We start from the raw sequence: 57,671 nt of genomic DNA, 5'->3' as shown, positions 1-57,671 counted from the left end.
CCCCGGTTGCGCGTGGTGGGCATCGACCGGGACCCTCAGGCCCTCGACCTCGCGGGCCGGCGGCTGGAACGCTTCGGCCCGCGCTTCACGAGCATCCACACGACCTACGACCACGTCGCGGACGCCGCAGCCCTCGCCGGTGTGGAGCGCGTGGACGGCATTCTCTTCGACCTCGGCGTCTCCTCCCTGCAGCTGGACGAGCGCGAACGGGGCTTCGCCTACTCCTTCGACGCCCCTCTGGACATGCGCATGGACTCCCGGGCGGAGCTCTCCGCGGCCGAGGTGGTCAACGAGTACTCCGAGACCGAGCTGCGGGACATCATCTACCGGTGGGGCGAGGACCGCTTCGCCCCGCGCATCGCCCGCGCCATCGTGGCCGCGAGGGCGCAGGCCCCCCTGCGCACCACCGCGGAACTCGTGGAGGTCGTCCGCTCCGCCGTGCCCGCCGCCGCGCAGCACAAGAAGGGGCACCCCGCGAAGCAGACGTTCCAGGCCCTGCGGATCGAGGTCAACGAGGAGCTGGACGTCCTGGAGCGCGCGATTCCCGCGGCCCTGGAAACTGTCAGGGTGGGAGGGCGTGTCGTCGCCATGAGCTACCACTCCCTCGAGGACAGAATCGTGAAGCAGGAGTTCGCGAGAGGTGCGCGGTCCACGGCCCCCCGCGGCTTCCCCGTGGAGCTTCCCGAGCACCAGCCCGTGCTGAAGGTGCTCACCCGCGGCGCGGAGCGGGCACCCGAGGCCGAGACGCTGGGCAACCCACGAGCCGCATCCGCGAGGCTGCGGGCCGCCGAGCGGCTCCGGGAGACGACGACCCCAGGGAGAACGCGATGAGCAGTGCGGCGAACACCACCTCGCCCGCCGCGGACGACCACGGGACCCGGAAACCGCTCTCGGTGGTGCCGCGCCGCGCTCCGAGGCGCAGCAGGCTCTCGACCGTGGTGATGTGCGCGCTGGCGCTGGCCGCCGCGCTCGTGGGAATCCTGCTCCTGAACATCCAGATCACGCAGGGCCAGTACCAGCTCACGGAGCTCACGGGCCAGGAACGGGCGCTGTCCCAGGAGAACGAGGCGCTCACGCAGGACATCGAGGCGGACTCCGCCCCGCAGAACCTCGCTGCACGCGCGAACGACCTGGGCATGGTCCCCGCCAAGGAGGTGGGCAGCATCGACCTGGGCTCGGGTGCCGTGACCCCGCCGTCCGCCCCCGCTGAGAAGACGGACTCGCAGAACATCCTGGTGCCGCCCGCCGAGATGAAGGGCTCCGACGCAGCCGAGGCCAATCGTCGGGCCGCCGAGGAGCGCGCGGAGAAGCGCGCCAAGGAGGAGGCGGACAAGAAGACCGCCCAGCGGGAGGCCGAGCAGAAGGCGGACGAGGCGCGGGACCTCAACGGGGGGTCTCTCCCCGCGCCCTCGCAGCGCGCCCCCGGCAACTGACGCCGCCGGCCTCCGGGCCGGAACCACCCACCCACCGGAGGTAGCCGCCCCGCACCGCAGCCCAGGAATCGAGGAAGACCGTGTCATCGTCACCCACGCGCAGGAGCAGAGTGTTCCGGCCGTACACGCGCACGCAGGTGGGGATCGCGCTCCTGCTGGCGCTCCTGCTCCTGGTGGTCGGGCGGCTGTTCTGGGTCCAGGGACTGGACCCCGGGGGCCGCGCCGAGGCCGCCGCGGGCGAGCGCACCATGGTGGAGCCGATCCCCGCGGTGCGGGGGGAGATCACCGACACGCAGGGCACGGTGCTCGCGCGCACCCTGCAGCGCTACGACATCACCGTGGACCAGACTGCGGTGACCGAGGTGACGGTGCCCGGCAAGGACGGTTCCAGCCAGACCGTGACGCCCACGCAGGCCGTCTACAAGATCGCGGACGCACTGGGCATGAAGGACGCGGACGTCAAGAAGGCCCTGGACGGCGGCAAGACGTTCACGTACGTGGCCCGGGGTGTGACCCCGGAGCAGTACAACGCCCTGCGCGAGCTGAACCTGCCGTACATCTACGGCCAGCCCACGTTCCAGCGCAGCTACCCCGACGGCTCCCTCGCGGGCTCCGTGGTGGGGTTTTTGGGTGGCGACGCCGAGGCACTCGGCGGCATCGAGCAGACGCAGGACGAGCTGCTGCGCGGCACGGACGGCGAGCGCCGGTTCGAGATCTCGGGCGACGGGGTGCGGATCCCCGTGGCCCCGCAGGAGCAGAAGGCCGCCCGTGACGGCTCGGACGTGAAGCTGTCGCTGGACAGCGACGTCCAGTTCTTCGCGGAGCAGGCCGTGCGGGAGCGCGCCAAGCAGCTGAAGGCCGAGTGGGGAACCGCGGTGGTCATGGACGTCAAGACCGGCAAGGTCCTGGCGCTCGCGGACACCTCATCGGTGGATCCCAACGTGCCGGGCAAGGCGAAGGCCGAGGACACGTCCGTGCGCTCGGTGACCCAGGCGGTGGAGCCCGGTTCCACGGAGAAGATCGCCACGGCCGCCGGTGTGCTGGACCGGGGGATCGTGGCCCCGGACACCCAGATCACCGTGCCGCCGTACCTGCAGATCGGTTCGGAGAAGATCACGGACGCCTTCGACCACGGTGCCCAGAACCGCACGGTGGCGGGAATCGTCGGGGACTCCATGAACACGGGCACCGTGATCATGGGGTCCAAGATGGGCAAGGAGGCGCGCCACGAGAACCTGGAGCGGTTCGGGGTGGGCAAGCCCACGGGCATCGAGCTGCCCGGGGAGTCCACCGGCATCCTCACGCCGGCGGCCCAGTGGGACGCCCGCCAGGAGTACACCGTGCTGTTCGGCCAGGGGGTCTCGCAGACCCCCCTGCGCACGGCCACGATCTTCCAGGCGGTGGCGAACAAGGGGCAGCGCATCGAGCCGCGCGTCGTCGAGTCCGTCACGGACCCGGACGGCACCGTGACCACCCCGCAGCCACCCCAGCCCGAGCGCGTCATCTCCGAGGCGGCCGCCCAGCAGACGCTCGACGTGATGGAGAACGTGGTCACGCAGGGCGGAGCCAAGGAGGCCGCGGTGCCGGGCTACCGCGTGGGCGGCAAGACGGGCACCGCGGAGGCCCCGAGCGAGAACGGCGGCTACGACGGCTTCACCACGTCCTTCGTGGGCGTGGCACCCATGGAGGACCCGCAGTACCTCGTGGGCGTGACCATGCAGCGCCCCAAGGGCGACGTGCACACCGTGGGCGTGACCTCCACGTTCTCCACGATCATGTCCCAGGTGCTGCACCACTACAACGTGGCGCCCTCCACCACGCAGGGGCCCAAGTACGAGATGCAGGTCCCGCAGAACCTCAAGAAGGACGTCACCCCCACCAACGCGCTCGAGCAGACCTGGCCCGAGCCGGGCAGGGACGAGTCCCAGGGATAAACTTCCCAGGCAGGAGCACGCAGCACCAGCACACACCGGCGAGATGCCGGCCCGGGTGGACGGGGTACGTCCGCGGACAAGGTTCGAAGAGGATTTCTATGGTGGCAACTGCCCAGGACGGGGCCGACGCGCAGAGCATGCGCCCCTCCCGTCCCGTCCCCCACACGGTCGAGGACCTCGTGGGTCTCACCGGGGCGCGGCTGGTCCCGGCCGCGTCGGGAACCGCGGCCCCGGTCACCGGAGTGGCCCTGAACTCGCGCGAGGTGCAGGCCGGGGACCTCTACGCGGCACTTCCCGGGGCCCACCTCCACGGGGCGCGCTTCGCGGCCGACGCCGCGGCGTCCGGCGCCGCCGCCGTGCTCACCGATCCCGAGGGTGCCCGTGAGGTTGCCGGGGCCGGCGTGGACCTGCCCGTCCTGGTGAGTCCGGAGCCCCGCTCGTGGGTGGGGCCGGTGGCCGCGGCTCTCTACGACTCGCACCCCGGGGACGGCACGGGCCAGGACCTCTTCGCCGTGACCGGCACGAACGGCAAGACCACCACCACGTACTTCACCACCTCCATCCTGCGGGCCCTCGGGCACACCACGGGCCTGATCGGCACCATCGAGATCCTCGCGGGGGACACGCCCATCCCCTCCCGCCTGACCACCCCCGAGGCCCCGCACGTCCACTCGCTCCTGGCCCTGATGCGGGAGCGTGGGATCACCGCCACGGCCATGGAGGTCTCCTCCCACGCGCTGGAGTTCCACCGCGTGGACGGCGTGCACTACGACGTCGCCGGGTTCACCAACCTCACCCAGGACCACCTGGACCTGCACGGGTCCATGGCCGAGTACTTCGAGGCGAAGGCCCAGCTGTTCACCCGGGAGCGGACGCGGCGCGCCGTCGTCGTGCTCTCCCCGGACGAGCCGTGGAGCGGTGCCATGGCGCAGCGCGCGAGGGAGAACCTCGGTGCGTCCGCCGTGACCACGGTGGCCCTGCGCGGCAGCGACACCTCCGCCGCGGAGGCCGCCGACTGGACCCTGCGCTCGCTGACCCGTCAGGGCATCGGGAACTCGTTCGTGCTGCAGCACGCGGACGGCCGGGTGCTGCGCGTGCACACGGGACTGCCCGGGGACTTCAACGTGGCCAACGCGGCACTCGCGGTGCTCATGGTGCTGGACTCCGGCGTGGCCCTCGACCGGCTCCAGGCGGCCCTGGACGAGCACGACCCGCTCACCGCATCGGTGCCGGGACGCATGGAGCTCGTGGGAACCGAACCCACCTCGCTCGTGGACTTCGCGCACAACCCGGACGCCCTCGTGCGGGCACTGCGCTCCGTGGACCCGCGCGAGGACGACGGCCGCGTGATCGTGGTCTTCGGGGCCACCGGCGAGCGCGACACCACCAAGCGTCCCGTCATGGGCCGGGTGGCCGCGGAGGAGGCCGACGTGGTGATCGTCACCGACGACGACCCCCACCGGGAGGACCCGGGCCCCATCCGCGAGCAGGTGGCCCAGGGTGCCCGGGAGGCCGTGGCGAACGGCGCCCGGGCGGCGGAGGTGCTGGTCATCGCGCCGCGCGCCACGGCCATCCGCACCGCCGTGCGCATGGCCCGGCCCGCGGACTCGATCGTCGTGGCCGGGCGCGGGCACGAGACGGCACAGGATGTCAACGGCGTGGACATCCCCCTGGACGACCGCGTGGAGCTGCGCGACGCCCTGGCGGAGATGCACATGCAGACGAAGGAGCAGAAATGATCGCCATCACCGCCGCGGAGCTCGCGGAGGCCGTGGCCGGGCGGCTCGCCGGGGTCCCGGACCCCGGGGCCGTGACGGTCTCGTCGGTCACCACCGACTCGCGCGAGGTCACGGACGGCACGCTGTTCGTGGCCAAGCCCGGGGAGACGACGGACGGCCACCGCTTCGTGCCGCAGGCCGCCGCGTCCGGTGCCGCGCTGCACCTCACGCAGCGCGAGGTCGTGGACGAGTCGGGGACCCCGTACCCCTGCGTGGTGGTCGAGGACGTCGTCCTGGCCATGGGCGCACTCGCGAGCCACGTGCTGGAGCGGCTGCGCGCAGAGCATCCCGTGACGGTCGTCGCCGTCACGGGCTCGGTGGGCAAGACCACCACCAAGGACCTGCTGCACGGGATCTTCGGCGCCGAGGGCCCCACCGTGGCCCCGCGCAACTCCTACAACGGTGAGGTGGGCGTCCCGCTCACGGTGTTCACCGCCACCGAGGACACCGCGTACTTCGTGGTGGAGATGGGTGCCACGCACATCGGCAACATCCGCTACCTGTGCGAGATGGTCCGCCCGGACGTGGGTGCCGTGCTGTGCGTGGGCACCGCGCACGCCGGCGAGTTCGGCGGCGTGGAGAACATCGCCCGCGCCAAGGGCGAGATGGTCGAGTGCCTCTCGGCGCGGGGCACGGCCGTGCTCAACGACGACGACGCCCGCGTGCGTCCCATGCGCGAGCGCACCGGGGCGCGCATCATCTCGTTCGGCCAGGGACCCGACGCGCACGAGACCGGCCACGACGACGCGCGCGTGTGGGCCGAGGACGTCACGGTGGGCGCGGACGGCTGCCCGTCCTTCACCCTGCACTTCCCGGACGGCTCGGCGTACCCGGTGCACTCCCGGCTGATCGGAGCCCACCACGTCACCAACCTGCTCGCCGCGGCGTCCGTGGCCCTGGGCGCCGGTGTGGACCCGGAGCGCATCGCCGCGGGGCTGGAGGGCACGGCCGCGCGCTCGCGCTGGCGCATGGAGCGCACCGAGCGGGCGGATGGCGTGACCGTGATCAACGACGCCTACAACGCCAACCCGCAGTCCATGAAGGCCGCGCTGCAGACGCTCGCGCAGCTCGGACGCGGGGACGCCGAGCACCCGCCGCGGCGCACGATCGCCGTGCTGGGCGGGATGTACGAGCTCGGTGAGGACTCGATCGCCGCGCACGCGGACCTCGGCCAGCTGCTCGTGCGGCTCAACATCTCGCACGTGGTGGCCGTGGGGGACACGGCCCGCCCGGTCCACACCGCCGCCACGCTGGAGGGCTCGTGGGGCGAGGAGGCCGCGTGGGTGCCCGACGCGGAGCACGCCGAGGAGCACCTGCGCTCGGTGCTGCGCCCCGGGGACATCGTGCTGCTGAAGTCCTCGAACGCCGCCGGACTCAACCACCTGGGTGACCGCATCGCGGCGTCCGGGTCCGACTCGAACGACCAGGAGGGCTGAGCCCCATGATCCAGTTGCTCATGGCAGCGGGGCTCGGTCTCGTGCTCTCGATGTTCGGGACCCCCGCCCTGATCAAGGTCCTCGCGCGCAACGGCTACGGCCAGTACATCCGTGACGACGGCCCCACCTCCCACCAGACCAAACGCGGGACTCCCACCATGGGGGGCGTGGCCATCCTGCTGTCGGTGGTGGCCGCGTACCTGATCACCCACCTCGTCAGCGTGATCGCGTGGCCGGAGAACGGGGGAGTGACCCTCTCCGGGCTGCTCGCGCTCGGGCTCATGCTGGGCATGGGCCTGGTGGGCTTCCTGGACGACTACAAGAAGATCTCCAAGAAGCAGAACCTCGGTCTGACGGCCGCGGGCAAGATGGTCCTGCAGGGCGCGATCGGCAGCGCCTTCGCGGTCCTCGTGCTCTTCTTCCCGGACGCGGCGGGCAACACGCCCGCCTCCACGGCCATCTCCTGGACCCGGGACACCGGGATCGACCTCGCCTTCGCAGGACCCGTGGTGGGGCTGATCCTCTTCGTGGTCTGGGTCAACCTCATCGCCACCGGCACCACCAACGCCGTGAACCTCACGGACGGTCTGGACGGGCTCGCCACCGGCGCGTCCCTCCTGGTGTTCAGCGGGTACATGCTCATCACACTGTGGCAGGCCGGGCACCTGTGCGAGAACGTGGCGCAGACCGCGTGCTACGCGGTGCGGGATCCCATGGACCTCTCGATCGTGGCCGCGGCGCTGGTGGGCTCCCTCATCGGCTTCCTGTGGTGGAACACCTCCCCGGCCAAGATCTTCATGGGGGACACCGGTTCCCTGGGCCTGGGCGGTGCCCTGGCCGCGTTCGCGGTGCTCTCCCGCACCGAGCTGCTGCTGGTGCTGATCGCGGGACTGTTCGTGGTCATCACGATGTCCGTGATCCTGCAGGTGGGCTACTTCAAGCTCTCCCACGGCAGGCGCATCTTCAAGATGGCGCCCCTCCAGCACCACTTCGAGCTCAAGGGCTGGCAGGAGGTCACCATCGTGGTGCGCTTCTGGGTCATCGCCGGGCTCTTCGTGGCGGCCGCGCTGGGCGTGTTCTACGGGGACTGGCTGCTCCACAACGGCGGCGCGTTCCCGGGCACGGAGGCCCTGCACTGACGCCCCGCCCGGTGAGCACCGGGCACCCCGCTCCACGACCCCCGCACGGACCCCTGAGGATGAGGCAGACACCGGACATGATGCACGCGAGCAACGAGAACCCCGTCCTGGACAATCCCCGGCTGGCGGAGCTGACCAGCTGGGACGCGCCGTGGTCCGGGCTGCGCGTGGTCGTGGCCGGGATCGGCGTCTCCGGCTTCGCGGCGGCGGACACCCTGATCGAGCTCGGGGCCGTGGTGACGGTCGTGGACTCGGGGGACACCGAGCGCAACCGGCAGAGCGCGGACACCTTGAGGATCGTGGGGGCGAGCGACGTCGTGCTGGGCCCGGACGCCATGACGAGCCTGCCGGACGTCGCGGGGGAGCGCCCGGACCTGGTGGTGACCTCACCCGGGATCCGGCCCACCCACCCGCTGCTCGAGGCCGCGCGCGCGGAGGGCATCCAGATCTGGGGGGACGTGGAGCTCGCGTGGCGCGTGAGCCGGCGCCGGGGGCGCAGGACCCCGCAGTGGCTGTGCATCACCGGGACCAACGGCAAGACCACCACGGTGGGGATGACCGCGTCCATCCTGCAGGCCGCCGGGCTCAAGGCCGTGGCCGTGGGCAACGTGGGAACGCCCATCCTGGACGCCCTGCGCGATCCCGTGGAGTACGACGTCCTGGCCGTGGAGCTCTCGAGCTTCCAGCTGCACTGGGCGCACTCGGTCTCCCCGGTGGCCTCCGCGGTGCTCAACGTGGCCGAGGACCACGTGGACTGGCACGGCAGCTTCGAGAACTACCGGGCGGACAAGTCCCGCGTGTACGAGAACACCCAGGTGGCGTGCGTCTACAACGCCGAGCAGGAGGGCGCCGAGGAGCTCGTCGCGGCGGCGGACGTGGTCGAGGGCTGCCGTGCCGTGGGCTTCACCACCCAGCACCCGGGGCTGTCCATGCTGGGGGTCGTGGAGGACCTGCTCGTGGACCGCGCGTTCGTGGCGGACCGCGTGAAGACCGCCGCGGAGATCGGCTCGGTCGCGGACACGGGGGAGATCCCCACGCGCCACGGCGTCGCCAACGCCCTGGCCGCCGCGGCCCTCGCGCGCGCCGTCGGAGTCGAGCCCGAAGCCGTGCGGGACGGGCTGCGTGCCCACCGTCCCGGCGACCACCGCATCCAGCTCGTCGCCGAGACGGACGGCGTGCGCTGGATCAACGACTCCAAGGCCACCAACCCCCACGCCGCACAGGCCTCGCTCTCCGCCTTCGACCCCGTGGTGTGGATCGCGGGCGGGCTGTCCAAGGGCGTCACCTACGACGATCTCGTGCGTCGTCACGCGCCCCGGCTCAAGGCGGTGGTCGTGATCGGCACGGACGACGCCGCCCTGCTGGACTCCCTCGCGCGGCTCGCCCCGGACGTGCCCGTCCTGGTGGCCACCCCGCGGGCCGAGGGGGACGGTGCCCCCGAGGACGGCTCCGACCCCGCGGACGGCCACGCGGTCATGCGCCGCGCGGTGCGCCTGGCGCGCGAGCAGGCGGCTCCCGGGGACACCGTGCTGATGGCGCCGGCGGCCGCGTCCATGGACCAGTTCACCGACTACGCGGACCGCGGCACCGCGTTCACCCACGGCGTCCACGAGGAACTGGGGTTCTGATGGCCACCCGAACCACCGGCACCGGACCGGTCACGGGCACCACCCGGAGCGCGCGGCCGGACGCCGCACCCGCTGCCGGGCGCGGCGGTGCGGCGCTGAGCACCCGTGCGCGCCACGTCTGGCACCACGTCACGGACGGGCCGCTCGTCCACTCCTACTACGCGCTCGCCGGGTGCGTTGTCCTGCTCACCGGCATCGGCGTGATGATGGTGCTCTCCGCCTCCGCGGTGGAGTCCATCTCGGACTCGCGCTCCGCGTACTCCCTCTTCGCCAAGCAGGCGGCGTTCGGACTCATCGGCCTGGTCCTGATGGTCGTGCTCTCGCTCGTGCCCACCCACGTGTACCGGAAGGCCGCCTGGCCCGCGTGGCTCGTCAGTGTGCTCGTGTCCGCGCTCGTGTTCACCCCGCTGGGACGGGAGGTCAACGGAAACCGCAACTGGCTCGTGGTGGGCGGGCAGTCCATCCAGCCCTCCGAGCTCGCGAAACTCGCCCTGAGCATCTGGCTCGCCGCGCTCTTCGCCCGCCAGGGCCGGGAGGTGGCGGACGACTGGAAGAAGGCCCTGTGGCCCTCGCTCCTCGGGTTCATCGTCCCCACCGGTCTCGTGCTCGCCGGAGGGGACGCGGGCACGGCCATCGTCTTCGCCATGATCTACGCGGGCGCCCTGTGGTTCGTGCGCGCACCCCTGAAGATCTTCGTCGGCGGCGCGGCGCTGCTCGTGGTCGTGGGCCTGTTCCTGGTGGTGACCTCGCCCCACCGCCTCGACCGCATCACGGGCTGGCTGTTCGCGGACTGCGGCGCCACGGACGCGTGCTGGCAGGCCCAGCAGGGCCTCAACGCGCTGGCCACCGGGGGCTGGTGGGGTGTGGGGCTCGGCCAGTCCCGGCTCAAGTACAACTACGTGCCGGAGGCGCACAACGACTACATCTTCTCGATCATCGGGGAGGAGCTGGGACTGGTGGGCGCCACCATCATCCTGCTGCTCTTCATCGTCGTGGTCGTCGCCATGGCGCGCATCCTCACCCGCACCCGCAGCACGTTCGTGCGGATCACCACGGCGTGCATCACCACCTGGATCGTGGGTCAGGCCTTCGTGAACCTGGGGATGGTCACCGGGCTGCTGCCGGTCATCGGCATCCCCCTGCCGTTCATCAGCTACGGTGGATCAGCCCTGCTGACCACCATGGCCGCCGTGGGCGTGGTGATGTCCTTCGCCCGGGTGCCCCGCACGGTGCGCGTCCGCACGGACCGCGGGCCGGGCGGTGACGGGCAGGAGCGCATCCTGGACGAGCAGGAGGCGCGCGAGCGCGGCTACGACTCTGAGCACGAGGGCTCCCGCCCAGCCTGGACCCGCAGCCTGGGCGGCCTGATCGGAAAGGCACGACGATGACATCCACCGAGGACTCGCACCAGCACCCGCAGCGGGCGGGGTCAGCACGAGTGGTGCTCGCCGGCGGCGGCACTGCGGGGCACATCAGCCCGCTGCTGGCGATCGCCCACGCGGTTCAGGAGGCACGGGCGGACGCGAGCGTGTGCGCCGTGGGCACGGCGTCGGGAATGGAGACCCGTCTGGTGCCGGAGGCCGGAGTGCCCCTCGAGCTGATCGAGCGCGTGCCGCTGCCCCGCCGTCCCTCCGCGGACCTGCTCCGCCTGCCGCGGCGCATGGCCACGGCCGTGCAGCAGGCCGGGTGCATCCTCGACTCCCAGCAGGCCACGGTGGTGGTGGGCGTGGGCGGGTACGTGTGCACGCCCGTGTACCTTGCCGCGGCCCGTCGTCGCATCCCCGTGGTGATCCACGAGGCCAACGCCAGGCCGGGACTTGCCAACCGGGTGGGCGCGCGCTTCGCCACGGTGGTGGCCACGGCGTTTCCCGACACGCCCCTGCGCGGTGCCCACACCGTGGGCATGCCTATGCGGAGGGAGATCGCCACGCTCGACCGTGCGGCGCAGCGCGCCTCCGCACGCACCGCCCTGGGACTCGAGCCGGACCTGCCCACCGTGGTGGTCACGGGCGGCTCGTCCGGGGCGCAGTCCATGAACCGCACGGTGGCCGCGGTCGCACGGGAGATCGGGGGCTCCGGCTACCAGCTGCTCCACGTGACGGGGCGCACCAAGGAGGTGCGCACCCCGGACGGTGAGCTGCTGCGCGCCGAGAACTACGTGCAGACCGAGTTCGTGGACGGCATGGAAACGGTCTACGCCGCCGCGGACCTGCTCGTGGCCCGAGCGGGTGCGGCCACGGTGTGCGAGGTGGCCGCCGTGGGCCTGCCCGCCGTGTTCGTGCCCCTGCCCATCGGCAACGGGGAGCAGGCGCTCAACGCCCGCTCGCTCGTGGCCGCAGGGGGCGCCGGGCTCGTGCCGGACGCTGAGTTCACCCCCGAGTTCTACCGGCAGACCGTGGCACCGCTCGTCACGGACGCCGCTCGTCTGGAGCGCATGGCGCGGGCCTGCGCGGCGCACGGCGTGCGCGATGCCGCGCAGGTGATGGCGCGGCTGACCCTCGACGCCGCGCGCGCCTGATCCCCTTCCCCTCGCCCTCAGGAGAGTTCCCCGTGACCAGCCAGCAACCCCTCGACCCCCACGCCCTCGGGCGCGTGCACTTCATCGGCATGGGCGGGGCGGGCATGTCCGCCGTGGCCCGCCTGCTGCTCGCCCGCGGTGTGCCGGTGAGCGGATCCGACGCCAAGGACTCGGCGGGTCTGCGCGAGCTCGAGGGGCTCGGCGCCACCGTCTTCGTGGGACAGGACGCCTCCAACGTGTCCGGCGCGGCCACGGTGGTGGTCTCCACGGCCATCCGGGAGAGCAACCCCGAGCTCGCCGCCGCCCGCGCCGCCGGTCTGCGTGTGCTGCACCGCTCCGAGGCGCTCGCGGCGGCCATGCACGGCCGTCACGTCATCGCCGTGGCGGGGACCCACGGCAAGACGACCACGAGCTCGATGACCGCCGTGGCCCTGCGCACGGCCGGGCTGGACCCCTCGTGGGCCATCGGCGCGTTCGTCGCGGACCTCGGTGCGAACGCCGGTTTCGGGGACGGCGACTGGTTCGTCGCGGAGGCGGACGAGTCCGACGGCTCGTTCATGGCCTACCACCCGCGGATCGCCGTGGTGACCAACGTGGAGCCCGACCACCTGGACCACTACGGCAGCGCCGAGGCGTTCCACCGCGCGTTCGACGAGTTCTCGGACACCGTCCGTGAGGGCGGCACCCTGGTGGCCTGCGTGGACGATCCCGGGGCGGCGCGCCTGGCGCGGCGGCGTCGTGAGCTGGGTGCCGCGGTGCTGACCTATGGGACGGACGGCTCCGCGGACGTCCACGTGTCGCAGGTGCGTCCCGCGGGCACCGGCGCCACGTGCCGCCTGAGCTTCCCCGCGGGGGAGGGGCGCCGCGAGGTGGAGCTCGCGCTCGCCGTGCCGGGTGCCCACAACGTGGCCGACGCCGCGGCGGCCTTCGCTGCGGGCCTCGCCGCCGGCGGGGATCCGGAGCTGCTGCTTGCCGGGCTCGGTCAGTTCCACGGCTCCGCCCGGCGCTTCGACCTCAAGGGAGAGGAGGGTTCCGTGCGCGTCTTCGACGACTACGCCCACCACCCCACCGAGGTGGCCGCCGCTCTCGGTGCCGCCCGGGACGTGGCCCAGGGCCACCGTGTGCTCGCGGTGTTCCAGCCCCACCTGTACTCCCGCACCCGCGAGTTCGCGGAGCCGTTCTGCCGTGCCCTGGAGCTCGCGGACCTCGCGTGCGTCACCGACGTCTTCGGTGCCCGGGAGCAGCCCGAGCCGGGCATCACCGGTGCCACGATCACGGGGCACGCCCGGGATGCCCGCGTGGTCTCCACCCCCACCATGCAGGAGGCGGTCGCGGCCGTCGTCGAACGGGCCGAGCCCGGCGACGTCGTGATGACCGTGGGTGCCGGGGACGTCACCGCGCTCGGCCCGCAGCTGCTCGCGGCCCTGGCCCGGCGCTGATGGCACGCTCCACGCCCCCGTCCCAGCCCGCCGTCGCCGGTGACCCGGGGGACCCGCAGGACCTGGACGACGCCGCGTTCGTGGTGGACCGCGGGCCGCTCCCGCCGGACGACGCCGCCGTGCCCCCGCGCGGCTCCGGCTCGTCGGCCGTCTCGGCGGACGACCTCGACGCCCTCACGCGGGCGGCCGCAGCGCGTCGCCCGGGCCACGGTTCCGGTACCGGGGAGGATGCCCGTCCCGCGGTGCAGGTCAACGACCCCTCGAAGGTCTCGCGCGTGGACACCGGTCAGCTCGAGGCGGTGCCCGAGGCCGGAGGGCGGTTCTCGTCGTGGCGGGCACGACGCCGTGCGGCGCGGGTCGAGGACCTCGACGGCGGAGCGGGCGACCTCGGCCCCGAGGAGGGGGAGCAGCGGGACGGGGCGCGCAGCACCGTTGTACCGTTCCCGCCCAGCCCTGCCCGCAGGCGGCGGCGCACCCGGCTGCTCACGGCTGCCCTGTCCCTGCTTGTGCTCCTCGTCCTGCTCGTGGCGGTGTTCTTCTCACCGCTGTTCGCCACCCGCACCATCGACGTGCAGGGGGCCACGCTCACGAACCCGCAGGCGGTGCAGGACGCGCTGGCAGGGTACCAGGGGGTCCCCATGACCCGGATCTCCCCGCAGGACGTCACGGCCTCCCTGGGGGACGTGGCCCAGGTGAAGTCCGTGGACGTCTCGTTCCACCCACCCCACACGATCTCCGTGCAGCTCCACGAACGGGTGGGAGTGGCCGTGGTGGAGGACGGCGCCGGTGTGGTCCTCGTGGACTCGGAGGGCAAGCCCCTCAGCACGGTGCCCAAGGCCCAGCGGCCGGACGTGCCGCTGATCGCGGGTGGTCGGGGCGTGCTGAGCACGCAGAAGTTCCAGGACATCTCGGACGTCCTCGCCGCTCTGCCCGCGGACGTGCTCTCCCGGCTGGAGGGGGCGGTTGCGCCGTCGGGCTCTGCCGTGGAGCTGACCTTCAAGGACGGCAAGAAGGTCCGCTGGGGGGATGCGGGGGACAGCGAGCTGAAGGCGCAGGTCGTGGCCGCACTCGTGAACTCGCGCAAGGTGGACGGCGCCACGCTCATCGACGTCTCCGCCCCGCTGCACCCGGTCGTCACTTAACCCACGGGACTTCAAGTAATACGTGAAACTTCAAGGCTGGCCACGAGGTGGGAGAATGTGGCACATCCCGGTAACACGTGGGAACATGATGGGGAGAACGGCGCGCCGGTTGGTATCCTTATCGGAAATGACGACGGCGTGCTCGGCGAATACGTTGTTTTGCGATACATTCACGTAAGACTTGAGACTTCTCCCCAGCGCGTCATCCCCATCCCCGCAAGCCCACGCGAGTTAGGTGCACATGGACTCCTCAACCCCCCAGAACTACTTGGCCGTCATCAAGGTGGTCGGCATCGGCGGCGGCGGCGTCAACGCCGTGAACCGCATGATCGAGGAAGGTCTGCGCGGCGTCGAGTTCATTGCCATCAACACGGACGCCCAGGCGCTGCTGATGTCCGACGCGGACGTCAAGCTGGACGTCGGGCGCGAGCTGACCCGGGGCCTCGGTGCCGGCGCCAACCCGGACGTCGGGCGTCAGGCCGCCGAGGACCACGAGGAGGAGATCCAGGAGGTGCTCAAGGGTGCCGACATGGTCTTCGTCACCGCAGGCGAGGGCGGTGGCACCGGAACCGGTGGCGCTCCCGTCGTGGCCCGCATCGCCCGCTCCCTGGGCGCCCTGACCATCGGTGTGGTCACCCGTCCCTTCACCTTCGAGGGTCGCCGCCGGTCCAACCAGGCCGAGAACGGCATCGAGACCCTGCGCGACGAGGTGGACACGCTCATCGTGATCCCCAACGACCGTCTGCTCTCCATCTCGGACCGCAACGTCTCCATGCTGGACGCGTTCAAGTCCGCGGACCAGGTGCTGCTCTCGGGTGTCTCCGGCATCACGGACCTGATCACCACGCCGGGCCTCATCAACCTGGACTTCGCGGATGTCAAGTCCGTGATGCAGGGGGCGGGTTCGGCGCTGATGGGCATCGGCTCCGCGCAGGGCGAGGACCGTGCCGTGAAGGCCGCCGAGCTCGCGATCGCCTCCCCGCTGCTCGAGGCCTCCATCGACGGTGCCCACGGCGTGCTGCTCTCCATCCAGGGCGGCTCCGACCTCGGTCTGTTCGAGATCAACGAGGCCGCGCGCCTCGTCCAGGAGGTTGCGCACCCCGAGGCCAACATCATCTTCGGCGCCGTGATCGACGACGCCCTGGGGGACCAGGCGCGCGTGACCGTGATCGCCGCAGGCTTCGACTCCGTCTCCCAGGAGACCAACGCGAACAACTCCTCCCCGGCCCAGCGTCAGGCGGAGAACACCCGCGCCGCCTTCGGCGGGGACGCCTCCCGTCCCGCAGGCCTGGGACGCTCCCCGCAGCGCGGCGGCAGCTCCTACTCGGCGCCGACCTCGGGCTTCGGCTCGCGGCAGAACCAGGACGACGACATCCCCGACGACGCCGGGTTCGACGTTGACCTGCCCGCCGAGGCGGACGCCCCGTCCACCTCGAACGGGGCCGCGCGCAAGGACTCCCTGGACTTCCCCGACTTCCTGAAGTGAGCGGGCGGGTGCCCGGCACCCGCACAGCTCCCCGGGGGTCCCGTCGGCTCCCGCCCCGCGGGGCGGGTGGGTCGGTGAGGCAGTCGACGAGCGCACGCGGACCAATTGACCACGGGGACAGCAGGAAGACCAGCAGGAGATCAGAACCAGCGTGAACGGGGTGGCCGTCCGAACGGACGGCCACCCCGTTCGTGCTTCCGCCCCGCGCCAGGGTGGCGGGTCGAGCGAGGAGAGCGCAGATGTGGTTCCAAACCGAGTGGGACGGCGTGGGCATCGCCTTCACCGATGCCACCGAGGGCAACCTGGCCGCCCACACGGGTGACGAGCCCGAGGCGGTGACCCGGCGGCGTCGTGCGCTGGAGACGGAACTCGGGCTGGCCCCGGTGCGCTGGGTGCGCCAGGTGCACGGCACGGTGGTCCACGACGTCACGGGCACCCACGTGCCCCGGACCGCTCCGGAGGCCGACGCCGCGGTCAGCGCGGACGGGACGCCCCTGGGCATCCTCACCGCCGACTGCCTGCCCGTGGTGCTCGTGGGCGAGCGCCCCCGCGCCGAGCCGGTCCTGGCCGTGGCCCACGCGGGGAGGAAGGGCCTGCTGGAGGGGGTGCTGCAGCGCACCGTGGCGGCGGTGCGCGGGCACGGGGCCACGGGGATCCGCGCCTGGATCGGGCCGGCCGTGTGCGGGCGGTGCTACGAGGTGCCGCCGGAGATGGCCGCGCAGGCGCAGCGTGTTCTGCCGGGCATCGTGAGCACCACCGACCGGGGCACCCCCGGGCTGGACCTGCCGGGTGCCGCACGGACCCTCCTCGGTTCGCTCGACGTCGCGGTGGCACCGGAGGGCGCCGACCGCACCGCGTGGTGCACCCTGGAGCACACGGAGCTGTACTCCTACCGCCGTGACCGGACGACCGGCAGGCTTGCGGGGCTCGTGTGGAGCACCGCGGGAAAGGACGATGCATGAGCGAGCAGCCACGCGATCCCCAGGACGGCGCCGACTCCTCGGGGAGCGGGGCACCGGTGCCTCGCCCCGGTGCGCCGGCACCCGCGTCGACGGACCCCGGGGCCCGGGCGGCCGACGCACCTGAGCACTCCCAGGACGCCGTCCCGGGTGGTGCCCGGCGCACCGCGGAGCTCGCGCAGCGCCTGTCCACGGTGCGCCGCCGGATCCTCGACGCCGCGGCCGAGCGCCCCGAGGACCGAGCCCACGACGGCGCGCTGCCCGCGCTCGTGGTGGTCACCAAGTTCTTCCCCGCCCAGGACGTGCTCCGGCTGCGGGAGCTGGGCGTCCGAGCGGTGGGGGAGAACAAGGACCAGGAGGCGGGCCCCAAGGCCCGTGAGGTGGCCCAGGCGCTCGCCGCGCAGCAGCCGCCCGTCTCGGCCCCGGTGTGGCACTTCGTCGGGCAGCTGCAGTCCAACAAGGCCAAGCACGTGGTGCGCTACGCGTCGTGGGTCCACTCGGTGGACCGGGCCTCGCTCGTCACGGCACTGGGGCGGGCCGTCCGCACCCACCGCGACGCCGCGGCGTCGGGAGACGTCGCCGCCGGGCCGTGCGCGGCCGAGGACCTCACGTGCCTCGTGCAGGTGAACCTGGACCCGGAGGCCTCCCGTGAGGACGCGCGCGGCGGCGCGCACCCGGACACCGTGCCCGGGCTCGCCCGGGAGATCGCGGAGACCGAGGGGCTGCGGCTGGGCGGCGTGATGGCGGTGGCGCCCCGCGAGGGTGATCCCCGCGAGGCGTTCGAGCGGCTGTGGGCGATCTCCCAGCAGGTGCGCGGCGAGCACCCGGAGGCCACCGCGGTCTCCGCCGGCATGAGCGGGGACCTGGAGGCCGCGGTGGCCGCCGGGGCCACGCACGTGCGGATCGGATCGGATGTTCTCGGGCCCCGGCCCGCGGTGCGGTAGCGTAATGACGGACGACGTGCGGGCCCATGCACGGCGCCCCCCAGTGAAGGATTGAGGAGAGAACATGGCCGGAGCGCTGCGTCGCACCATGGTGTATCTCGGGCTTGCCGAGAACGACGACGAGTACTTCTCCGAAGACACCCCCCGCCCTCGGGACACCCCCCAGAGCACCGGCGGCTCCACCCCCGCCGGGAGCGAGAGCGGCAGCACCTCCGTGGCGCGCCGTTCCCCCGAGTACAGAGCCCCCGTGACCCCCATCAAGCGGGCTCCCAGTTCCCGAGAGGACGAGAACGAATTGCGCACCATCACCACCGTGCATCCCCGGTCCTACAACGACGCCAAGTCCATCGGGGAGGCCTTCCGGGACGGCACTCCCGTGATCATGAACGTCTCCGACATGGGCGAGTCCGAGGCCAAGCGCCTCGTGGACTTCGCCGCGGGCCTGGTCTTCGCGCTGCACGGCTCCATCGAGCGCGTCACCGCCAAGGTGTTCCTGCTGACCCCCTCCTTCGTGGAAGTCAGGGACCAGGGCCACACCGATGAGATCGACGAGGCCCCGAGCTCCCTCGAGCAGGTCGAGGGCTGATCGTGAACCTCGCGCTGTCGATCGTCTACCTGGTGGTCCACGTCCTCTACATCGCCCTGATTGCTCGGCTGGTGCTGGACTGGATCCAGATGTTCGCGCGCGGGTGGCGGCCCAGGGGTCTGGCCCTCGTGGTCGCCTCCACCATCTACTCGCTGACCGACCCGCCCATGAACGCGCTGCGACGGCTCGTGCCGCCGCTGCGGTTCGGCGGGGTGGCGCTGGACCTGGGGTTCCTGATCCTGGTCTTCGTCATCAGCATCCTGCGGACCATCGTGGGGGGTCTGCTGTTCCGGGTCTGACGGCCTGAGCGCGGTCCGGGGCACGCGGTTGTATCCTGGGCCGGAACCCACCGCGGCCGTTGGAGCGCGCAGGCGGATCCCGAGGACCCGAGCGGTCCCGTTCTACACGAGGAGTGAGAAGATCTCATGGCTTTGACACCCGAAGACGTCATCAACAAGCGGTTCCAGCCCACCAAGTTCCGTGAGGGCTACGACCAGGACGAGGTGGACGACTTCCTGGACGAGGTCGTCGTGGAGCTGCGCCGCCTGCACCAGGAGAACGACGCCCTGCGCAAGCAGGTGGAGACCCTGGGCGGCCGTCCCGAGGAGACCGTCACGGCCTCCGACGACGCCGCGGGCACCACCGACTCCACGGTCACCCCCGCCGCCGCGTCCTCGCGCTCCGACGAGAACAGGACCACCGTCTCCGAGTCCGTCACGGTGGCACCGGCCACCACCACGGAGGCGGCGTCCACCACCGGCTCGGCCACCGCCGACACGACCACGAGCCACGAAAGCGCCACGACCACCGCCGCTGCCGCGACCACCGGGACGAACGGCACGCAGGCCGGCACCGCGGCGTCGTCGGTCCCGGCCGGTGCGAAGACCGCACCCGAGGCCTCCGACGCCTCGCAGTCCGCCGCCGCCGTGCTGGCCATGGCGCAGAAGTTGCACGACGACTACGTCTCCCAGGGCCAGGCCGAGCGCGAGCGCCTGATCACCGAGGGGCGCACCCAGGCGGACCACCTGGTGGCCGAGGGCAAGCGGACCAAGGAGGAGACGCTGTCCTCCCTGGAGACCGAGAAGGTGGACCTGGAAGCCGCCGTGGCCCAGCTGCGCGCCTTTGAGACCGACTACCGCGGCAGCCTCAAGAGCTTCATCAACGGGCAGCTGCGCGATCTCGACAACACCGGTTCCCTCGCCCCCACGGACGCCTCCAAGGCCGTGACGGGCAAGCGCACGGGCACCAAGTAAGCGCCTGTGACCGAGCACCCCTCGCACGCAGCGGCGGCTCCCGTTCCCACCCGGACGGGCCGCCGCTGCGGCATTGTGGCCCTGGGCGTGGCCGCCGCCGTGCTCTGCGCTGACCAGCTCGTGAAGCTGTGGGTCGTGGACAACCTGGCGCTGGGCCAGGAGTACCCCGTGGTCCCCGGGCTGCTGTGGTGGGAGCACATCCGCAACAGCGGGGGAGCGTTCTCCCTGGGCTCCGGCTCCACCTGGTTCTTCACGGTCGTGATGGCCGCCGTGGCCGTGGGCATCCTGTGGCTGCTGCGCCGGGTGCGGGACATGTGGTGGGCCCTGGCCCTGGGTCTCGTGCTCGGAGGCACCGCGGGCAACCTCACGGACCGGCTGCTCCGGGAGCCCGGCGTCGGGCGTGGACACGTGGTGGACTTCATCGCGGTGCCGCACTTCGCCATCTTCAACCTCGCGGACTGCGGGGTGGTCGTGGGCATCGGCCTCGTGCTGCTGCTCATCCTCACGGAACGGGACCTCGAGGCCCGGCGCGCAGGCAGCCCCGAGGAGGACACGGTGGTCGACCGTGAGCACTGAGCGCACCCGCCCCACGGGCTCCGATCCGGAGTACGCGGATGAGCGGTTCACCGCCTCCGCCGAGCAGGAGGGCCTGCGGCTCGACGCCGCCGTGGCGGCCTGGACAGGCCTGTCCCGGTCCGCGGCCGCGCAGCTGTGCGCCGGGGACCGTGTGACCCACAGGGGCCGGCCCGTGGGGAAGTCGCACCGGGTGGCGATGTCAGAGACCTACACCGTGCAGGTGCCCGTCCCGGAGGACCCCCACCGGATTGCCCCGCAGCACGTGCCGGACCTGCGTCTGGTGCACGTGGAGCCGTCCTACGTGGTGGTGGACAAGCCCGCCGGGGTGGCCGCCCACCCCTCACCCGGGTGGAAGGGGCCCACCGTGGTGGGCGCCCTGGCCGGGGCGGGAATCTCCGTGGCCACCTCCGGTGCACCGGAGCGCCAGGGCATCGTGCACCGGCTGGACGTGGGCACCTCCGGGCTCATGGTGGTCGCGCGCCAGGAGGGTGCGTACTCCCAGCTCAAGCGGGCGTTCAAGGAGCGCACGGTCACCAAGGTGTACCACGCCGTCGTCCAGGGCATCCCGGACCCGCTGACCGGGACCATCGACGCACCCATCGGGCGCCACCCCGGGCACGAGTGGCGCTTCGCGGTGCTGGAGGGCGGGCGGAACTCGGTGACGCACTACGAGGTGCTCGAGGCCTTCGGCCGGGCGTCGCTGGTGGAGGTGCGCCTGGAGACGGGACGCACCCACCAGATCCGCGTGCACTTCAGTGCGCTGCACCACCCGTGCTGCGGTGACCTCACCTACGGCGCGGACCCCGCGCTCTCGGCCGGACTGGGGCTCACGCGGCAGTGGCTGCACGCCAAGCGCCTGGGCTTCACCAGCCCCGCCACGGGGGAGCACGTGGAGTACGAGAGCCCGTACCCCACGGACCTCGCCTACGCGGTGGAGACCCTGCGGGAGGGCGGTCCGCAGCTGTGACGGATCTCCGGGCGGATCCCCACGCCCGGGTGGGCCGGATGTCCGGACCCCGTCCTAGAATGGGCCGGTGACTTCGGCGACCGGCAAAAAAGGCTTCACCCATCTCCACGTGCACACCGAGTACTCCATGCTGGACGGTGCCGCGCGCCTGAACGACCTCTTCGAGGAGTGCCACCGGCTGGGCATGGACTCCCTGGCCACCACGGACCACGGCTTCGTGTTCGGGGCGTTCGACTTCTGGAGCAAGGCGAAGGCCGCCGGCATCAAGCCCATCATCGGCGTGGAGGCGTACCTCACCCCGGGCACGGCCCGTCAGGACCGCACGCGCGTGAAGTTCGCGGACGGCGGCCGGGACGACGTCTCCGGTGCCGGCGCGTACACCCACATGACCCTGCTCGCGCAGTCCAGCGAGGGCATGCAGAACCTCTTCCGGGCCTCCACCAAGGCGTCCCTGGAGGGCCAGCTCTACAAGCCCCGCATGGACCGGGAGCTGCTCAACCAGTACGGCAAGGGCCTGATCGCCACCACTGGGTGCCCCTCCGGCGAGGTGCAGACCCGGTTGCGGCTGGGCCAGTACGACGAGGCCGTCAAGGCCGCCGCCGAGTTCCGGGACATCTTCGGTGCCGAGAACTTCTACTGCGAGCTCATGGACCACGGGCTGGGGATCGAGAAGCGGGTCACCCAGGACCTGCTGCGCCTGGCCAAGGATCTCAGCCTTCCGCTCGTGGCCACCAACGACCTGCACTACACGCACGCCGAGGACGCCAAGTCCCACGCCGCGCTGCTGTGCGTGCAGTCCGGTTCCACGCTGCAGGACCCCAAGCGGTTCAAGTTCGACGCGGACGAGTTCTACCTCAAGTCCCCCGAGCAGATGCGCGAGCTCTTCCGGGACTTCCCGGAGGCGTGCGACAACACGCTGGAGATCGCGGAGCGCTGCGAGGTGGACTTCGACACCTCCGCCAACTACATGCCGCGCTTCCCCACCCCCGAGGGCGAGGACGAGACCTCCTGGTTCATCAAGGAGGTGGAGAAGGGGCTGCACTACCGCTTCCCGGACGGCATCCCGGACGACGTCCGGGAGCAGGCGGAGTACGAGAAGAAGATCATCATCCAGATGGGCTTCCCCGGCTACTTCCTGGTGGTCGCGGACTTCATCAACTGGTCCAAGGACAACGGCATCCGTGTGGGCCCGGGCCGTGGCTCGGGCGCCGGTTCCATGGTGGCCTACGCCATGCGCATCACCGAGCTGAATCCCCTGGCGCACGGTCTGATCTTCGAGCGCTTCCTCAACCCGGACCGCGTGTCCATGCCCGACTTCGACGTGGACTTCGACGACCGCCGCCGCTCCGAGGTGATCCACTACGTCACGGAGAAGTACGGCGACGAGCGCGTGGCCATGATCGTCACGTACGGCACCATCAAGGCCAAGCAGGCGCTGAAGGACTCCTCCCGCGTGCTCGGCTACCCGTTCTCCATGGGGGAGCGGCTCACCAAGGCCATGCCGCCGGACGTGATGGGCAAGGGCATCTCCCTGCAGGACGTCTACGACAAGGACGCCAAGCGCTACGACGAGGCCGGCGAGCTGCGCGAGGTGCTCGAGGACGACCCGGAGTCCATGAAGGTCTTCGAGACCGCCCAGGGCCTGGAGGGACTCAAGCGCCAGTGGGGCGTGCACGCCGCGGGCGTGATCATGTCCTCGGACCCGTTGATCGACATCATCCCGCTCATGCGCCGCGAGCAGGACGGTCAGGTGATCACGCAGTTCGACTACCCCACGTGCGAGGGCCTGGGGCTCATCAAGATGGACTTCCTGGGGCTGCGCAACCTCACGATCATCTCGGACGCCCTGGAGAACATCAGCCTCAACCGGGACGGCTTCGTGCTGGACCTGGAGCACCTGCCCATCGACGACCCCGGCTCCTACGAGCTGCTGGCCCGCGGGGACACGCTCGGCGTGTTCCAGCTAGACGGCGGGCCCATGCGCCAGCTGCTCAAGCTCATGCGCCCCGACAACTTCGAGGACATCTCCGCGACCATCGCCCTCTACCGACCGGGGCCCATGGGTGCGAACTCCCACACGAACTACGCCCTGCGCAAGAACGGGGCGCAGGAGATCACCCCCATCCACCCGGAGCTCGCGGAGCCGCTCGAGGAGATCCTGGGCACCACCTACGGCCTGATCGTCTACCAGGAGCAGGTGATGGCCATCGCCCAGAAGGTGGCCGGCTACTCGCTGGGCCAGGCGGACATCCTGCGCCGCGCCATGGGCAAGAAGAAGAAGGCGGAGCTGGACAAGCAGTACCAGGGCTTCCACCAGGGCATGGTGGACCGCGGGTACTCCGAGGCGGCCATCAAGGCCCTGTGGGACATCCTGCTGCCGTTCTCGGACTACGCGTTCAACAAGGCCCACTCCGCCGCCTACGGTCTGGTCTCCTACTGGACCGCGTACCTCAAGGCGCACTACCCGGCCGAGTACATGGCCGCGCTGCTCACCTCGGTGGGCGACGACAAGGACAAGCTGGCCATGTACCTCACCGAGTGCCGTCACATGGGCATCACGGTGCTGCCGCCCGACGTCAACGAGTCCGAGCTGAACTTCACCCCTGTGGGCTCGGACATCCGCTTCGGCATGGGCGCGGTGCGCAACGTGGGCGCCAACGTGGTCCAGGCCATGGTGGACGCCCGCAACGAGCAGGGGAAGTTCACGTCCTTCAACGACTTCCTGGCCAAGGTCCCCGCCGTGGTCTGCAACAAGCGCACCATCGAGTCCATGATCAAGGCCGGTGCCTTCGACCAGCTGGGCCACACCCGCCGCAGCCTCGTGATGTGCCACGAGCAGGCGGTCGAGGACGTCGTGGCGCAGAAAAAGAAGGAGGACAACGGGGAGTTCACGTTCGACATCTTCTCGATGGGCGGTTCCGAGGACGAGGACCAGGAGACCTTCTCCGTGGAGGTCCCGGACGTTCCCGAGTGGGAGCGCAAGGACCTGCTTGCCTTCGAGCGGGAAATGCTCGGGCTGTACGTCTCGGACCACCCCCTGCGCGGGCTCGACGACGCCCTGGGCCAGTACACGGACACGGCCATCGCCCCGCTGCTCACCGAGGAGAACACCCGGCCCGACGGCGCCGTGGTCACCATCGGCGGCATGATCACGTCCCTGTCCCGCAGGATCGCGAAATCCTCCGGCAACGCCTACGCCCGTGTGGAGCTGGAGGACCGCTCCGGGTCCATCGAGGTGATGTTCTTCGGCAAGGCGTACGCGCCGATCGCCGGGGTGCTCACCGAGGACCTGATCTGCGTGATCAAGGGCCGGATGCAGCGCCGCGACGACGGTTCCATCACCATTTCCGCCCAGGAGCTCACGGTGCCCGAGCTCAGCGTGGACGGCTCCTCGGGGCCGGTGTGCGTGGCCCTGCCCGAGCACCGCGCCACGGAGGCCACGATCCGCCAGATCGGGGAGGTGCTGCGCAACCACAAGGGGGACTCCGAGGTGAGGATCCACCTGGACACCCGGCGCTGCACCCAGATCATGCGGCTGGGACCGGAGTACCGGGTGAATCCCTCGCCCGCGCTGTTCGGGGACCTCAAGGTGCTGCTCGGACCGGCGTGCCTCGAGGCGTGAGTCTGCGGGCACCCCGGTGGGGTGCGCGCCACGTGTGCGAGGCGGGACTGCTCCGTGGCTCGTGCGCCGGGCCAGCTCCCGCCCGCTCCCGCCCGGCACGCTCCCGAGTCCTCGCGTGGTGGCGTCGCGTGGTGCGGTGGACGCGCGATTGTAGACTGGACCGGTGAACCAGCACACCATGACGTCCACCGATTCCGGCCTGCCCGAGGCGTACCTGCGCGTGATCGACCTGCGCGGTCAGCACCTGGGCTGGGACGAGCTGCGGAGGGCGGTGCCCCGCCAGGCGGCGTCGTCGGTGGCCGAGGCCGAGGACAGCGTGCGGGCCATCATCGAGGACGTGCGCACCCGGGGGGCCGGGGCCCTGCGCGAGCTCGCCCAGCGCTTCGACGGCGTCGCGCAGCACCGCATCCGCGTGGCCCCCGAGGACATCGAACAGGCCGTGGCCGGGCTGGACCCTGCCGTGCGGCACGGGCTGGAGACCGCGATCGAGCGCACCCGGGCCTTCGCCCGGGCCCAGCGCCCGCGGGACGCCACCGTGGAGGTCGCCCCCGGGGCCACGCTGCACCACCGCTGGAAGGCCGTGCGCCGGGCGGGGCTCTACATCCCCGGAGGACTGGCCGTCTACCCGTCCTCGGTGGTCATGAACGTGGTCCCCGCGCAGGCCGCGGGCGTGGAGTCCGTGGTGCTGTGCTCACCCCCGCAGAAGGAGTTCGGCGGTCTCCCGCACCCCGTGGTCCTCGGGGCCGCCGGGCTGCTGGGCGTGGACGAGGTCTGGGCCGTGGGAGGCGCGCAGTCCCTGGCGGCCATGGCCCACGGCGTCACGGACGGACAGGACGTCCTGGAGCCCGTGAACACGCTGTCCGGGCCCGGGAACATCTTCGTGGCCACCGCCAAGCGGCAGCTGCGCTCCGTGGTGGGCGTGGACGCCGAGGCAGGCACCACGGAGATCGCGGTGCTCGCGGACGACTCTGCGGATCCGCGCTTCGTGGCCGCGGATCTGATCTCGCAGGCGGAGCACGACCCCGCCGCCGGATCGGTGCTGATCACCGACTCCCCGGAGCTGGCCCGCGCGGTGGCGCACGAGTTCGCCGCGCAGGTCCCGGCGGCCCGGCACCGCGAACGGATCGCCACCGCGCTGCGCGGGCCGCAGTCGGGCGTGGTCCTCACGGACGGGCTCGAGCAGTCCGTGGCGGTGGCCGACGCCTACGCCGCGGAGCACCTGGAGATCCACACGCGCGACGCCCGCGCGGTGGCCGGGCGCATCCGCAACGCGGGCGCGGTCTTCGTGGGCCCCTACAGCCCGGTCCCGCTCGGCGACTACGCCGCGGGCTCCAACCACGTGCTCCCCACGGGTGGCACCGCGGTCTTCACCTCGGGCCTGCAGACCGCGTCGTTCATGAAGGCCGTGCAGGTCATCGAGTACGACCGGGAGGCGCTCGCGCAGCTCGAGGGGGACATCGTGGCGCTCGCCGCGAGCGAGGACCTCCCCGCTCACGGCCGTGCGGTGACCATCCGCTCCGAGCCGGCCCGCGTCCGGGCGGACTCCCTCGTCCAGGACGGCGCCGAGGCCGCGTCCCCCACCCCGCCCCGGGAGGGCTGAGCCGTGCACTGCCCGTTCTGCCGCCACAACGACTCCAAGGTTGTGGACTCCCGCACCTCGGACGACGGCACCTCCATCCGCCGTCGGCGCCGCTGCACGGAGTGCGGTCGGCGGTTCTCCACGCTGGAGACCACGTCCATCTCGGTCATCAAGCGCTCCGGGGTGACCGAGCCGTTCGACCGGCAGAAGATCGTCAACGGTGTGCGCAAGGCGTGCCAGGGCCGCCCCGTGAGCGAGGACGACCTCGCGATGCTCGCGCAGGAGGTCGAGGAGTCCATCCGCGCCTCGGGCAGCGCGGAGGTCGAGGCGCACGACGTCGGGCTGGCGATCCTGCCGCCCCTGCGCCGCCTGGACGTGGTGGCCTACCTTCGCTTCGCGTCGGTCTACCAGGCGTTCGAGGACCTCGAGGACTTCGAACGGGCCATCGACGTGCTGCGGGACCAGCAGGCGGAGCTCGCGGGGCAGCAGACGCTCGTCCCGCCCGCCGGACGGACCACGGCGGGCACGGCCCCACGACGCCGCCCGGCGAGGAAGGGTCCGCAGGACGCCGAGGCAGCCCCGGACCAGGACGCTTCCGAGGCGGGAGCGGAACAGGCGGCGAGCGAGAAGGCCGCGGCGCCGCGGCGTCGTCGGCCGAAGAAGCCTGCGGAGGGCATCACGCAGCCGCGGCTGCTGTGACGGGCCGCTCGGTGCCGGTGCCGTGACCCGCCCCGGGCCGGGGAGCGGCGGACACCGACGAGCCGCGGGGGACACCGGTGCCCGGACTGCTACCCTCGCCTCGTGACGGATCAGCAGAACTCAGGCGAGACCAGTGCAGGACAGATCGAGGTGGTCCCGGCAGCACCCGCGGACACCGCTCGTGCGGCAGCCACTCTCGGTGCCGCGTTCGCCGTGGACCCGCACGTGGTGGGCTTGCTGCCCCACGGGGACGTGACGGCGTCGCTCACGAGGATGTGGGAGCGGATCGTGCGCGAGACGTTCGGGGCCGGGGGTCACGCGTACCTCGCCGTGCGGGCCGGCGAGCAGCAGCCGCTGGGGGTGGCGCTGTGGGAGGCGCCCGGGAGCAAGGTGTCGCTGGCCGGGATGATCCCGGGACTGCTCACGTACCTGCGCGTCTTCCGTCATCGGGTCCCGGACGCCCTGATCACGGAGCTCCTCGCCCACCGCGCGCACCCGTGCGCGCCGCACTGGTACCTCAAGGCCGTGGGGACCCTGCCCGACGTGCGGGGTGCCGGCGTGGGCAGCCTGCTGATCCGGGACCGGCTGGCCGCCGTGGACCGGCAGCACGTGGGCGCCTACCTGGAAGCCTCCACGGCGGATCTCGTGCCGTACTACGAGCGCTTCGGTTTCCGCTCGCGCGGGCCGGTGCCGAGCCGGGGCACCGTGGATGCCCTGGGGATGTGGCGCCCGCCCACGGCGTGAGCGGGAGTTCGCGCAGCGGGGACCGTTGCCGGCGCCCGCCGTCCTCGGGGACGCAGGCATGTGGTGGTGGGCCCTGCCGGAATCGAACCGACGACATCTACGGTGTAAACGTAGCGCTCTACCAGCTGAGCTAAAGGCCCGGGGATCGGGTGGGCACGACTGGTACAGCTGCCAGCACCCGATTGGGAGCCAGCCTACCGGCACACCGCGGCCCCACCCAGCGGGGTGGTCGTGAGCTTGCGCACGTGACCTGAAGCGCGCCCGCCGTGCGTTTGACACGTGGGCGTCACGATGCGTTAAGCTTGAGGAGTTCGGTGCGAGAGTAGCGAACGGCAAGGGGACGCTGGTGCGCTTGATCGCTTTCGGGCGTGACAGATACGGCGGTTCGATTCCGTCGGTCTCCACCACTGCAGAAGAAGCCCAGGATCACGTGGTTCCGGGCTTCTTCCATGCCCGCCCTCTCCCCGCGGGGGACGCCGCCCCGGGCGGTGCGCCGTGTCGGCCAGGGTGCGTAGGCTAGGAGCCATGGCAGCAGAAAAGAAAGCAGACATCGGCGTGACCGGCCTGGCCGTGATGGGCGCCAACCTCGCTCGCAACTTCGCACACCACGGGTACACCGTGGCGCTGCACAACCGGTCCTCCGCCAAGACGGACGCCCTGATCGAGGAGCACGGCTCCGAGGGCGACTTCATCCGGACGCGGACCATGCAGGACCTCGTGGACTCCCTGGAGCGTCCGCGCCGCGTGCTGATCATGGTCAAGGCGGGGGCTCCCGTGGATTCCGTGATCGAGCAGCTCACTCCGCTGCTGGACGAGGGCGACATCATCATCGACGGCGGCAACTCGTACTTCCAGGACACCCGCCGCCGGGAGCGCGAGTGCGCCGAGAAGGGCCTGCACTTCGTGGGCGTGGGTGTCTCCGGTGGTGAGGAGGGCGCTCTCAACGGGCCGTCCATCATGCCGGGCGGTTCCGAGGAGTCGTACCAGACCCTGGGGCCCATGCTCGAGGACATCTCCGCCAAGGCGGACGACGGCGCCCCGTGCTGCGCGTGGATCAGCACCGACGGTGCCGGGCACTTCGTGAAGATGGTGCACAACGGCATCGAGTACGCGGACATGCAGGTCATCGGCGAGGCCCACGAGCTGCTGCGCTCCGTGGCCGGGCTGGAGCCCGCCGAGCAGGCGGACGTGTTCGACGAGTGGAACACCACCGAGCTGTCCTCCTACCTGATCGAGATCACCGCCCAGGTGCTGCGCCAGGTCGACCCGAAGACCGGCAAGCCGTTCATCGACATCGTGGCGGACGCCGCCGGTCAGAAGGGCACGGGACGCTGGACCGTGCAGGAGGCCCTGGAACTGGGTTCTCCCGTCACGGCCATCGCCGAGTCCGTTTTCGCCCGTGCGCTGTCCTCCTCCGAGCCGGCGATGCGCAAGCAGGCCCAGGAAGTGCTGCCCGCGGGCATCGGCGACACCACCGAGGACGTCGTGAAGGACCCCGGGTTCGTGGACGACGTCCGCAAGGCGCTCTACGCCTCCAAACTGGTCTCCTACGCCCAGGGCCTGGACATGCTCACCATGGCCGGGCGGGAGTACGGGTGGAACCTGGACCTCGCCACGATCGCGAGCCTGTGGCGCAACGGCTGCATCATCCGGGCCGAGCTGCTCAACGTGATCATGGCCGCGTACGAGGGGGACAAGGCTCCGCTGAACCTGCTGTTCGCCCCCGAGTTCGTGACCTCCATCGAGGACGCCCTGCCGGCGTGGCGCCGCGTGGTGGCACGCGCCGTCGAGCGCGGCATCCCCGCCCCGGTGTTCTCCTCGGCGCTCGCGTACTACGACGCACTGCGCCGCCCGCGCCTGAACGCGGCCCTCACGCAGGGGCTGCGGGACTACTTCGGGGCGCACACCTACAAGCGCATCGACGACCCGGACTCCAGCTTCCACGTGCTGTGGAGCGGGAACCGTGCCGAGGTGGTCTCCTGAGCCGGGCACCGCACCTCGGCGTGCGCGGCACGTGAGGCGACGACGGGCCGGGCTCCCCGTGGGGGACCCGGCCCGTCGTCCTCTCTTCCGGCTGAGTGGTGACCCGGCCGCCGGATCAGATCCACATGGCGGGGTCGATGTACGCGGCGGGGTCCACGAGCGGCTCCTGCTTCTCGGGGGTGCGGCGGCGGATCTTGCCGGGAATGCCGGTGACGATGGAGTCCTCGGGCACGTCCTTGACCACCACCGCGTTGGCGCCCACGGCGGAGTCCCGGCCCACCGTGAGGGGACCGAGGATCTTGGCCCCGGCCCCGATGGTCACCCGGTCCTCCACCGTGGGGTGGCGCTTGACGGGCTCCAGCGAGCGGCCGCCCAGGGTCACGCCGTGGTAGATCATCACGTCGTCACCGATCTCCGCCGTCTCCCCGATCACCACGCCCATGCCGTGGTCGATGAAGAAGCGCCGCCCGATGGTGGCACCCGGGTGGATCTCCACACCCGTGGCGAAGCGCGCGAGCTGCGAGACGGTGCGGGCCAGGAGGCGCCGTTCCGGGTTCTGCCACAGCCGGTGGGAGAGCCGGTGCGCCCAGATGGCGTGCAGGCCGGAGTAGTTGAGGAGGATCTCCGCGCTCGAGCGCGCGGCGGGATCGTGTGCCCGGGCCGTGTCGAGGTCTTCGTGCAGTCTGCGCCAGAAACCCACGTGAGCTTCCCCCCTGAATGTGCTGGTTCGGATGACGGTGGAGCGAGCACGTGACAGTGCCCGGGACGCGTGGTGACGGGGTGCGTCCCGGGCACTCACGGGTGCTGCGCGGGATCAGCCCCGGATGTCCTCGTAGAGGATCGTGGAGATGTAGCGCTCGCCGTAGTCGCACACCACGGCCACGATGAGCTTGTCCCGGTTCTCCTCCTTGGCGGCCTCCTGCAGCGCCGCCCAGATGATGGCGCCGGTGGAGATCCCGCCCAGGATCCCTTCCCGGGAGCCCAGCTCGCGCGCGTACTTCACGGAGTTCTCCACCGTGACGTCGTAGACGTCGTCGTAGATCTCGCGGTCGAGGACGTCGGGTACGAAGTTGGCGCCGAGGCCCTGGATCTTGTGGGGACCTGCCTTGCCCTCGGTCAGCAGCGGGGAGTCGGAGGGCTCCACGGCCACGAGGCGCACCCCGGGCTTCTGCTCGCGCAGGTACTTGCCGGCCCCGGAGATCGTGCCGCCCGTGCCGATGCCCGCGACGAAGACGTCCACGGCGCCGTCGGTGTCGTTCCAGATCTCGGGGCCCGTGGTCTCGTAGTGCACCTTGGGGTTGGCCGGGTTCGCGAACTGGCTGGCGAGGATGGCGTTCTCCGTGGTGTCCACGATCTCCTGGGCCTTGTCCACCGCACCGCGCATGCCGTCAGCACCGGGGGTCAGCACGATCTCCGCGCCGTACGCCCGCAGCATCACGCGCCGCTCGGTGGACATGGTCTCGGGCATGGTCAGGATGACCTTGTAGCCGCGTGCGGCGCCCACCATGGCCAGGGCGATGCCGGTGTTGCCGGAGGTGCCCTCCACGATCGTGCCGCCGGGCTCGAGCTGCCCCGAGGCCTCCGCGGCGTCCACGATGGCCTTGCCGATCCGGTCCTTGACCGAGTTGGCGGGGTTGTAGAACTCGAGCTTGACGGCCACGTTGCCGGGGAGGTCCTCGTCGAGGTGGTTGAGGCGCACCAGGGGAGTGCCCCCCACGATCTCGGTGACGTCGTTGTAGATCTTGCCCATCGTCTGTCTCCTGTTCAGCAGGTTCTGTTCGGTGCTTCGCCGTGACGGCTCAGCGGTGCCGTTCGGCAGTGCCCAGAGTCCGTTTCAGCGTATCGGTGCGCTGTCCAGCCGGTTCAGTCCGTGAGCCACACGGCGTAACGTTTGCGGACCTTCGCGAGCTTGGGGTTGATGATCACCTGGCAGTAGCCGTTGAAGGGCTGGTTGCCGTAGAAGTCCTGGTGGAAGTCCTCGGCCTCGTGCAGCGGACCCAGCGGCTCCACCGTGGTGACCACGGGGTCCTTGAACCAGTCCTGGACACGGGTGATCGCGGCCTCGAAGAGTGCCTTCTGCTCCGCGTCCGCGGGGAACATCGCGGAGCGGTACTGCGTCCCCACGTCGTAGCCCTGGCGGTTGAGCGTGGTGGGGTCGTGGCCCGTGAAGAACAGGTCCAGGATCACGTCCGCGGGGACCACGGAGGGGTCGAAGGTGACCTCCACGGCCTCGGCGTGGCCCGTGGTTCCCGAGCACACGGATTCGTAGTCCGGGTGGGCGGTGTGCCCGCCCGTGTAGACGCTGCGGACGCGCTGGACGCCGCGCGTCCTGCGGTACACGGCGTCGAGACACCAGAAGCAGCCACCGGCCAGCACGAACGTCTGCGGTGTGGATGAAGTCATGCCCTGTACAACGCGTGACGCGCCAGAAGATTCCCGGGCGCCGCCCCGCCGCGCTCCTAGGATGGGGCCATGAGCACCGAAGTCCCGAACCCCCTCACGCACCCCACGCTGCAGGACGTCGTCGCCGCGGCGGACACCCTGTGGCCCTTCCGGTGGCAGGAGGACTGGGATGCCTCAGGGCTCGCCGTGGGACGGCCTGAGGCCACCGTGCAGCGCATCCACCTTGCCGTGGACCCGGTGGCGGCGGTGGTTCGGGAGGCCGTCGAAGCGGGCGCGGACCTGCTGCTCACGCACCATCCCCTGCTGCTGCGCGGTGTCACCTCCGTGGCCGCGGACGGTTTCAAGGGCCGCACCGTGCACGAGCTCGTCGAAAACCGGTGCGCCCTGCTGAGCTGCCACACGAACGCGGACTCCGCGCGTCGCGGCGTCTCGGACGCCCTGATCGCGGCCTGCGGGGTCAATGCCGACGACGCCGCGCCGCTCGTCCCGCGCGCCGGCGACCCCCGCGCGGGGCTGGGCCGGGTGGGCACACTGGACGAGCCCGTGACCCTGCGGGAGCTCGCCGACCGGCTTGCGGCCCGCCTCCCGGCAACGGCGCAGGGGCTGCGCGTGGCGGGGGACCCGGATCGTCGGGTGAGCACTGTGGCGGTGTGCGGCGGATCGGGCGACTCCCTCTTCGAGACCGTGCGCTCCCACGGGGCGGACGTGTATGTGACCGCGGACCTACGCCACCACCCGGCATCGGAGGCCCGGGAGCAGGCGCTCGGGCCGGGGCGGCGGGGGACTCCCGCGCTGATCGACGCCGCCCACTCCGCGAGCGAGGCGCTGTGGCTGCCCTGGGCCGCGGCTGACCTGCAGCGTCTTCTGGCCTCCCGGGGGTTCCGCGTGGCGATCCACGTGAGCACCCTGCGCACCGACCCGTGGGACTTCACGGTGCGGGCTCCGGCCGACTGAACGACGGCCCACCACCGGGCGGGGACGACGACGGCGCGTGGTCACCAGTCGGACCGCCCGGCGGCGCGCAGGCTCGGGACGGGCGCGATCACCGCGCCATCCCGGCGCCGGCTCCGCCCCGAGCCCGATGCACCCCCACCCCGCCCCGACCTGCACCACCCCGAGGAGAACCCCATGACGACGTCCCGCTCATCCCTTCCCGCCCTGCTGGAGCTGCAGGCGGTGGACTCCCGTCTGCTCACCAGGCTGGCGCGCGCGAAGGAGCTGCAGACCTCTGAGCACGTGGCGGCCCTGATGGCCCGCCGCACCCAGGCGATCGCCGCGGCCCGTGAGCTGGACGCCGCGGTGGGACAGGCCCAGGACGCCGTTCAGCAGGCGGAGGCCACGGTGGTCGAGATCCAGACCAGGATCGACCGGGACACCGAGCGGCTCAACGCGGGCGGGACCTCCAAGGACCTGATGGGCATCCAGCACCAGATCGAGACCCTCACGGCGCAGCGGGAGCGGGCGGAGGAGGCGCAGCTGCAGGCCATGGACCACGCCGAGGAGGTGGCCGCCGATCGTGAGCGCAAGCAGCCCCTGCTGCGCGCCGCGGACGCCGAGGCCCGGGCCGCGGTGGCCGAACGGGACGCCGAACTCGCACGGCTCAAGGAGGAGCACGCCCGGCTCACCGCCGAACGCGATCGCAGGGCGTCGGCCATCACGGACTCGCCGCTCCTGCGGCGCTACGACCGGCTGCGCAACGCCCGCGGGGGAGGACGCATCGCCGTGGCCCGCTATGAGAACGGAACGTGCGGCGCGTGCGGCACGCGCCTGAGTCCCGCGGACGCCGCGGCACTCGAGGCCACTCCGGACACCGCGATCCCGCAGTGCCCCGAGTGCTCGGCGATGCTCGTGCTGTGACCGCGCAGGGTCCTCTGCCCGCGCCCGGTCGGGCGCCCGTGCAGTGGGCGGCATCGGGCGGCCGACCGCCCGGGCCGGGTGCGGAGGAGTCCACCGTTCTCGTGGGCGGGGCACCGCGGGTCCGAGTGCGCCGGACCGGGGCGCGCGGGCGCGGTAGGATCGGTGCGGACAGGTGGGCCGGGCGACCGCGCGGCGTCGTCGTTCGTGACGGCGTCTCGAGGAAAGTCCGGGCTCCGCAGAGCAGGACGGTGGGTAACACCCACTCGGGGAAACCCGCAGGACAGTGCCACAGAAAACAGACCGCCCGCCACGCGCGGGTCAGGGTGAAAAGGTGGTGTAAGAGACCACCAGCGCGCCGGGTGACCGGCGCGGCTCGGTAAACCCCGTCCGGAGCAAGGCCACGCAGGGCGCGACCGAGGGCTGCTCGCCCGAGCGTCCGGGTAGGCTGCTCGAGCCGTGCGGCAACGCACGGCCTAGATGGATGGTCGTCACCGCGGTGCGGGCAACCGGCCGCGGCACAGAACCCGGCTCACAGGCCCACCTGTCCACCTACACTCGTGGGGTGCTGATTCTCCTGCCGCCCTCCGAATCGAAGACCGCCCCGGCTGCGGGTGCTCCCCTTGACCTCGACGCGCTGGACCTTCCCGCGCTGACCCCGGACCGTGCACAGCTCGTCCGTCACCTCGCGGAGGTCAGCGCCCGTGAGGACGCGCTCGCGGTGCTGGGCGTGGGGCCCTCGCTCGCGGACGACGTCGCCCGCAACCTCGCATTCGACACCGCACCCGCCGCGCCGGCCCTGGAGGTCTACACGGGCGTGCTCTACGACGCCCTGGGTGCCTCGACCCTGTCGGCAGAAGCGCGCGCCGTGGCGGACGAGAGCCTCCTGGTGGTCTCCGCGCTCTGGGGGGCGGTGCGGCCCACGGACCGGATTCCTGCCTACCGGCTGTCCATGGGAACGGTGCTGCCGGGCACGGGGAGATTGAGCACCTGGTGGAAGCCTCGACTCGCCCCGGTGCTGGGCGAGCTCGCTGCGGAGCAGGTGGTGGTGGACTGCCGGTCCGCAGCCTACGCCGCGGCGTGGAAGGCTCCGGTGCCGCGCGCGGTCACGGTGCGCGTGGAGCAGGAAAAGCTGGACGGCACGCGCTCGGTCGTCTCGCACCACGCCAAGCACACGCGCGGCCTCGTGGCACGGGCACTGTGCGAGTTCCGCGGCGCCGGGGGAGCGGTGGACACCGTCGAGCAGGTGCGCGACGCGCTGTCCCAGCACTGGACGGTGGAGCTGGAGGAGCCCACGAGCCGCGCGGCGGGTGTGCTGACGGTCGTCCTGACGTCCTGATGTTGTGACGTCCTGCCCCGGCACCGGCCGGCTCCATCGGCCCGCCAGTCCGCCGGGGAAACCGGCTCAGTGGCCGAACGGGTCCTCGTCCACACCGGGCAACCAGGTGGAGTCCGTGCCCCAGCCCTCCTTGGTGATGGCCTTGCGGGCCTTCTTCGACCACTTGGGGTTGAGCCGGTCCACGTAGAGCTTGCCGTCCAGGTGGTCGTACTCGTGCTGCATCACCCGGGCAAACCAGCCGTTCGCCTCGAACGCCACGGGGTCCCCGTTCTCGTTCTGGCCCGCGATCCGGACCCAGTCCGCGCGCTTGAGGGGCCAGGCCTGCCCGGGGACGGACAGGCAGCCCTCGGACTCCTCGTCCGGGTCCGGGGCCGTCTCGGCGATCTTGCCCGTGGTCAACACCGGGTTGACGAGCGTCCCCCGGGGGGCCACGCCGTCCTCGTTCTCGTAGAGGTAGGTGAAGATCCGCAGTCCCACCCCGATCTGCGGTGCCGCGAGACCCACACCGTGGGAGGCGTCCATGGTCTCGTGCATGTCCGCGACCAGCTCGCGCAGGGCGTCGTCGAACTCCGTGACCCGCGCCGCGGGGTGGTGCAGCACGGGGTTGCCGGAGATCACGATGGGGCGGATGCTCATGCTGGGTACCTCGAGGAATCGCGTGTGGTGGTGGGACCGGTCCGCGGCTCGTGCCGGCGGCGGCGGTGGCCGGTGTTCCGCACGGCCGCAGGACAATATATCGTGTCGGAACCGTCAGTAAGATGTGTATCGTCGCCCGGGGCCGCCCGAGGAACGGAGCGCACTCCACCCGTGTGCGGTGATCCGCTGAGCGGGACACGGTGCCCGCGCGGGCACCCAGCCACGGCACCGTTCGTCTACCGCAGGAGGTCCCACCGAGTGAGGGTCGCGTCTTTGCCCCACGGTCACGTGTACGTCGAGCACCTCAGTGACCCCGCCGGTCCGCAGGCCGTCCACCGGTTGCCGGACCCCGCGCCCGCACACCCCGTTCCCGGCGCTCCCTGGTGGCCGCTGGTGATGCTCGACGAGACCTGGATCCGTGGGCACGCGGCGGAGTTCGACGTCTACCACCTGCACTTCGGTTTCGATCAGACCCCTCCGCAGACCCTGCAGCGCATCGTGGCCACCCTGCGCGAGCTCGGCAAGCCGCTCGTCTACACCGTGCACGACCTGCGCAACCCGCACCAGGAGGATCCCACCGCCCAGGACGCCGCGCTGGACGTGCTGGTTCCCGGCGCGGACGAGCTCATCACGCTCACCGCGGGAGCAGCCCGCGAGATCGAGCGCCGGTGGGGCCGCAGCGCCACCGTGGTGCCCCACCCGCACGTCCTGCCGCTGGACTCCTGGCGGACACACGCGCCCGTGCCGGAAGTCCCCACCGTGGGACTGCACCTCAAGAGCCTGCGCACCAACATGAACCCCCTCCCGTTGGCCCGCCTGCTCATGGCGCACGCCGCGCAGGGCGCGATCCGCCTGGTGCTGGACGCCCACACGGACGTGGTCACCACGGGTGCGCGGCACCACGACGCCCGTGTGGTGGAGCTGCTCGAGGCCGCCCGGCACACCGAGGGCGTCACGGTCCACGTGCACGGGATCTACACCGACGAGCAGCTGCGGGACTACCTGCGCGGCCTGGACCTCTCCGTGCTCGCCTACCGCTTCGGCACCCACTCGGGCTGGCTCGAGCTGTGCCACGACCTCGGCACGCACGTGCTGGCACCCACCGTGGGCTTCTACCACGACCAGCACCCCGGCGTGCTGGGCTTCGACTGGGACGACTCCGGGGCGCCCGACGCCGCCCAGGTCGGCGCCGCGCTCGCGGCGCTTCCCGGTCTGGGCCCCTGGCAGACGAGTGCCCGGGAGCGGGCGGCCCAGCGACGTCGTATTGCGGCGACCCACACCGAGGTCTACCGCCGTGCCGTGGCCGCGCGCACCCCGGGGGAGGGGGGTGCCGCGTGAAGGTGGCACTGCTCGCCCACGACCGCTTTCCGATCATCCCGCCGTTCTCGGGCGGCCTGGAGTCCTTCACGTGGCACCTGGCCCGCGGGCTCAGGCGCCGCGGCATGGACGTGGTGGTCTTCGCCGCGCCCGGCTCGGACCCGCGGCTCGGCATCGAGGAGCTGGACGTGCAGCCCCTCGTGCTGAGCGACGCGGCCCGCAACGACGTCGCCATGCCCCCGGAGGCGCAGGTGCGGGAGACGTTCTCCTACATGCAGGTGATGCGGGCCTTCGGGAACCGCCCGGACATCGACGTGGTGCACAACAACTCCCTGCACTTCCTGCCCATCGTGATGTCCGCGGCCATCCCGCAGCCCATGGTCACCACCCTGCACACCCCGGTCACCCCGTGGCTGGAGCCCGCGCTGCGGCTCACCCCCACCGCGCACACCGTGGCGGTCAGCGACTCCGTGGCCCAGCTGTGGAGCACCGTGACACCCGCCCGTGTGATCCGCAACGGGGTGGACCCCCACGAATGGCGCCCGGGCCCGGGCGGGGACGCCCTGGTGTGGTCCGGGCGGATCGTCCCGGAGAAGGCACCGCACGTGGCCGCGCTGATCGCGAGCAAGGCCGGCCGGCGGCTGCGGATCGCCGGGCCGATCGCGGACCGCCAGTACTTCGAGTCGAAGCTCGAACCGCTGCTGGACGAGCACATCACCTACGTGGGGCACCTGGACACCGAGCAGCTGCGGGAGCTCGCCGGGCACAGCGCTGCGAGCCTCGTGACACCGGCGTGGGAGGAGCCCTACGGTCTCGTGGCCGCCGAGGCCATGGCGTGCGGCACCCCGGTGCTCGCGGTGGCCCGCGGCGGACTCAGCGAGATCGTCCGCTTCCCGGGCGGCCTGACGTCCCAACCGGGGGTGAGCGAGGCCGAGACCGTGGCGGGGGCCGCCGCCATGCTGCCGCTCGTGGTCGCGATGGACCGTGCCCGGGTGCGCCGCTACGCGCTCGAGAACTGCTCGCTGGAGGCCACCGTGGATGCCTATGCCGATCTCTACCGGGAGCTGGTGCACGCGTGATCGGCTACTACGTCCACCACCACGGCCTCGGGCACCGCAACCGGGCCGTGCAGATCGCCCGGGAGCTCACGACCGGCGTGGTGGGCTTCAGCTCGCTGGAGCGTCCCGCGGACTGGCCCGGCGAGTGGGTCCAGCTGCCCCCGGACGACGCCGGACACCCCGCGGATCCCACCGCGAACGGGGTCCTGCACTGGGCGCCGCTGCACCACCCCGGCCACCGCGAGCGGATGGGCCTGTTGGCTGATCGGCTGCGCACGGACGTGGAGCTGATGGTCACCGACACCTCAGCGGAGGTCACCCTGCTGGCGCGACTCATGGGCGTGCCCACCGCGGTGATGGCCATGCGCGGGGACCGCACCGACCGCACGCACCGTGCCGCGTACGACGCCGCCACCGCCCTGGTCGCACCGTGGTCCCGTGAGACCGCGGAGCCGTACTGGCCCGGGGAGTGGACCCGGAAGACCATGTTCACCGGGGCGATCTCCCGCTTCGACGTGCCCTCGCGACCCCCGGAGCCGGAGTCCGGCGCGGACCAGGGTGCGGGGCGCTCGGGACCGGACCGGGCGGCGTCGTCCGCCGGCGGTGCCGCGGAGCCGGCAGACGGCGCGGCCCAGCGGAACTCGGTGCTCGTGGTGTGGGGGCGCGGGGGCACCGTCGTGGGTGAGGCGGAGATCGAGGCCGCCCGTGCGGCGACACCCGGCTGGACGTGGACCGTGCGCACCCCGGACAATCCCTCGCCCGACCTGTGGCGCGAGCTGCAGGAGGCCGCGGTGGTGGTCACCCACGGCGGGAACAACGCCGTTGCGGAGCTCTCCGCCGTGGGCGCACGGGCCGTGGTGGTGGCCCAGCCGCGGCCGCACGACGAGCAGCTGGCCACCGCGGCCGCGCTCGACCGGGCGGGGATCTGCGTGGGGCTCTCCGAGTGGCCCGCAGCGGCCGAGTGGCCCGGACTGCTGGGGCGGGCCGGGCAGCTGGGAGGGTCGCGCTGGTCCCTCTGGCGCCACGGCGACGGCGCCCGGCGCGCGGCCCGCGCGCTGGAGGCCGTGCTGAGCGGAGGTGGGGCGTGAGGACCGCCCTGGTGACGATTGCCAGCGGGCGCCACGAGCACCTGCGGCGTCAGCGCGAGTGGGTGGCCGCCCAGAGTGAGCCACCGCTCGTCCACGTGGTGGTGAGCATGGGGGATCCCGGGATCCACGAGGTGGCGCGGGCGCGCAGCGAGGTGCCCACGGACGTCGTGGACTGCCTCGTGGCGGACGGGCTCCCGCTCGCGGCGGCGCGCAACGCGGGGGTGTCCCGCGCCGCGGCCCTCGGAGCGGACCGTGTGGTGCTGCTGGACGTGGACTGCCTCCCGCACCGTGACCTGGTGCGGGACTACGCGCGGGCACTGGAGCGGCTGGGGGACAGCCGTGCGGTGGTCAGCGGGCGCGTGCAGTACCTGCCCGAGGGCATGGCGGAGGCCGACTACACACCCGGGCGGGTCGCCCGGGTGGGGCGCGACCACGCGGTGCGGGTGCTGCCCGCTCCCGGGGAGCTGGAGCGCGCGGACCCGCGCCTGCTGTGGTCCCTCTCCATGGCGTGCACGGTGGCCACGTGGGACGCCGCCGGGGGCTTCGACGAGCGCTACGTGGGCTACGGCGGCGAGGACACCGACTTCGGCCAGCGACTCGCCGCGGCGGGGGGCCAGCTGTGGTGGCTGGGCGGGGCCGCCGCCTACCACCAGTACCACCCCACCCAGTCGCCGCCGGTCCAGCACGCCGCCGCGATCGCACGCAACGCCAACCTCTTCCGGCGCACGTGGGGGTTCGATCCCATGGAGGGCTGGCTGCGGGAACTGGCGGCGCTGGGGCACGTCACGCGCACGGGGGAGGACTGGCAGATTGTCGAACACGGTTCGAACAATGATGCGTGAGCTTACTATTATGCTCGTGGGGTGAATTCCCGTCACCCCGACATCTCCCTGGCCCTGATCAACGACTACCCGGTGGTCGTGGAGGGGGTCGCGCGCATGCTGGCCGGCCATCCGCGGCTGCAGGTCGTGGAGCTGGACTCCGGACACACTCCACGGGACACCGCTCACGTGGTGCTCTACGACGCCTTTGCCGCCACCAACCGCGGCGCGCGGGAGATACGTCAGCTGCTGGACGACCCCCGGTGCCACAAGGTGGTCATGTACACGTGGAACGTGGAGGCGGACCAGGTGGACGACGCACTGGGGCTCGGCATGCACGGGTACCTCTCCAAACAGCTCAGCGCCGCGGCGCTCGGGGACGCGCTGGTGCGCGTGCACGAGGGGGAACGAGTAGTGCTCCCCGAGCCCGTGCGCGAGGGCATCGCCCCGCCGGACTGGCCGGGACGCGGCGAGGGGCTGTCCGCACGCGAGGCGGAGGTGGTGGCGCTCATCACCCAGGGGTTCACGAACGACGAGATCGCCCGCAGCTGCTACCTCAGCATCAACTCCGTGAAGTCCTACATCCGCTCCGCCTACCGCAAGATGGGCGTGGAGCGGCGCAGCCAGGCGGTGCTGTGGGGCGTGCAGCACGGCATGGACCCCAGCAGTCAGCACCGCCGCGTCACCATGGTCTGAGTCCGCTCCTGGCCTGGTGGGCAGACCTCGCACCACTGGCCCCGGGCCACCGGAACACCGGACCGCGGAGTCCGGCACGCGCGGTTCGGGGTTTTCACCCCGGCAGGTGGGCGACACGACCCCGCGCCTCGGGGCACAATGACTCCATGACTGATGACAAGTTCGCAGCAGACAGGAAAGCACAGGAACTCGCCGGCGAAGAGGGCGGTTTCCCCGAGCAGGAGCAGACTCCTCCCGGTCTCTCCACCGACATGACCCCGTTCCCGGACCACGGCGAGGAGAACTGGGTGGGCCGCGGCCGCCTGGAAGGCCTGAAGGCCCTGGTGACCGGCGGCGACTCCGGCATCGGGCGCGCGGTGGCCATCGCGTTCGCGCGCGAGGGCGCGGACGTGGCCATCAACTACCTCCCCGAGGAGGAGTCCGACGCCCAGGACACCCGCCAGTGGATCGAGAAGGCCGGGCGCACCGCCGTCCTGCTCCCCGCGGACCTGCGCGAGGAGAGCCAGGCCCGCGGCGTCGTGGACCAGGCGGCGGAGAAGCTGGGTGGCCTGGACATCCTGGTCAACAATGCCGGGTTCCAGTGGGCACGCCGGGACGGTGGCCTGCAGGGGCTGAAGACGGAAGAGATGGACCGGGTCTTCAAGACCAACCTCTACGCCCTGTTCTGGGTCTCGCAGCAGGCACTGTCCTACCTCGAGGAGGGCTCCTCGATCATCAACGTGAGCTCCATCCAGGCGTACGACCCCTCCGAGAACCTGATCGACTACGCCTCCACCAAGGCCGCGATCAACAACTTCACGGTCAACCTGGCCAGTGAGCTGGGCGAGAAGGGCATCCGCGTCAACGCGGTGGCTCCGGGCCCCATCTGGACACCGCTGCAGCCCGCCACCAAGGCCGGTGAGGGGATGCCCCAGTTCGGTGGCGACACCCCGCTGGGCCGCGCGGGCCAGCCCTCGGAGCTCGCCGGGGCGTTCGTGTTCCTCGCGAGCCCCGCGGAGGCGTCCTACGTCTCCGGCACGGTGATCGGTGTGACCGGCGGCAAGCCGGTCTTCTGATCCCTCGAGGATCGTGAGCGGCGTGACGGGCGGAACGGTAGCACCGTTCCGCCCGTCGTCGTGTCCAGGGACCACGTGCACGGGAGCGGGGCCAGCATCATGACCACCACCATGCAGCGCCGCCTGGGTCTGGGGGACGCCGTGGCGATCGGCCTGGGCTCGATGATCGGGGCGGGCGTCTTCGTCGTCTTCGCCCCCGCCGCGGCGGCCGCGGGATCCTGGTTGCCCCTCTCCCTGCTCATCGCGGGGGCGGTCGCGCTGTGCAACGCGCTGTCCTCCGCCCAGCTGGCCGCCCAGTACCCTGTGGCGGGCGGCAGCTACGTCTACGGACGGGAACGGCTGGGGCCCTGGCCGGGGTTCCTGGCCGGCTGGTGCTTCGTCACGGGCAAGACGGCCAGCTGCGCGGCCATGGCCATGACGTTCGCCGCCTACACCGTCGATGCGTCCTGGCAGCGGCCCGTGGCGGCGCTCGCCGTCATCGTGCTCGTGAGCGTCAACTGCCTGGGCGTGACACGCACGGCGGCCGCCACGAAGCTCCTGGTGGGCGTGGTGCTCGCGGTCCTGGCGGTGGTGGTCGTCGCGGGTGCACTCTCCGACCGCGCGCGCACGGCTGCGCTGTTCGCGTCCGCGCCGCCGGGAGGAGCGTACGGGCTCCTGCAGGCAGGGGGTCTGCTCTTCTTCGCGTTCGCAGGCTACGCGCGCATCGCCACGATGGGGGAGGAGGTCCGCGATCCCGCCCGCACCATCCCACGGGCCATCGTGACCGCGCTGCTCGGCGCTCTGCTCGTCTACGGCGGGCTCGCCCTGCTCGCCCTCACCGTCCTCGGGCCGGATGCGCTCGCCCGTACGACGACGCCGCTCGCGGACCTCGCCGCGGCGGGCGGTCTCACGTGGACCACCCCCGTGGTGCGCGTAGGGGCCGCGGCAGCGACCCTGGGTGCGCTGCTCGCAGGCGTCGCAGGCATCGCCCGCACGTCGCTCGCAATGGCCCGCACTGCGGACCTGCCCCGGGCCCTGGCCGTGCTGGACGACCGCCACGGGATTCCCCGCCGGGCGGAGATCGCCCTGGCGCTCGTGGTCGTGGTCCTCGTGCTGACGGTGGACGTCCGCGGGGTGGTCGGCTTCTCGTCCTTCGGCGTGCTGCTCTACTACCTCGTGGCGAATCTCAGCGCGGTTACCCAGACCGGGGAGCACCGACGGTATCCGAGGGCCGTTCCCGTCACGGGCGCGGTGCTGTGCACGGTGCTCGTGGTGACGCTACCGGCCGGTTCCGTGGGTGTGGGCATCCTCGTGCTCGTCGTGGGCATCGCCTGCCGCGCCGTGCGGGTGCGGGCGCGCTGACGACGCTCAGCGCTCGTTGTTGCGCCGCGCGGCCCGGTTCCCGAGGAAACTCAGTGCGTCCACCACGGTGGAAGCCAGCCGTCTCCTGGCGGCGGCACCCGCCACGAGGTGCGTCTGGTGGGAAGCGGCCGAAGGCAGCAGCCGGTTGGCGACACCGAGGGCGCGCACCGTCAGTCCGGGAGCCACCCCGCGCACGCGCTGCGCGATCTTCGGCAGCCATCCCACCAGGACCACGGGGCGCCCCGCCAGTACGCCGTCCACGATGAGGCGCGCCGCGCGGTCCGCGTTCATGGACAGCACCGGCAGGGACGCCGAGGGAGCGAACCACGCATACTCCTTCTCCGAGCTCCCCGTGAAGAACGCGTGCTCGTGAGACCCGGTGCGCATGAGCCCGGGGTCAATGCTGGTGGCGGTGACACCCGTTCCGGACAGCGACGCCGCGAGGCCCTCCGTGAAACCGACGGCTCCGAACTTGGCCGTGCTGTACGGCAGCAGGTGCGGCACGGACACGAGCCCGCCCACGGAGGCCACGGTGCCGATCCGACCCCTGCCCCGTTCGCGCATCCCCGGCAGGACCGCCAGCGCCGTGTGCACCGGGCCCATGGTCATGGTGTTCACCGCATCCCGGACGTGCTCCACGGTGACCCCCTCCACCGGGCCCACCTGGATGATCCCGGCCACGGTGATGAGAACCTCCACGGGGCCCAGGTCGCGTTCCACGCTCTCCACGAGACCGGAGACCTGCTCAGCGTCGCCCACGTCGCACACGTAGTCGCGGACGGTGCCGCGACGGGCCAGCCGGGCACGGGCCCGCGTGAGCTCCGCGGCATCACGCGCGCAGATGGCGACCTCGTAACCGCGCAGGAGGAGTTCTTCGGCCACGAGCATTCCCAGTCCGCGGGACGCTCCGGCCACGAGGGCAACACGAGACGATGCAGTCATGCCGCTACGCTACCGGGCCCGGACGAGTCGCCGGACCCCCGGAGGGGTGGTGCCGTCCGCTGCGGATCATGGTTGACTGAGGCAATGCGAGCACTGACATGGCAAGGACTCGGCGACGTCCGGGTCGAGAACGTTCCGGACCCCGTCCTGCAGGACCCCACCGACGCGATCGTCAGGGTGACCTCCACTGCGATCTGCGGCTCCGACCTGCACCTCTACGGGGTGCTGGGCCCGTACCTGCAGAAGGACTACGTGCTGGGCCACGAGTTCATGGGCATCGTGGAGGAGGTGGGCCCCGGTGTGGAGCACCTGGCACCCGGGGACCGCGTGGTGGTGCCGTTCGTGATTGCGTGCGGGCACTGCTGGATGTGCGACCGCGGGCTGTTCGCGGCGTGCGAGACCACCCAGATCCGGGAGATGGGCACCGGCGCGGCCCTGTTCGGCTTCTCCTCCCTGTACGGCTCCGTGCCGGGTGGCCAGGCCGAGCGCGTGCGCGTTCCGCACGCGGACTTCGGTCCCGTGAAGCTGCCCCAGAACTTCGACGACGAGCGCTTCCTCTACCTCAGCGACATCCTGCCCACGGCGTGGCAGGGCGTGAAGTACGCGAACGTGGGGACTGAGGACACCCTGGCCGTGCTCGGTCTCGGCCCCGTGGGACAGCTGGCGGTGCGCTCCGCGAAGCTGCAGGGCGTGCAGCGCATCATCGCGGTGGACCTCGTGGACGAGCGCCTGGCCCTGGCCGAGAGCTGGGGCGTGGAGACCGTGGACCTGCGCCAGGTGGACGACGTCTCCGAGACGCTGCGCGAGATGACCGACGGCCGCGGCCCGGACGGTGTCCTGGACGCGGTGGGCATGGAGGCCCACGGCAACCCGATTGCGGAGAAGATCGTCGCGGGCGCGGCGCGCCTGCCCAAGCCGCTGGGTCGCAAGGCCATCGAGACCGCCGGGATCGACCGTCTGGACGCACTGCACACCGCCATCCACAGCGTGCGCCGCGCGGGCACGGTGTCCCTCTCGGGCGTGTACGGTGGGATGGCCGATCCCATGCCCATGATGGAGATGTTCGACAAGGGCATCACCATGCGCATGGGCCAGTGCCACGTGCGCCACTGGACCGACGAGCTGCTGCAGGTGCTGAGTCAGCCGGAGGACGTCCTGGGCGTGGAGTCCCTGGCCACCCACCACGTGTCCCTGGAGGACGCACCGGAGGCGTACAAGATGTTCCAGGAGAAGAAGGACGGCTGCATCAAGGTGGTGTTGAAGCCGTGACCGCCGTCCAGCGCTGGGCCGCCACGGCACCCCGCCGCGGGGTGGACCGTCTCATCCGCGCCTACCAGCGACACCTCTCGCCGCGCAAGGGGTACACCTGCGCGCACCTGGTGGCCCGGGGCGGGCAGTCCTGCTCCGCCGCGGTGCGGGGCATCGTCGCGCAGCAGGGTGTGATCCGGGGCGTCGTGCCCACCATGGCGCGTTTCGTGGCCTGCTACCGTGCGGCGCTGCTGCTCGGCTCGGGTGGCAACGTGAGTGGGGTCTGCTGCTGCGGGCCCATCCCCATCCCGTTCCGGTTCTGACCGGGACTCGACCAGCCCCTCTCCTCCACGGCGTGTCCGTGCGGGGGAGGGGCTTGCTCATGGGCAGAGCTCTCCGGGTCGGGGACTGCCGGACAGGAAAAATGCAGGGCCCGGATCGACACTTCTGTGCCGATCCGGGCCCTGCATCCCGATCTCGTGGGGTGAGCGACGGGGGTTGAACCCGCGACCTCCTGGACCACAACCAGGCGCTCTGCCGACTGAGCTACGCCCACCATGCAACCCGTTGAAGAATCCTGCGATCCCTCCGGGCAACGACGACCACTATAGCGCACCACCGGGCGTAATCCCGCATCGGCGGGAGGGGCTCAGCGCGCCGTGCGCGTGGGTGAGGCCTGGATCAGGGCCGCGACTCTGCGGGCGTCGTCGGACGTGGGGCCCGGATCCCCGGGGAAGAGGACGTGGCGGTAGTAGCGCAGCTCGTCGATGGAGTCCTCGATGTCCCCGAGCGCACGGTGGTTGCCGGTCTTCTCCGGGGCCTGGAAGTATGCCCGCGGGTACCAGCGCCGGGCGAGTTCCTTGAGGGTGGAGACGTCGATGATCCGGTAGTGCAGGTGCTCCACCAGCTCCGGCATGTCCCGGGAGAGGAAGGTCTTGTCCGTCCCCACCGAGTTGCCCCCCAGCGGGGCCTTGCCGGGCTCGGGAACCCACTCGCGGATGTAGTCCAGCACCATGGCCTGCGCCTGGGCCATGTTCATACCGTTCTCGAGCTCGGGGAGCAGCCCGGAATTCTCGTGCATGGTGCGCACGAAGTCGTTCATCTGCTCGAGCGCCGCCTCGGGGGGCCGGATCACCACGTCCACGCCGCTGCCGAGCACGTTCAGCTCGTCGTCGGTCACGAGGGCGGCCACTTCGATCAACGCGTCATCGGACAGGGAGAGCCCCGTCATCTCGCAGTCGATCCACACGATTCTCCGGTTTCCAGTCGTCACGTCCTCCAATCTATCGCGTCCCCGGGGCGCCGCCGCCCGGGGCAACGGCACGCGTCCGGTCCGCTCACGACGTCGCACGATAGGATCGGCCCCGACCTCGCCGCCGCGCCCCCACCCTCGGCGGCACCCTGCCCGGGCCGCCGTGGAGCGCCCCGGCTCCACCACCACCCGGGAGGCCGCAGTGCGCACCACGACCAGGACGTTTCGTCGTCCGGCGCATGCCGCGGCGGCAGGGGAGCAGCCCACGCCCGGGGGCCCCGCGACGTCGTCCTCGTTGCGCCGCACGGTGCTCATGGGCGCGGTCGGATCGGTTCTCGTGCTCCTGGGCTCACTGGGTGTGGGGTGGCTCGCGAACGTGTCGGCACTGCGTCGGAACCCGCTCATCATGTGGATGCGCTTCGAGACCCTGGGCGTGGTGGTGTCCATCGCGCTGCTCGCGCTGGGGTCCATGCTCCTGGTGCGGGAGTGGCTGCGGCTGGGGCAGAAGCTCAGTCCCTGGGGGCCGGGCAGCGCCCGCTGGGTGCTCACCGCGATTGCCGCCTGGACCGTCCCGATGCTCGTGAGCGTGCCGCTGTTCAGCCGGGACGTGTACTCGTACATCGGGCAGGGCCGGGTGATGGCCAGCGGGCTGAACCCCTACGAGTCCGGGGTCTCCTCGATCGACAACTTCTTCCAGCTCGGTGCGGACCAGCTGTGGGCGGAGTCCCCGCCCCCGTACGGCCCGGTGTTCCTGTGGGTCGAGCAGGTCGTGGTCACCGTGACCCACGCGGACCCGGACGCGTCCGTGCTGCTGTTCCGGGCGCTGAACGTGGTGGCCGTGATCGCGTGCATGTGGGTCGTCCCGCGCCTGGCCCGGCTGCACGGCGTGAATCCCCGCCGGGCGCTGTGGCTGTCCGTGGCCAACCCGCTGTTCCTCACGAACTTCGTGGTCGCCGCCCACAACGACGCCATCATGCTCGCCCTGGCCCTGCTGGGCACCTACGCGGCGGCGGTGCAGCGCAACTGGAGGGGCGGGCTCGTGGGCACTACGCTGGTCACCCTGTCCGTGGCCATCAAACCCATCACGGTGGTCTTCCTGCCGTTCGTGGGACTGCTGTGGGCCGGGAGGAACGCCTCCTGGCGTCGGAAGTTCGTGGTCTGGGCGCTGACCCTCGCCTACTCCGTGCTGCTGCTCGGGATCATGGGTGCCGTCAACGGGTTCGGCTTCGGCTGGGTCTCGGCGGTGTCCACGCCCGGGTCCGTGTACATCTGGTACGCCCCCATGGGACTGTTCGGGCTCTTCGCGCAGCTCGTGGCGGACTCCTGGGGCCTGGACGGCTCCGCGTGGATGCATGCCGTGCACTCCGCAGGCACGGCCGTTGCCGCGGGGCTCACCCTCACCCTCATGTTCGTGGGGCGGGACTCCAGGATCTTCCGCCGCCTCGCATGGTCCATGGCGGCGTTCGTGCTGCTCGCACCCATCATCCAGGCGTGGTACGTGGTGTGGCTCATCCCGCTCTTCGCCATCACGGGCATCCGCAACGACTGGCAGGCGGACGTGCTGTTCTTCATCACCGGGTTCTTCACGGTCTACGCGGTCGCGGACCAGCTGGACGTCTTCCCGTACCTGGAGCTGAACCTGATCGCCGCCCGTGTCATCTCCGCGCTGCTGGCCCTCAGCTACGGCCTCTACCTCTGGTTCCTGGACCCGGCCACCCGCCGCATCCAGCGGGGACCGGACGCCGGACTCGCCCGACCCCCGGTGCTGTAGCGGACGACGTCGCCCGCTCCCGGTCCGCACGCGCCGGCGGCCCCGCTCCAGGAGGGAACGGGGCCGCCGGTGTGCGCGTGGCGTGGCTCAGACGCCGTAGTACAGCTGGAACTCCAACGGGTGGGGCACCTGCGCGAGGGGCTTGAGCTCGAACTCGCGCTTGTACTCGATCCAGGACTCGATCAGGTCCTCGGTGAACACGTCACCGGCGAGCAGGAACTCGTGGTCCTCCTCCAGGGCCTGCAGGGCCTCCTCGAGGCTGCCCGGGGCCTTCTTGATGTCCTTGGCCTCCTCGGGGGGCAGCTCGTAGAGATCCTTGTCCACGGGGTCCGCGGGCTCGATGCGGTTGCGGATGCCGTCCAGCCCGGCCATGAGCTGCGCGGCGAACGCGAGGTACGGATTGCACGAGGGGTCCGGGGCGCGGAACTCCAGGCGTTTGGCCTTGGGGTTGGTGCCGGTGATGGGGATGCGGATGCCCGCGGAGCGGTTGCCCTGGGAGTAGACCATGTTCACCGGGGCCTCGAAGCCCTTGACCAGACGGCGGTAGGAGTTCACGGTGGGGTTCGTGAACGCCAGCACCGCGGAGGAGTGCTCCAGCAGCCCGCCGATGTACCAGCGGGCCAGGTCGGAGAGACCCGCATAGCCCTTCTCGTCGTAGAACAGCGGCTCGCCGCCCTTCCACAGGGACTGGTGGCAGTGCATGCCGGAGCCGTTGTCGTTGAACACCGGCTTGGGCATGAAGGTGACGGTCTTGCCGAAGGCGTCAGCGGTGTTCTTGATGACGTACTTGAACTTCAGCAGGTCGTCCGCCGCGGCGGTCAGGGTGGAGAACTTGTAGTTGATCTCCGCCTGGCCGGAGGCGCCCACCTCGTGGTGGGAGCGCTCCACCTCGAGCCCCACGTCGTCCAGAGCCACGCACATGGCGTCGCGCAGGTCCACCTGCTTGTCCACGGGGGAGACGGGGAAGTAGCCGCCCTTGACCGCGGTCTTGTTGGCCAGGTTGCCGCCCTCCTCCTTGCGGCCGCTGTTCCAGGGCGCCTCCTCGGAGTCCAGCTTGTAGAACGTGGACTCGGGGCTCACCTGGAAGCGGGCGTCGTCGAACACGAAGAACTCGGCCTCGGAGGCGAAGTTGGCGGTGTCCGCGATCCCGGAGGACTGCAGGTACGCCTCGGCGCGCTCGGCCACGCCGCGGGGATCGCGGTGGTAGGGCTCACCGGTGCGGGGGTTCACGATGGAGCAGGTCACCACCAGGGTCTTCTCCACGCGGAAGGGATCCACGAAGGCGGACTGGGGGTCCGGGATCAGCTGCATGTCGGACTCGGCAATGCCCTGGAAGCCGCGGATCGAGGACCCGTCGAAGAGCTGGCCGTCCGTGAAGAAATCCTCGTCCACCGCCTTGGCCGGCAGGTTGAAGTGCTGCTGCACCCCGGGCATGTCCGTGAAGCGGAGGTCGACGAACACGACGTCTTCGTCCTTGAGGAATGCCAGAACTTCTTCGGCTGATTGGAACATGGACCTGTTCTCCTTCTCTGTGGGCGTCCGATCGACGCCGCGGCGCTCCTCAGGAGCAGCCGCGGCCGTTCGGTTCTGGTGTCCAGCGTAGGAACCTGGCGTTGCCCGTCCGTCACACTCGTGTTTCAGGCGTGTAACGGCCGTGGCGGGTCGCCGACCGGTCAGTGACGACCGCCAGTCTAGTCGGGCTGCGTCCCGGGGTCGGGGGCGCCCGATAGGGTGAGGACATGATTTCTCGCCAGGACATGGGCTCGTGGCTCGACGGCGCACCCCACGACGGGCCTCCCCACCCCGGACAGCGGCTCGGGCGGCCCCCGGAGGGCCCCGCGTCCATCGCCCGGTTCCCGGCCCGCCTGGTGGCCCTGCTGGTGGACTGGGCGCTGTCCCTGCTCCTGGCCACGGTGTTCCTGAGCCGGTGGAACGGGTCCGGGCTCATGAACCTGGCCGTGTTCTTCGTGCTCACCACGCTGATGGTGGGGTTCTTCGGCCGCAGCCCGGGGCACTGGCTCGTGGGACTGCAGGTGCAGACGATGAACGGCCGCCCCGCCGGATTCGGCAGAGCGGCCGTTCGGACCCTCCTGGTGTGCCTCGTGGTCCCGCCGCTCGTCGCGGACGAGGACCAGCGGGGCCTGCACGACCGCGCGGTGGACACCGTCCTGGTGCGCGTGCGCTGAGAGGATGGTGCGATGACGGGCCTCAGCGCCCGCGCATGCCCTTGCGGTCCGGGCGGGCGCGCATGGGATCCACGCCCTTGGGAATGGGAAGCCGGTTCTGCAGGGTGTTCATGCGGCGGTGCACCACCTGCACCTCCTGCTTGGTGAGCTTGTTCTCCAGCCCGCGCATCTGCTTCGCGAGCTTGTTGAGGGGCACCTGGCCCTCGCCGTTGCCGGACTTGATCACGTGGATCGGCACGTTCTGGATCACGGGGCCGATGCGCCGGCGTTCCTTGGTCACGAGCTTGTCCACACGGTTCACGGGACCTTCAGTGATGAACACGACGCCGGGGCGCCCCACGGCGCGGAAGAGCAGGTCCTTGGACTTGGGGTCCATGGCGGCCGGCTGCTCCTCCACGATCCAGCCGCGCTTGAGCGTGGACAGCGCGGCCCCGGCGGCTCCGGGCTGGCCCTCGATGCGGGAGAACGCGGCGCGCTCCGCCCTGCGGGACAGCAGGATCACCGCCGCCAGCACGGCGAACGGGACGCCGATCAGCAGCCACGTGATCCAGTTGCCCAGGGCCACACCGATCAGCAGGAACACCAGGAGCACGGCGAGGCCCAGCAGGATCATCCACCACAGGATGTTCGGCTCGCGCTCGCGGGTCATCTGGAAGACCTGCTTCATCTGCGAGAAGACGCCGGGTCCCTTGGCCGCCCTGCGCTGGCGCTTCTCCTCGCGCTTGCGGTCGCGTTCGGCGGCCTTGGCCTTGGTGGACGTGGCTGGTGACACGGTGGTTCCTCGCAGTCGCTGATAGGGGATCGGGGTCATTCTAGCCGCTGCCGTCGGGCCCCGCCGGAACGGCACCGTCCGGCGCCCGTCCCGGGACGTGGCACGACGACGCCGCCCGGGCGGGGCGGCGTCGTCGTGCGGTGGAGCGGGTGGGGCGTCAGCCCAGGCGGGCGAGCAGCGAGGACGCCTCCTGGGTGGCGGAACCGGAGTCGTCGATGTGGGAGAGGTGCTCCGGGATCTCGCGGCCCATCTTCTTCATGGCGCGCGCCCACAGCTTGCCGGCGCGGTAACTGGAACGGACCATCGGCCCGGCCATGACGCCCAGGAAGCCGATCTCCTCGGCGGCGTTGGAGAGCTCCACGAACGTCTCGGGCTTCACCCAGCGGTCGATCGGGTGGAACGTGGGGCCCGGGCGCAGGTACTGGGTGAGCGTGATGAGGTCGCAGCCGGCGTCGTGGAGGTCGCACAGCGCCTCGTAAACCTCGTCGTCGGTCTCGCCCATGCCCAGGATCAGGTTGGACTTCACGATCATGCCGTTCTCCTTGCCCTGCGTGAGCACATCCAGGGAGCGCTCGTACGCGAAGGCCGGGCGGATCTGCTTGAAGATCCGGGGCACGGTCTCGAGGTTGTGGGCGAAGACCTCGGGCTGGGCGTCGATGACCTGCTGGACGGCGTCCGGCTGGCCCTTGAAGTCCGGGATCAGGATCTCCACGCCCGTGCTGGGGTTCATGGTGTGAATGGCGCGGATGGTCTCCGCGTTGAGCCATGCGCCACCGTCCGCGAGGTCGTCACGGGCCACGGAGGTGACCGTGGCGTAGCGCAACCCCAGGTCACGCACGGACTCGGCCACCTTGCGGGGCTCGGCCACGTCCACGATGCCGGGCTTGCCGGTGGCGATGTCGCAGAAGTCGCAGCGCCGCGTGCAGGTGTCCCCGCCGATCAGGAACGTGGCCTCACGGTCCTCCCAGCACTCGTAGATGTTGGGACACCCGGCCTCCTCGCACACCGTGTGCAGGCCACGGCCGCGGGCCATGGACTTCAGCTCGGTGAACTGGGGGCCCATCTTGGCCGTGTTCTTCAACCACGACGGCTTCTTCTCGATGGGCACCTCGGCATTGCGCGCCTCGACGCGCAGCAGCTTGCGGCCTTCGGGTGCGATGGTCATGGGTTCTCCTCGCTGGTGGCGCTGACGGGGTCCGGTCCGCGGGGTTCGCGGGAGCGGGCCAGGGCAGGACTGGGGCTCTCGGGGCGGCTCAGGACGCCGCGGTGGCGGTGGCCCCGGGTGCTGTGGAACGGTGCTCGGGGCGGTGCAGGAGCACCGGGGGAGCCGGCGTGTCCGGCTCGAAAGGGACGCACAGGTCTGCCTCACGGGTCGACAGCTCCTGCTCCATACGCTCCACAACGTCCGCGGGGTCGATCCGATTCCCGGTCTCCTCGCTGAGGGAGGTGACCCCCGCGTCGGTGATCCCGCACGGGATGATCTTGCCGAACGGGCGCAGGTCGTTGGAGCAGTTCAGGGCGAAGCCGTGCATCGTGGCCCGCTTGGAGACCTGCACGCCGATGGCGGAGATCTTCCGGTCGGGGCCCCGCTCGTCCGCGAGCACCCACGCACCGGAACGGTCCTCCACGGTGGTGGCCGGGACACCGAAGTCCCGCACCACGGCGATGATGACCTCCTCCAGGACGCGCACGAAGCGCACCACGTCCAGGGGAATGGGCAGGCGCACGATGGGATACCCCACGAGCATTCCGGGACCGTGGTAGGTGAGCTTGCCGCCTCGTCCGATGGGCACCACCTCTGTGCCGTCCCACGGGTACTCGTGCTGCTCCGTGCGGCGTCCGGCGGTGTAGACGGGATCGTGCTCGACCATCAGGACGGTGTTGCCACGGGTGCCGGCCACGACCTCCTGGTGGACCTGCCGCTGCAGGTCCAGGCACTCGCGGTAGTTCACTAGCTCAGGGGCCATACCGATGCGTTCGAAGTGCAGAGCCATTCATCCACCCTATCCCCTCGCCCAGCCTGTGGATAACGTGAGCGCGCACACGGGTGACGGGGCACAGTGGTGCCATGCAGCACGAACACCCACCCCAGACATCCGGTGACAGGACCGCGGGCGCCCCCGGCTCCGGGGGGCCACGTCGCCGCAGCGCCCGAGACCGCGTGCTCGCGGCGCGGGGCACCGCGGGGGAGACTCGGGAGCCGGAGGCTCCCCCGGGGGCGGCGGCTCCGACCGCGGCCGCGCCGGACCCGGTGGAGCACGTGGGGGAGACGACGGCCGGTCCGGTGGACCCGGCCGACGCGTCACGCCACGAGGGTCTGGAACTGGAGGAGAGGCTCGGCGAGGGGGAGGGCACACGGACGTGGCGTGCCCGGGAGCGCAGCACGCGGGAGGAGTTCGCAGTGACCTTCGCCGTGCTGGCGGATCCCGTGCAGCGCCGTGTCCTCGAAGCACGGTTCGGCGAGCTCGCGGAGCAGTGGTCCGGCGAGGAGCACCCCCATCTCGTGAGGGTGCGTGCCACTCTGGGGGAGGCAGACCGCCCCGCGGCGCTCGTCACCGAGTACGCGGAGGGGGTCACGCTCGCCGAGCGCATGCGCTCGGAGGGTCGGCTGGCACCGGAGGAGGTCTCCCCGGTGCTGGCCGCGGCGGCACGGGCGCTCTCCCGGCTGCACGAGCGGGGATGGGTGCACGGGCGGCTCGCGGCCGAGCACGTGCTGCTCACCCCTGAGCGCGGCGTCCTCGTGGACGGGTACGGGGCCCGCAGCGGGGCGCGCTGTCCCGGCCCGGCGTGGGGTCTCGGGGAGCGCCCGGAGTCGCCTGCCGCGTTCACGCACCGGGCTCGGGCGCAAGGGCCCGTTCTCGAACCGGACGTGCCGGCACCCGGGGCCCACGACGACGCCGCGGGGCCGGGGCGCGGGACGGCCGCACCCGGTGCAGACCCGACCGGGAGCCCCGGAGTCCCCCGGAGCCCCGGGGAGTCCACGCTTCCGGGGAGGGTGGAGAAATCCGGGGAAACCGGTGGACTCGGCCCGGCGGAGGACGTCCACGCCCTGGGTGTCATGGGCTGGCGCGCCCTCACGGGACGACTGCCCGGGCCCGACTCCCACCGCGTGCCTCTGACCCTGATGTGCCCCACCGCCCCGCGCCACCTGGTGCTGATGCTCGAGGCCGCCCTGTGCGACGACCCCGCCGAACGGCCCGCCGCACACGAACTCGCTGCGGGGTTCGACGCGGCAGCGCCCCTACCCGGACCCCCGCGGCGCCCTCGTCGGCCCGAGGAACGGATGACCCCGGAGGTGATCCGCGCGGACGGCACGGTGGTGCGCTCGCGACGGGTGTGGCGGCCACTCCGTGCAGAGCACCCTTCAAGTTCCGGGGGCGGGGACGTGAGGAGAGACCACCGAGGCCGGGGTGGGGGCCGCGTCCGAGGGAACGGTGGCCGGCGGGCCGGTTCCCACGGGCACTCCGCAGGTGTCCTGGCCTCCGAGGCGGCGCTCTCGCACCCGGGACGCCGCTGGTGGCCGGCGCTCGCGGCTGCGCTCGTGGTGGTTGCCACGGTGTGGGGGCTGGCCCGGTGGGCCGCTCCCGGAGACGTGGTGGCGGACCCGGCGTCGTCGGCGGCCTCCCTCGGGCGGGAGAGCGCCGCGGGAGCCGCCACGGACGAGACCGGTGCGGGCGGGGAGCGAGGATCGGAGGGGCGGACGCCCACCCCTCGTCCCAGTGGTGCCCGCCCTGGGTCCCCGCAGTCGACGGCCGGATCCTCGGGGCAGGCACAGGACCGTGGGTCCCCCGGCAGGAGCACCGGTTCGGGGGCCCCACATGCCCCCGGGGCCAGCATGCAGGACCTCGAGCGCGAAGCGCAGCAGGCCGTACGGGACCTCGTGGCGGCCCGCGCGGCAGCGCTCTCGGCGGGCGACGAGTCCGCGGTCGCTTCCGTGTACGTTCCCGGGTCCCGGCTGGCGGCGAAGGACCGGGAGGTCATCCGGCGGGCGGGTGCCCAGGACACGGGTGGAACGGGATTCACCGCCTTCTCCGGAATCAGCATGGACGTGGTGGAGCTCAGGGAAGAGAGCACGGCCCGCGGCCCCCACGTGTCCCCCGCCGAGGCGGCGAGGACGCGAACCTACCGAACGGAGGTGGTGACGCGGGGATGGCACGGGGGCGTGCCGACGGGAGCCCACGTGACGCGGAAGGGCGGGGAGGCGGTCCAGACCCTGCGGATCTCGGTGGTGCAGACGCCCGAGGGGTGGAAACTCACCGATGTCACCCCCGTGGCGGACGGTCGGTGACCAGGGGAGTCCACCCGTCGGCGTGCCGAGTGGGGGTGCCGTTCCGACCGGCAGGCCCGGGACGGCAGAGGACCCCGGTGTCCGCCCCGCGCTGCGGCGGGGCGGACACCGGGGTCCGTCAGGAACGTGCCGGGTGGGTGGCCCGGTGGGGGCTCACCAGAAGACGGCCACCGCCGCGTTGATGAGCGCCATGCCGCCCACGGCGTGGGCCAGGCCCGTGGAGACCGGCTCGCCACGCCGGGTCTTGCGCATGCCGATGAACGCGGCCACGAGCACCACCAGCAGGATGACCAGCTTGAGACCGATCTTCGCGTAGTTGATGTCGCCGCCGTTCATCTCGTGGTAGCCCACCATGCCCAGTCCTGTGACCAGCATCAGGACGGCGGCCCAGAACTGCGCCACGGTCACGGTGGGGCGCTTCATGGTGTAGAACCAGGTGCCCACGATCACGGCCACGCCCACGATGTGCAGGAAGATGAGGAGATTCAGGAGGAAAGTCATGCTTCGAGGGTAGCCGAGCCCCCGGCCCGGAGCCGGCAGCACGAGGGCCCGGGGCATGGTGTGCGTGATGCACTCCACACTCCGGGCCCCCTGTGCTGGCCTGCCCTACCGCTCACGGCCCCCGGTGCTCACGAGGACTGCTCGCCGGTCCCGGGGCCGTGGACGCGGGGTGGTCTCAGAGACCCACCTCGGACTCGAACTGGCCCGCCTCCAGGCGCTTCTTCAGCGTGCTGAGGAAACGACCCGCGTCCGCGCCGTCCACCAGGCGGTGGTCGTAGGTCAGGGACAAGTAGCACATGTGGCGGATGGCAATGGTGTCGTTGCCGTCCGCGTCCGTGATGACCATGGGCCGCTTCACGATGGAACCGGTGCCTAGGATGCCCACCTGCGGCTGGTTGATGATCGGGGTGTCGAACAGCGCGCCGAACGAGCCGATGTTCGTGATGGTGAACGTGCCACCGGTCAGCGCATCCGGGGAGATGCTGCCGTCCTTGGCCGCGCCACCCAGCTCCGCGATCTGCTTGGCGAGCCCGCCCAGGTTCAGGTCGCCGGCGTTCTTCACCACGGGCACCAGGAGACCACGGGGGGTGTCCACGGCGATCGCGATGTCCTCGGAGGAGTTGTAGACGATCTCCTTCGAGTCCTCCTTGAACGTGGCGTTGAGCACGGGGTGGGCCTGCAGCGCCTCGGCCACGGCCTTCGCGAAGAAGGGCATGAACGTGAGCTTGGCGCCCTCGCGCTGCTGGAACTGGTCCTTGGCCTTCTGCCGCAGCTTGGCCACTCGGGTCATGTCCACCTCGGTCACCTGGGTGAGCTGGGCGGAGACCTCGAGGGACTCGCGCATGCGCTTGGCAATGGTCATGCGGATGCGGGGAGCCTTCTCGGTGGTGCCGCGCTTGGCGTCCGGAGCCGGAGCGGCCGGAGCCTTGCCCGCGCCCTGGGTGGAGACCGCGGGAGCCATGTCCGCCCCGGTGTCCTGGATTGCGGGAGCAGTGGCCTTCTCGGCCTTCTCGGCGGCGGCCAGGACGTCCTGCTTGCGGATGCGACCGCCCACTCCGGTGCCGGTGAGGGTGGAGAGGTCCACGTTCTTCTCGCGGGCCAGCTTGCGCACCAGGGGCGTCACGTACCCGGCCACGTCCTTGGGGCCACCGGAGGGCTGGGAGCCCTCGTGGGAGGACTGCTTGGTGTCGGCCTTCGGGGCCTGCTCGGTCTTCACCTCGGCGGCCTGCTCGGTGTTCTCCCCGGAATCGGCGGTCGT

General features: G+C 71.5%; 50 protein-coding genes, 2 tRNA genes, 1 other RNA gene and 1 pseudogene (1 of these 54 running past the window's edge). 40 read left to right on the top strand and 14 right to left on the bottom strand.

Annotated elements, in window-relative coordinates; translation table 11 throughout:
• The 23 genes and pseudogenes from rsmH to EAE32_RS11240 all read left to right on the top strand — a co-directional run.
• Positions 1-831 carry the 3' portion of a 16S rRNA (cytosine(1402)-N(4))-methyltransferase RsmH gene (gene rsmH, locus EAE32_RS11350; RefSeq protein ID WP_121865249.1) on the top strand. Its footprint begins 153 nt before the window's first position, so the window shows 831 of its 984 coding nt (coding positions 154-984); the start codon falls outside the window, past its left edge; its stop codon occupies positions 829-831.
• The gene (gene ftsL, locus EAE32_RS11345) at positions 828-1,433 is read left to right on the top strand and encodes a cell division protein FtsL (RefSeq protein ID WP_121865248.1); all 606 of its coding nucleotides are present in this window, start codon (positions 828-830) and stop codon (positions 1,431-1,433) included. Before rsmH ends, ftsL begins: the two co-directional genes overlap by 4 nt.
• A 110-nt stretch (positions 1,434-1,543) precedes the next feature.
• Positions 1,544-3,367 carry a peptidoglycan D,D-transpeptidase FtsI family protein gene (locus EAE32_RS11340; protein WP_243635705.1) on the top strand — a complete coding sequence of 608 codons (1,824 nt, stop codon included), beginning with the start codon at positions 1,544-1,546 and terminating at the stop codon, positions 3,365-3,367.
• Positions 3,368-3,465: 98 nt separating this feature from the next.
• Entirely contained in the window at positions 3,466-5,106 is a 1,641-nt protein-coding gene (locus EAE32_RS11335; RefSeq protein WP_121865246.1) for a UDP-N-acetylmuramoyl-L-alanyl-D-glutamate--2,6-diaminopimelate ligase, read from the top strand.
• Positions 5,103-6,581, top strand: a complete 1,479-nt coding sequence (locus tag EAE32_RS11330; protein WP_121865245.1) for a UDP-N-acetylmuramoyl-tripeptide--D-alanyl-D-alanine ligase — start codon at positions 5,103-5,105, stop codon at positions 6,579-6,581. Before EAE32_RS11335 ends, EAE32_RS11330 begins: the two co-directional genes overlap by 4 nt.
• 5 nt (positions 6,582-6,586) lie before the next feature.
• Complete coding sequence (mraY, locus tag EAE32_RS11325; protein WP_121865244.1) at positions 6,587-7,720, top strand: phospho-N-acetylmuramoyl-pentapeptide-transferase; 1,134 nt, start codon at positions 6,587-6,589, stop codon at positions 7,718-7,720.
• A 77-nt stretch (positions 7,721-7,797) separates the two neighbouring features.
• Entirely contained in the window at positions 7,798-9,348 is a 1,551-nt protein-coding gene (gene murD / locus EAE32_RS11320; protein ID WP_207803893.1) for a UDP-N-acetylmuramoyl-L-alanine--D-glutamate ligase, read from the top strand.
• Positions 9,348-10,736, top strand: a complete 1,389-nt coding sequence (ftsW, locus tag EAE32_RS11315) for a putative lipid II flippase FtsW (protein WP_121865243.1) — start codon at positions 9,348-9,350, stop codon at positions 10,734-10,736. The genes murD and ftsW overlap by 1 nt, the downstream gene beginning before the upstream one ends.
• Positions 10,733-11,866, top strand: coding sequence for an undecaprenyldiphospho-muramoylpentapeptide beta-N-acetylglucosaminyltransferase (gene murG / locus EAE32_RS11310; protein ID WP_121865242.1), 1,134 nt, complete (start codon positions 10,733-10,735; stop codon positions 11,864-11,866). Before ftsW ends, murG begins: the two co-directional genes overlap by 4 nt.
• 32 nt (positions 11,867-11,898) lie before the next feature.
• Complete coding sequence (gene murC, locus EAE32_RS11305; RefSeq protein ID WP_121865241.1) at positions 11,899-13,305, top strand: UDP-N-acetylmuramate--L-alanine ligase; 1,407 nt, start codon at positions 11,899-11,901, stop codon at positions 13,303-13,305.
• Positions 13,305-14,447 (top strand): cell division protein FtsQ/DivIB, encoded by a 1,143-nt coding sequence (locus EAE32_RS11300; protein ID WP_121865240.1) that lies wholly within the window; start codon positions 13,305-13,307, stop codon positions 14,445-14,447. Before murC ends, EAE32_RS11300 begins: the two co-directional genes overlap by 1 nt.
• A 241-nt stretch (positions 14,448-14,688) precedes the next feature.
• Positions 14,689-15,933: a cell division protein FtsZ gene (ftsZ, locus tag EAE32_RS11295; protein WP_121846760.1), complete on the top strand. Its 1,245-nt coding sequence runs from the start codon at positions 14,689-14,691 to the stop codon at positions 15,931-15,933.
• 239 nt (positions 15,934-16,172) lie between these two features.
• A complete protein-coding gene (locus tag EAE32_RS11290) occupies positions 16,173-16,895 on the top strand; it encodes a purine nucleoside phosphorylase YfiH/LACC1 family protein (protein ID WP_121865239.1) in 723 nt (240 codons plus the stop codon).
• Entirely contained in the window at positions 16,892-17,836 is a 945-nt protein-coding gene (locus tag EAE32_RS11285) for a YggS family pyridoxal phosphate-dependent enzyme (RefSeq protein WP_121865238.1), read from the top strand. The genes EAE32_RS11290 and EAE32_RS11285 overlap by 4 nt, the downstream gene beginning before the upstream one ends.
• Positions 17,837-17,900: 64 nt before the next feature.
• Complete coding sequence (locus tag EAE32_RS11280; RefSeq protein WP_121865237.1) at positions 17,901-18,422, top strand: cell division protein SepF; 522 nt, start codon at positions 17,901-17,903, stop codon at positions 18,420-18,422.
• 2 nt (positions 18,423-18,424) lie between these two features.
• Positions 18,425-18,721, top strand: coding sequence for a YggT family protein (locus tag EAE32_RS11275; RefSeq protein WP_121865236.1), 297 nt, complete (start codon positions 18,425-18,427; stop codon positions 18,719-18,721).
• Positions 18,722-18,847: 126 nt separating this feature from the next.
• Positions 18,848-19,675, top strand: a complete 828-nt coding sequence (locus tag EAE32_RS11270; RefSeq protein ID WP_121865235.1) for a DivIVA domain-containing protein — start codon at positions 18,848-18,850, stop codon at positions 19,673-19,675.
• A gap of 6 nt (positions 19,676-19,681) precedes the next feature.
• Positions 19,682-20,251, top strand: coding sequence for a signal peptidase II (lspA, locus tag EAE32_RS11265; protein ID WP_121865234.1), 570 nt, complete (start codon positions 19,682-19,684; stop codon positions 20,249-20,251).
• Positions 20,241-21,218, top strand: coding sequence for an RluA family pseudouridine synthase (locus EAE32_RS11260; RefSeq protein ID WP_207803890.1), 978 nt, complete (start codon positions 20,241-20,243; stop codon positions 21,216-21,218). The genes lspA and EAE32_RS11260 overlap by 11 nt, the downstream gene beginning before the upstream one ends.
• A gap of 127 nt (positions 21,219-21,345) precedes the next feature.
• Positions 21,346-24,840 (top strand): DNA polymerase III subunit alpha, encoded by a 3,495-nt coding sequence (dnaE, locus tag EAE32_RS11255; RefSeq protein WP_243635707.1) that lies wholly within the window; start codon positions 21,346-21,348, stop codon positions 24,838-24,840.
• Positions 24,841-25,018: 178 nt separating this feature from the next.
• Positions 25,019-26,440, top strand: a complete 1,422-nt coding sequence (gene hisD / locus EAE32_RS11250) for a histidinol dehydrogenase (protein WP_121865283.1) — start codon at positions 25,019-25,021, stop codon at positions 26,438-26,440.
• A gap of 3 nt (positions 26,441-26,443) precedes the next feature.
• Positions 26,444-26,893 (top strand): annotated as a pseudogene (gene nrdR, locus EAE32_RS11245) (transcriptional regulator NrdR); the annotation flags it as partial.
• A gap of 327 nt (positions 26,894-27,220) precedes the next feature.
• The gene (locus EAE32_RS11240; RefSeq protein ID WP_121846230.1) at positions 27,221-27,862 is read left to right on the top strand and encodes a GNAT family N-acetyltransferase; all 642 of its coding nucleotides are present in this window, start codon (positions 27,221-27,223) and stop codon (positions 27,860-27,862) included.
• A 64-nt stretch (positions 27,863-27,926) separates the two neighbouring features.
• Here the strand turns inward: EAE32_RS11240 and EAE32_RS11235 are convergent.
• Positions 27,927-28,002, bottom strand: a tRNA-Val gene (locus EAE32_RS11235).
• 385 nt (positions 28,003-28,387) lie between these two features.
• On the opposite strand from EAE32_RS11235, the gene gndA reads away from it, so the two are divergent.
• Positions 28,388-29,845 carry an NADP-dependent phosphogluconate dehydrogenase gene (gene gndA / locus EAE32_RS11230; RefSeq protein WP_121865232.1) on the top strand — a complete coding sequence of 486 codons (1,458 nt, stop codon included), beginning with the start codon at positions 28,388-28,390 and terminating at the stop codon, positions 29,843-29,845.
• 115 nt (positions 29,846-29,960) lie between these two features.
• Here the strand turns inward: gndA and epsC are convergent, their stop codons facing one another.
• The 3 genes from epsC to msrA form a co-directional block, all read right to left on the bottom strand.
• Positions 29,961-30,545 carry a serine O-acetyltransferase EpsC gene (gene epsC / locus EAE32_RS11225; protein WP_121846228.1) on the bottom strand — a complete coding sequence of 195 codons (585 nt, stop codon included), beginning with the start codon at positions 30,543-30,545 and terminating at the stop codon, positions 29,961-29,963.
• 114 nt (positions 30,546-30,659) lie between these two features.
• Entirely contained in the window at positions 30,660-31,595 is a 936-nt protein-coding gene (cysK, locus tag EAE32_RS11220; protein ID WP_121846227.1) for a cysteine synthase A, read from the bottom strand.
• Between the two features lie 113 nt (positions 31,596-31,708).
• Positions 31,709-32,248, bottom strand: a complete 540-nt coding sequence (msrA, locus tag EAE32_RS11215; protein ID WP_121865231.1) for a peptide-methionine (S)-S-oxide reductase MsrA — start codon at positions 32,246-32,248, stop codon at positions 31,709-31,711.
• Positions 32,249-32,317: 69 nt separating this feature from the next.
• Here msrA and EAE32_RS11210 point away from each other — a divergent pair, with 69 nt between their 5' ends.
• From EAE32_RS11210 to EAE32_RS11195, 4 genes are all read left to right on the top strand, one after another.
• Positions 32,318-33,202, top strand: a complete 885-nt coding sequence (locus EAE32_RS11210) for a Nif3-like dinuclear metal center hexameric protein (RefSeq protein ID WP_121865230.1) — start codon at positions 32,318-32,320, stop codon at positions 33,200-33,202.
• A gap of 174 nt (positions 33,203-33,376) precedes the next feature.
• A complete protein-coding gene (locus tag EAE32_RS11205; RefSeq protein ID WP_121865229.1) occupies positions 33,377-34,105 on the top strand; it encodes a zinc ribbon domain-containing protein in 729 nt (242 codons plus the stop codon).
• Between the two features lie 169 nt (positions 34,106-34,274).
• An RNA gene (gene rnpB / locus EAE32_RS11200) (RNase P RNA component class A) lies at positions 34,275-34,653 on the top strand.
• Between the two features lie 14 nt (positions 34,654-34,667).
• Complete coding sequence (locus tag EAE32_RS11195) at positions 34,668-35,441, top strand: YaaA family protein (RefSeq protein ID WP_121865282.1); 774 nt, start codon at positions 34,668-34,670, stop codon at positions 35,439-35,441.
• 66 nt (positions 35,442-35,507) lie between these two features.
• On the opposite strand, the gene def is transcribed toward EAE32_RS11195, so the two are convergent.
• Positions 35,508-36,077 carry a peptide deformylase gene (gene def, locus EAE32_RS11190; RefSeq protein ID WP_121865228.1) on the bottom strand — a complete coding sequence of 190 codons (570 nt, stop codon included), beginning with the start codon at positions 36,075-36,077 and terminating at the stop codon, positions 35,508-35,510.
• A 258-nt stretch (positions 36,078-36,335) separates the two neighbouring features.
• On the opposite strand from def, the gene EAE32_RS11185 reads away from it, so the two are divergent.
• From EAE32_RS11185 to EAE32_RS11155, 7 genes are all read left to right on the top strand, one after another.
• Complete coding sequence (locus EAE32_RS11185; RefSeq protein WP_121865227.1) at positions 36,336-37,415, top strand: glycosyltransferase family protein; 1,080 nt, start codon at positions 36,336-36,338, stop codon at positions 37,413-37,415.
• Positions 37,412-38,473, top strand: coding sequence for a glycosyltransferase (locus EAE32_RS11180; protein WP_121865226.1), 1,062 nt, complete (start codon positions 37,412-37,414; stop codon positions 38,471-38,473). Before EAE32_RS11185 ends, EAE32_RS11180 begins: the two co-directional genes overlap by 4 nt.
• Positions 38,470-39,540: a glycosyltransferase gene (locus EAE32_RS11175; protein ID WP_121865225.1), complete on the top strand. Its 1,071-nt coding sequence runs from the start codon at positions 38,470-38,472 to the stop codon at positions 39,538-39,540. Before EAE32_RS11180 ends, EAE32_RS11175 begins: the two co-directional genes overlap by 4 nt.
• A gap of 11 nt (positions 39,541-39,551) precedes the next feature.
• Positions 39,552-40,382 (top strand): glycosyltransferase family 2 protein, encoded by an 831-nt coding sequence (locus EAE32_RS11170; protein ID WP_243635704.1) that lies wholly within the window; start codon positions 39,552-39,554, stop codon positions 40,380-40,382.
• Positions 40,383-40,403: 21 nt separating this feature from the next.
• Positions 40,404-41,057, top strand: a complete 654-nt coding sequence (locus EAE32_RS11165; protein ID WP_121846124.1) for a response regulator transcription factor — start codon at positions 40,404-40,406, stop codon at positions 41,055-41,057.
• Positions 41,058-41,203: 146 nt separating this feature from the next.
• Complete coding sequence (locus EAE32_RS11160; protein ID WP_121846123.1) at positions 41,204-42,112, top strand: SDR family oxidoreductase; 909 nt, start codon at positions 41,204-41,206, stop codon at positions 42,110-42,112.
• Between the two features lie 99 nt (positions 42,113-42,211).
• A complete protein-coding gene (locus tag EAE32_RS11155; RefSeq protein WP_121865281.1) occupies positions 42,212-43,453 on the top strand; it encodes an APC family permease in 1,242 nt (413 codons plus the stop codon).
• Positions 43,454-43,459: 6 nt separating this feature from the next.
• Here the strand turns inward: EAE32_RS11155 and EAE32_RS11150 are convergent, their stop codons facing one another.
• A complete protein-coding gene (locus tag EAE32_RS11150) occupies positions 43,460-44,395 on the bottom strand; it encodes an SDR family NAD(P)-dependent oxidoreductase (protein WP_121865223.1) in 936 nt (311 codons plus the stop codon).
• 84 nt (positions 44,396-44,479) lie between these two features.
• On the opposite strand from EAE32_RS11150, the gene EAE32_RS11145 reads away from it, so the two are divergent.
• Complete coding sequence (locus tag EAE32_RS11145) at positions 44,480-45,664, top strand: zinc-dependent alcohol dehydrogenase (RefSeq protein ID WP_121846121.1); 1,185 nt, start codon at positions 44,480-44,482, stop codon at positions 45,662-45,664.
• The gene (gene yidD / locus EAE32_RS11140; protein WP_121846120.1) at positions 45,661-45,966 is read left to right on the top strand and encodes a membrane protein insertion efficiency factor YidD; all 306 of its coding nucleotides are present in this window, start codon (positions 45,661-45,663) and stop codon (positions 45,964-45,966) included. The genes EAE32_RS11145 and yidD overlap by 4 nt, the downstream gene beginning before the upstream one ends.
• 157 nt (positions 45,967-46,123) lie before the next feature.
• Here yidD and EAE32_RS11135 read toward each other — a convergent pair.
• Positions 46,124-46,199 (bottom strand) — tRNA-His (locus EAE32_RS11135).
• A 93-nt stretch (positions 46,200-46,292) separates the two neighbouring features.
• Positions 46,293-46,916 carry an oligoribonuclease gene (orn, locus tag EAE32_RS11130; RefSeq protein ID WP_276309568.1) on the bottom strand — a complete coding sequence of 208 codons (624 nt, stop codon included), beginning with the start codon at positions 46,914-46,916 and terminating at the stop codon, positions 46,293-46,295.
• Between the two features lie 181 nt (positions 46,917-47,097).
• Here orn and mptB point away from each other — a divergent pair, with 181 nt between their 5' ends.
• Positions 47,098-48,666 carry a polyprenol phosphomannose-dependent alpha 1,6 mannosyltransferase MptB gene (mptB, locus tag EAE32_RS11125; RefSeq protein WP_424321746.1) on the top strand — a complete coding sequence of 523 codons (1,569 nt, stop codon included), beginning with the start codon at positions 47,098-47,100 and terminating at the stop codon, positions 48,664-48,666.
• Positions 48,667-48,753: 87 nt separating this feature from the next.
• Here mptB and glnA read toward each other — a convergent pair whose 3' ends face one another.
• Entirely contained in the window at positions 48,754-50,178 is a 1,425-nt protein-coding gene (gene glnA / locus EAE32_RS11120; protein WP_121846384.1) for a type I glutamate--ammonia ligase, read from the bottom strand.
• A 227-nt stretch (positions 50,179-50,405) separates the two neighbouring features.
• Here glnA and EAE32_RS11115 point away from each other — a divergent pair, with 227 nt between their 5' ends.
• Positions 50,406-50,852: an RDD family protein gene (locus EAE32_RS11115; protein ID WP_121846385.1), complete on the top strand. Its 447-nt coding sequence runs from the start codon at positions 50,406-50,408 to the stop codon at positions 50,850-50,852.
• Positions 50,853-50,874: 22 nt separating this feature from the next.
• Here EAE32_RS11115 and EAE32_RS11110 read toward each other — a convergent pair whose 3' ends face one another.
• From EAE32_RS11110 to lipB, 3 genes are all read right to left on the bottom strand, one after another.
• Positions 50,875-51,624 carry a DUF4191 domain-containing protein gene (locus EAE32_RS11110; RefSeq protein WP_121865221.1) on the bottom strand — a complete coding sequence of 250 codons (750 nt, stop codon included), beginning with the start codon at positions 51,622-51,624 and terminating at the stop codon, positions 50,875-50,877.
• A 157-nt stretch (positions 51,625-51,781) separates the two neighbouring features.
• On the bottom strand, positions 51,782-52,789 hold the full coding sequence (lipA, locus tag EAE32_RS11105) for a lipoyl synthase (protein ID WP_121846387.1): 1,008 nt from the start codon (positions 52,787-52,789) through the stop codon (positions 51,782-51,784).
• 88 nt (positions 52,790-52,877) lie between these two features.
• Complete coding sequence (gene lipB, locus EAE32_RS11100) at positions 52,878-53,618, bottom strand: lipoyl(octanoyl) transferase LipB (protein ID WP_165860510.1); 741 nt, start codon at positions 53,616-53,618, stop codon at positions 52,878-52,880.
• 74 nt (positions 53,619-53,692) lie between these two features.
• Between lipB and EAE32_RS11095 the strand changes: the two genes are divergently transcribed.
• Complete coding sequence (locus EAE32_RS11095; protein WP_124035178.1) at positions 53,693-55,912, top strand: protein kinase; 2,220 nt, start codon at positions 53,693-53,695, stop codon at positions 55,910-55,912.
• A 153-nt stretch (positions 55,913-56,065) separates the two neighbouring features.
• Here EAE32_RS11095 and EAE32_RS11090 read toward each other — a convergent pair whose 3' ends face one another.
• Together EAE32_RS11090 and sucB are read right to left on the bottom strand one after the other, a co-directional pair.
• Entirely contained in the window at positions 56,066-56,413 is a 348-nt protein-coding gene (locus tag EAE32_RS11090; protein ID WP_121846361.1) for a hypothetical protein, read from the bottom strand.
• A gap of 175 nt (positions 56,414-56,588) precedes the next feature.
• The coding region (sucB, locus tag EAE32_RS11085) for a 2-oxoglutarate dehydrogenase, E2 component, dihydrolipoamide succinyltransferase (protein WP_121865219.1) at positions 56,589-57,671 on the bottom strand (1,083 nt) is incomplete at its 5' end.

Origin of the sequence: Kocuria tytonicola (assembly GCF_003687175.1) — a bacterium.
Lineage (GTDB): Bacteria > Actinomycetota > Actinomycetes > Actinomycetales > Micrococcaceae > Kocuria > Kocuria tytonicola.
Note: the sequence above shows the minus strand (reverse complement) of the source record. Positions and strands in the feature narration are given on the sequence as shown.

Excerpts from the sequence above, each read along its gene's own strand:
- ftsL (WP_121865248.1), top strand. The coding sequence starts at position 828 with ATGAGCAGTGCGGCGAACACCACCTCGCCCGCCGCGGACGACCACGGG.
- EAE32_RS11335 (WP_121865246.1), top strand. The coding sequence starts at position 3,466 with ATGGTGGCAACTGCCCAGGACGGGGCCGACGCGCAGAGCATGCGCCCC.
- EAE32_RS11330 (WP_121865245.1), top strand. The coding sequence starts at position 5,103 with ATGATCGCCATCACCGCCGCGGAGCTCGCGGAGGCCGTGGCCGGGCGG.
- mraY (WP_121865244.1), top strand. The coding sequence starts at position 6,587 with ATGATCCAGTTGCTCATGGCAGCGGGGCTCGGTCTCGTGCTCTCGATG.
- murD (WP_207803893.1), top strand. The coding sequence starts at position 7,798 with ATGATGCACGCGAGCAACGAGAACCCCGTCCTGGACAATCCCCGGCTG.
- ftsW (WP_121865243.1), top strand. The coding sequence starts at position 9,348 with ATGGCCACCCGAACCACCGGCACCGGACCGGTCACGGGCACCACCCGG.
- murG (WP_121865242.1), top strand. The coding sequence starts at position 10,733 with ATGACATCCACCGAGGACTCGCACCAGCACCCGCAGCGGGCGGGGTCA.
- EAE32_RS11300 (WP_121865240.1), top strand. The coding sequence starts at position 13,305 with ATGGCACGCTCCACGCCCCCGTCCCAGCCCGCCGTCGCCGGTGACCCG.
- ftsZ (WP_121846760.1), top strand. The coding sequence starts at position 14,689 with ATGGACTCCTCAACCCCCCAGAACTACTTGGCCGTCATCAAGGTGGTC.
- EAE32_RS11290 (WP_121865239.1), top strand. The coding sequence starts at position 16,173 with ATGTGGTTCCAAACCGAGTGGGACGGCGTGGGCATCGCCTTCACCGAT.
- EAE32_RS11285 (WP_121865238.1), top strand. The coding sequence starts at position 16,892 with ATGAGCGAGCAGCCACGCGATCCCCAGGACGGCGCCGACTCCTCGGGG.
- EAE32_RS11280 (WP_121865237.1), top strand. The coding sequence starts at position 17,901 with ATGGCCGGAGCGCTGCGTCGCACCATGGTGTATCTCGGGCTTGCCGAG.
- EAE32_RS11270 (WP_121865235.1), top strand. The coding sequence starts at position 18,848 with ATGGCTTTGACACCCGAAGACGTCATCAACAAGCGGTTCCAGCCCACC.
- dnaE (WP_243635707.1), top strand. The coding sequence starts at position 21,346 with ATGCTGGACGGTGCCGCGCGCCTGAACGACCTCTTCGAGGAGTGCCAC.
- hisD (WP_121865283.1), top strand. The coding sequence starts at position 25,019 with ATGACGTCCACCGATTCCGGCCTGCCCGAGGCGTACCTGCGCGTGATC.
- gndA (WP_121865232.1), top strand. The coding sequence starts at position 28,388 with ATGGCAGCAGAAAAGAAAGCAGACATCGGCGTGACCGGCCTGGCCGTG.
- cysK (WP_121846227.1), bottom strand. The coding sequence starts at position 31,595 with ATGGGCAAGATCTACAACGACGTCACCGAGATCGTGGGGGGCACTCCC.
- msrA (WP_121865231.1), bottom strand. The coding sequence starts at position 32,248 with ATGACTTCATCCACACCGCAGACGTTCGTGCTGGCCGGTGGCTGCTTC.
- EAE32_RS11210 (WP_121865230.1), top strand. The coding sequence starts at position 32,318 with ATGAGCACCGAAGTCCCGAACCCCCTCACGCACCCCACGCTGCAGGAC.
- EAE32_RS11205 (WP_121865229.1), top strand. The coding sequence starts at position 33,377 with ATGACGACGTCCCGCTCATCCCTTCCCGCCCTGCTGGAGCTGCAGGCG.
- def (WP_121865228.1), bottom strand. The coding sequence starts at position 36,077 with ATGAGCATCCGCCCCATCGTGATCTCCGGCAACCCCGTGCTGCACCAC.
- EAE32_RS11160 (WP_121846123.1), top strand. The coding sequence starts at position 41,204 with ATGACTGATGACAAGTTCGCAGCAGACAGGAAAGCACAGGAACTCGCC.
- EAE32_RS11155 (WP_121865281.1), top strand. The coding sequence starts at position 42,212 with ATGACCACCACCATGCAGCGCCGCCTGGGTCTGGGGGACGCCGTGGCG.
- EAE32_RS11150 (WP_121865223.1), bottom strand. The coding sequence starts at position 44,395 with ATGACTGCATCGTCTCGTGTTGCCCTCGTGGCCGGAGCGTCCCGCGGA.
- EAE32_RS11145 (WP_121846121.1), top strand. The coding sequence starts at position 44,480 with ATGCGAGCACTGACATGGCAAGGACTCGGCGACGTCCGGGTCGAGAAC.
- glnA (WP_121846384.1), bottom strand. The coding sequence starts at position 50,178 with ATGTTCCAATCAGCCGAAGAAGTTCTGGCATTCCTCAAGGACGAAGAC.
- EAE32_RS11115 (WP_121846385.1), top strand. The coding sequence starts at position 50,406 with ATGATTTCTCGCCAGGACATGGGCTCGTGGCTCGACGGCGCACCCCAC.
- lipA (WP_121846387.1), bottom strand. The coding sequence starts at position 52,789 with ATGACCATCGCACCCGAAGGCCGCAAGCTGCTGCGCGTCGAGGCGCGC.
- lipB (WP_165860510.1), bottom strand. The coding sequence starts at position 53,618 with ATGGCTCTGCACTTCGAACGCATCGGTATGGCCCCTGAGCTAGTGAAC.
- EAE32_RS11095 (WP_124035178.1), top strand. The coding sequence starts at position 53,693 with ATGCAGCACGAACACCCACCCCAGACATCCGGTGACAGGACCGCGGGC.
- EAE32_RS11090 (WP_121846361.1), bottom strand. The coding sequence starts at position 56,413 with ATGACTTTCCTCCTGAATCTCCTCATCTTCCTGCACATCGTGGGCGTG.